Source organism: Pedobacter sp. ISL-64, from assembly GCF_018613605.1.
GTDB lineage: Bacteria > Bacteroidota > Bacteroidia > Sphingobacteriales > Sphingobacteriaceae > Pedobacter.
The window spans coordinates 288356-346026 of sequence record NZ_JAGGPU010000005.1; the positions used below are offsets into that span (position 1 = coordinate 288356).

Annotated in this window: 56 protein-coding genes (2 of these 56 running past the window's edge); 30 read left to right on the plus strand and 26 right to left on the minus strand. The window is 38.4% G+C overall.

Translation table 11 applies throughout. The annotated features are described in order from the left end of the window. The 4 genes from J7E57_RS07475 to J7E57_RS07490 all read right to left on the minus strand — a co-directional run. On the minus strand, positions 1–1168 hold the 5' portion of the coding sequence (locus tag J7E57_RS07475) for a right-handed parallel beta-helix repeat-containing protein (RefSeq protein ID WP_215126629.1). It extends 644 nt beyond the left edge of the window; the window shows 1168 of its 1812 coding nt (coding positions 1–1168); the start codon lies at positions 1166–1168; its stop codon lies off the left edge, out of view. Positions 1169–1388: 220 nt separating this feature from the next. Beyond that, on the minus strand, positions 1389–1970 hold the full coding sequence (locus J7E57_RS07480) for a peroxiredoxin family protein (protein ID WP_215126631.1): 582 nt from the start codon (positions 1968–1970) through the stop codon (positions 1389–1391). 57 nt (positions 1971–2027) lie between these two features. Then, positions 2028–2294 carry a zf-HC2 domain-containing protein gene (locus tag J7E57_RS07485; RefSeq protein ID WP_251029841.1) on the minus strand — a complete coding sequence of 89 codons (267 nt, stop codon included), beginning with the start codon at positions 2292–2294 and terminating at the stop codon, positions 2028–2030. A gap of 1 nt (position 2295) precedes the next feature. Beyond that, entirely contained in the window at positions 2296–2886 is a 591-nt protein-coding gene (locus J7E57_RS07490) for a sigma-70 family RNA polymerase sigma factor (protein ID WP_215126634.1), read from the minus strand. A 212-nt stretch (positions 2887–3098) separates the two neighbouring features. On the opposite strand from J7E57_RS07490, the gene J7E57_RS07495 reads away from it, so the two are divergent. From J7E57_RS07495 to J7E57_RS07550, 12 genes are all read left to right on the plus strand, one after another. Further along, entirely contained in the window at positions 3099–3329 is a 231-nt protein-coding gene (locus tag J7E57_RS07495; protein WP_036669980.1) for a hypothetical protein, read from the plus strand. A 412-nt stretch (positions 3330–3741) separates the two neighbouring features. Further along, positions 3742–4857 carry an XdhC family protein gene (locus J7E57_RS07500; protein ID WP_215126636.1) on the plus strand — a complete coding sequence of 372 codons (1116 nt, stop codon included), beginning with the start codon at positions 3742–3744 and terminating at the stop codon, positions 4855–4857. 3 nt (positions 4858–4860) lie between these two features. Then, positions 4861–5451 (plus strand): NTP transferase domain-containing protein, encoded by a 591-nt coding sequence (locus tag J7E57_RS07505; RefSeq protein WP_215126638.1) that lies wholly within the window; start codon positions 4861–4863, stop codon positions 5449–5451. Beyond that, entirely contained in the window at positions 5448–6428 is a 981-nt protein-coding gene (gene moaA / locus J7E57_RS07510; protein ID WP_215126639.1) for a GTP 3',8-cyclase MoaA, read from the plus strand. Before J7E57_RS07505 ends, moaA begins: the two co-directional genes overlap by 4 nt. Positions 6429–6435: 7 nt before the next feature. Next, on the plus strand, positions 6436–7614 hold the full coding sequence (glp, locus tag J7E57_RS07515; RefSeq protein WP_215126641.1) for a gephyrin-like molybdotransferase Glp: 1179 nt from the start codon (positions 6436–6438) through the stop codon (positions 7612–7614). A 3-nt stretch (positions 7615–7617) separates the two neighbouring features. Continuing rightward, positions 7618–8358: a sulfite exporter TauE/SafE family protein gene (locus J7E57_RS07520; RefSeq protein WP_215126643.1), complete on the plus strand. Its 741-nt coding sequence runs from the start codon at positions 7618–7620 to the stop codon at positions 8356–8358. A gap of 1 nt (position 8359) precedes the next feature. Continuing rightward, positions 8360–8857 carry a molybdopterin-binding protein gene (locus tag J7E57_RS07525; protein WP_215126645.1) on the plus strand — a complete coding sequence of 166 codons (498 nt, stop codon included), beginning with the start codon at positions 8360–8362 and terminating at the stop codon, positions 8855–8857. 141 nt (positions 8858–8998) lie between these two features. Further along, positions 8999–9232: a MoaD/ThiS family protein gene (locus tag J7E57_RS07530; protein ID WP_215126648.1), complete on the plus strand. Its 234-nt coding sequence runs from the start codon at positions 8999–9001 to the stop codon at positions 9230–9232. A 5-nt stretch (positions 9233–9237) separates the two neighbouring features. Next, positions 9238–10344, plus strand: a complete 1107-nt coding sequence (locus J7E57_RS07535) for a HesA/MoeB/ThiF family protein (RefSeq protein WP_215126650.1) — start codon at positions 9238–9240, stop codon at positions 10342–10344. 1 nt (position 10345) lies between these two features. Further along, on the plus strand, positions 10346–10789 hold the full coding sequence (locus J7E57_RS07540; protein WP_215126652.1) for a molybdenum cofactor biosynthesis protein MoaE: 444 nt from the start codon (positions 10346–10348) through the stop codon (positions 10787–10789). A gap of 1 nt (position 10790) precedes the next feature. Continuing rightward, complete coding sequence (gene moaCB, locus J7E57_RS07545) at positions 10791–11699, plus strand: bifunctional molybdenum cofactor biosynthesis protein MoaC/MoaB (protein ID WP_215126653.1); 909 nt, start codon at positions 10791–10793, stop codon at positions 11697–11699. A gap of 269 nt (positions 11700–11968) precedes the next feature. Then, positions 11969–12310, plus strand: coding sequence for a hypothetical protein (locus J7E57_RS07550; protein WP_215126655.1), 342 nt, complete (start codon positions 11969–11971; stop codon positions 12308–12310). A gap of 1 nt (position 12311) precedes the next feature. Here J7E57_RS07550 and J7E57_RS07555 read toward each other — a convergent pair whose 3' ends face one another. The 8 genes from J7E57_RS07555 to J7E57_RS07590 all read right to left on the minus strand — a co-directional run bounded on the left by J7E57_RS07555 (position 12312) and on the right by J7E57_RS07590 (position 22284). Then, the gene (locus J7E57_RS07555; protein ID WP_215126657.1) at positions 12312–12983 is read right to left on the minus strand and encodes a hypothetical protein; all 672 of its coding nucleotides are present in this window, start codon (positions 12981–12983) and stop codon (positions 12312–12314) included. Positions 12984–13228: 245 nt separating this feature from the next. Then, the gene (locus tag J7E57_RS07560; RefSeq protein ID WP_090503206.1) at positions 13229–13417 is read right to left on the minus strand and encodes a cold-shock protein; all 189 of its coding nucleotides are present in this window, start codon (positions 13415–13417) and stop codon (positions 13229–13231) included. 164 nt (positions 13418–13581) lie between these two features. After that, a complete protein-coding gene (locus J7E57_RS07565) occupies positions 13582–13872 on the minus strand; it encodes a hypothetical protein (RefSeq protein ID WP_215126659.1) in 291 nt (96 codons plus the stop codon). Between the two features lie 266 nt (positions 13873–14138). Then, positions 14139–16562: a DUF4982 domain-containing protein gene (locus J7E57_RS07570; RefSeq protein ID WP_215126661.1), complete on the minus strand. Its 2424-nt coding sequence runs from the start codon at positions 16560–16562 to the stop codon at positions 14139–14141. A 369-nt stretch (positions 16563–16931) separates the two neighbouring features. Next, positions 16932–17822, minus strand: a complete 891-nt coding sequence (locus J7E57_RS07575) for an SMP-30/gluconolactonase/LRE family protein (RefSeq protein ID WP_215126663.1) — start codon at positions 17820–17822, stop codon at positions 16932–16934. Between the two features lie 109 nt (positions 17823–17931). After that, the gene (locus J7E57_RS07580) at positions 17932–19731 is read right to left on the minus strand and encodes an ABC transporter ATP-binding protein (RefSeq protein WP_251029842.1); all 1800 of its coding nucleotides are present in this window, start codon (positions 19729–19731) and stop codon (positions 17932–17934) included. Further along, a complete protein-coding gene (locus J7E57_RS07585) occupies positions 19676–21412 on the minus strand; it encodes an ABC transporter ATP-binding protein (protein ID WP_215126667.1) in 1737 nt (578 codons plus the stop codon). Before J7E57_RS07585 ends, J7E57_RS07580 begins: the two co-directional genes overlap by 56 nt. A gap of 269 nt (positions 21413–21681) precedes the next feature. Further along, positions 21682–22284 carry an LURP-one-related/scramblase family protein gene (locus J7E57_RS07590; protein WP_057933366.1) on the minus strand — a complete coding sequence of 201 codons (603 nt, stop codon included), beginning with the start codon at positions 22282–22284 and terminating at the stop codon, positions 21682–21684. Positions 22285–22594: 310 nt separating this feature from the next. Between J7E57_RS07590 and J7E57_RS07595 the strand changes: the two genes are divergently transcribed. Next, the gene (locus J7E57_RS07595; RefSeq protein ID WP_116250690.1) at positions 22595–23440 is read left to right on the plus strand and encodes a S1 RNA-binding domain-containing protein; all 846 of its coding nucleotides are present in this window, start codon (positions 22595–22597) and stop codon (positions 23438–23440) included. A 95-nt stretch (positions 23441–23535) separates the two neighbouring features. On the opposite strand, the gene J7E57_RS07600 is transcribed toward J7E57_RS07595, so the two are convergent. The 3 genes from J7E57_RS07600 to J7E57_RS07610 form a co-directional block, all read right to left on the minus strand. After that, positions 23536–24207 (minus strand): MCP four helix bundle domain-containing protein, encoded by a 672-nt coding sequence (locus J7E57_RS07600; protein ID WP_215126669.1) that lies wholly within the window; start codon positions 24205–24207, stop codon positions 23536–23538. Between the two features lie 112 nt (positions 24208–24319). Further along, entirely contained in the window at positions 24320–25753 is a 1434-nt protein-coding gene (locus J7E57_RS07605; protein ID WP_215126671.1) for an ATP-dependent RecD-like DNA helicase, read from the minus strand. Positions 25754–26223: 470 nt separating this feature from the next. After that, positions 26224–27363: a putative sensor domain DACNV-containing protein gene (locus J7E57_RS07610; RefSeq protein ID WP_215126673.1), complete on the minus strand. Its 1140-nt coding sequence runs from the start codon at positions 27361–27363 to the stop codon at positions 26224–26226. Between the two features lie 398 nt (positions 27364–27761). On the opposite strand from J7E57_RS07610, the gene J7E57_RS07615 reads away from it, so the two are divergent. From J7E57_RS07615 to J7E57_RS07635, 5 genes are all read left to right on the plus strand, one after another. Further along, positions 27762–28568, plus strand: a complete 807-nt coding sequence (locus J7E57_RS07615; protein WP_215126676.1) for a DUF3822 family protein — start codon at positions 27762–27764, stop codon at positions 28566–28568. Then, positions 28559–29092 (plus strand): 16S rRNA (guanine(966)-N(2))-methyltransferase RsmD, encoded by a 534-nt coding sequence (gene rsmD / locus J7E57_RS07620; protein ID WP_116250695.1) that lies wholly within the window; start codon positions 28559–28561, stop codon positions 29090–29092. The genes J7E57_RS07615 and rsmD overlap by 10 nt, the downstream gene beginning before the upstream one ends. A 491-nt stretch (positions 29093–29583) precedes the next feature. Then, positions 29584–30045: a pantetheine-phosphate adenylyltransferase gene (gene coaD, locus J7E57_RS07625; RefSeq protein ID WP_029279302.1), complete on the plus strand. Its 462-nt coding sequence runs from the start codon at positions 29584–29586 to the stop codon at positions 30043–30045. Positions 30046–30309: 264 nt separating this feature from the next. Continuing rightward, the gene (locus J7E57_RS07630; RefSeq protein ID WP_215126678.1) at positions 30310–30813 is read left to right on the plus strand and encodes an RNA polymerase sigma factor; all 504 of its coding nucleotides are present in this window, start codon (positions 30310–30312) and stop codon (positions 30811–30813) included. Further along, the gene (locus tag J7E57_RS07635) at positions 30803–31408 is read left to right on the plus strand and encodes a hypothetical protein (RefSeq protein ID WP_215126680.1); all 606 of its coding nucleotides are present in this window, start codon (positions 30803–30805) and stop codon (positions 31406–31408) included. Before J7E57_RS07630 ends, J7E57_RS07635 begins: the two co-directional genes overlap by 11 nt. A 419-nt stretch (positions 31409–31827) precedes the next feature. On the opposite strand, the gene J7E57_RS07640 is transcribed toward J7E57_RS07635, so the two are convergent. After that, positions 31828–32439: an NUDIX hydrolase gene (locus J7E57_RS07640; protein ID WP_215126682.1), complete on the minus strand. Its 612-nt coding sequence runs from the start codon at positions 32437–32439 to the stop codon at positions 31828–31830. Between the two features lie 437 nt (positions 32440–32876). Here J7E57_RS07640 and J7E57_RS07645 point away from each other — a divergent pair, with 437 nt between their 5' ends. Further along, on the plus strand, positions 32877–33743 hold the full coding sequence (locus J7E57_RS07645) for a hypothetical protein (RefSeq protein WP_215126684.1): 867 nt from the start codon (positions 32877–32879) through the stop codon (positions 33741–33743). Positions 33744–33832: 89 nt separating this feature from the next. On the opposite strand, the gene J7E57_RS07650 is transcribed toward J7E57_RS07645, so the two are convergent. Continuing rightward, positions 33833–34876 carry an NAD(P)-dependent alcohol dehydrogenase gene (locus tag J7E57_RS07650; protein ID WP_215126686.1) on the minus strand — a complete coding sequence of 348 codons (1044 nt, stop codon included), beginning with the start codon at positions 34874–34876 and terminating at the stop codon, positions 33833–33835. A 98-nt stretch (positions 34877–34974) separates the two neighbouring features. Further along, on the minus strand, positions 34975–35553 hold the full coding sequence (nudK, locus tag J7E57_RS07655) for a GDP-mannose pyrophosphatase NudK (protein WP_215126688.1): 579 nt from the start codon (positions 35551–35553) through the stop codon (positions 34975–34977). Positions 35554–35608: 55 nt separating this feature from the next. Between nudK and J7E57_RS07660 the strand changes: the two genes are divergently transcribed. Next, positions 35609–36361, plus strand: a complete 753-nt coding sequence (locus J7E57_RS07660; protein WP_215126690.1) for a DeoR/GlpR family DNA-binding transcription regulator — start codon at positions 35609–35611, stop codon at positions 36359–36361. Between the two features lie 21 nt (positions 36362–36382). Here J7E57_RS07660 and J7E57_RS07665 read toward each other — a convergent pair whose 3' ends face one another. From J7E57_RS07665 to J7E57_RS27245, 5 genes are all read right to left on the minus strand, one after another. Beyond that, complete coding sequence (locus J7E57_RS07665; RefSeq protein WP_215126692.1) at positions 36383–36559, minus strand: hypothetical protein; 177 nt, start codon at positions 36557–36559, stop codon at positions 36383–36385. A gap of 278 nt (positions 36560–36837) precedes the next feature. Continuing rightward, positions 36838–37113 (minus strand): YybH family protein, encoded by a 276-nt coding sequence (locus tag J7E57_RS07670; protein ID WP_215126694.1) that lies wholly within the window; start codon positions 37111–37113, stop codon positions 36838–36840. A 27-nt stretch (positions 37114–37140) separates the two neighbouring features. After that, on the minus strand, positions 37141–37911 hold the full coding sequence (locus J7E57_RS07675; RefSeq protein ID WP_215126696.1) for an isocitrate lyase/phosphoenolpyruvate mutase family protein: 771 nt from the start codon (positions 37909–37911) through the stop codon (positions 37141–37143). Between the two features lie 86 nt (positions 37912–37997). After that, positions 37998–38810 (minus strand): helix-turn-helix transcriptional regulator, encoded by an 813-nt coding sequence (locus J7E57_RS07680; protein WP_215126698.1) that lies wholly within the window; start codon positions 38808–38810, stop codon positions 37998–38000. A gap of 120 nt (positions 38811–38930) precedes the next feature. Continuing rightward, positions 38931–39065: a hypothetical protein gene (locus J7E57_RS27245; RefSeq protein WP_262897876.1), complete on the minus strand. Its 135-nt coding sequence runs from the start codon at positions 39063–39065 to the stop codon at positions 38931–38933. A 106-nt stretch (positions 39066–39171) separates the two neighbouring features. On the opposite strand from J7E57_RS27245, the gene pyrE reads away from it, so the two are divergent. The 7 genes from pyrE (at position 39172) to J7E57_RS07715 (ending at position 49231) form a co-directional block, all read left to right on the plus strand. Then, a complete protein-coding gene (gene pyrE / locus J7E57_RS07685; RefSeq protein WP_215126700.1) occupies positions 39172–39837 on the plus strand; it encodes an orotate phosphoribosyltransferase in 666 nt (221 codons plus the stop codon). A gap of 36 nt (positions 39838–39873) precedes the next feature. Then, positions 39874–40272, plus strand: coding sequence for an SRPBCC family protein (locus tag J7E57_RS07690; protein WP_215126702.1), 399 nt, complete (start codon positions 39874–39876; stop codon positions 40270–40272). A gap of 141 nt (positions 40273–40413) precedes the next feature. Then, positions 40414–43089: an alpha-L-rhamnosidase gene (locus J7E57_RS07695; RefSeq protein WP_215126704.1), complete on the plus strand. Its 2676-nt coding sequence runs from the start codon at positions 40414–40416 to the stop codon at positions 43087–43089. A 1122-nt stretch (positions 43090–44211) separates the two neighbouring features. Next, positions 44212–46812: an ATP-dependent chaperone ClpB gene (gene clpB / locus J7E57_RS07700; protein ID WP_215126706.1), complete on the plus strand. Its 2601-nt coding sequence runs from the start codon at positions 44212–44214 to the stop codon at positions 46810–46812. Positions 46813–47132: 320 nt separating this feature from the next. Beyond that, entirely contained in the window at positions 47133–47786 is a 654-nt protein-coding gene (locus J7E57_RS07705) for a hypothetical protein (RefSeq protein ID WP_215126708.1), read from the plus strand. Positions 47787–47797: 11 nt separating this feature from the next. Beyond that, positions 47798–48424, plus strand: coding sequence for a hypothetical protein (locus J7E57_RS07710; RefSeq protein ID WP_215126710.1), 627 nt, complete (start codon positions 47798–47800; stop codon positions 48422–48424). Between the two features lie 162 nt (positions 48425–48586). Next, a complete protein-coding gene (locus J7E57_RS07715; RefSeq protein ID WP_215126712.1) occupies positions 48587–49231 on the plus strand; it encodes an outer membrane beta-barrel protein in 645 nt (214 codons plus the stop codon). Positions 49232–49435: 204 nt separating this feature from the next. Here the strand turns inward: J7E57_RS07715 and J7E57_RS07720 are convergent, their stop codons facing one another. Continuing rightward, the gene (locus J7E57_RS07720) at positions 49436–50638 is read right to left on the minus strand and encodes an MFS transporter (RefSeq protein WP_215126714.1); all 1203 of its coding nucleotides are present in this window, start codon (positions 50636–50638) and stop codon (positions 49436–49438) included. A gap of 103 nt (positions 50639–50741) precedes the next feature. Between J7E57_RS07720 and J7E57_RS07725 the strand changes: the two genes are divergently transcribed. Together J7E57_RS07725 and J7E57_RS07730 are read left to right on the plus strand one after the other, a co-directional pair. Further along, on the plus strand, positions 50742–51299 hold the full coding sequence (locus tag J7E57_RS07725) for an NADPH-dependent FMN reductase (RefSeq protein WP_215126716.1): 558 nt from the start codon (positions 50742–50744) through the stop codon (positions 51297–51299). Between the two features lie 319 nt (positions 51300–51618). Beyond that, on the plus strand, positions 51619–52221 hold the full coding sequence (locus J7E57_RS07730; RefSeq protein WP_215126718.1) for an outer membrane beta-barrel protein: 603 nt from the start codon (positions 51619–51621) through the stop codon (positions 52219–52221). Between the two features lie 81 nt (positions 52222–52302). Here J7E57_RS07730 and J7E57_RS07735 read toward each other — a convergent pair whose 3' ends face one another. Both J7E57_RS07735 and J7E57_RS07740 read right to left on the minus strand, forming a co-directional pair. Beyond that, the gene (locus J7E57_RS07735; RefSeq protein WP_215126721.1) at positions 52303–53955 is read right to left on the minus strand and encodes a M28 family metallopeptidase; all 1653 of its coding nucleotides are present in this window, start codon (positions 53953–53955) and stop codon (positions 52303–52305) included. Between the two features lie 129 nt (positions 53956–54084). Beyond that, the gene (locus tag J7E57_RS07740; RefSeq protein ID WP_215126723.1) at positions 54085–56862 is read right to left on the minus strand and encodes a S8 family peptidase; all 2778 of its coding nucleotides are present in this window, start codon (positions 56860–56862) and stop codon (positions 54085–54087) included. A 167-nt stretch (positions 56863–57029) separates the two neighbouring features. Between J7E57_RS07740 and J7E57_RS07745 the strand changes: the two genes are divergently transcribed. Further along, on the plus strand, positions 57030–57671 hold the 5' portion of the coding sequence (locus tag J7E57_RS07745; RefSeq protein ID WP_215126725.1) for a M57 family metalloprotease. 195 nt of this gene lie beyond the right edge of the window; 642 of the gene's 837 nt are visible here — the first part of the coding sequence; the start codon lies at positions 57030–57032; the stop codon falls past the right edge of the window.

Consider the following 57671-nt stretch of genomic DNA (forward strand, 5'->3'; position numbering starts at 1 on the left):
CCCTTTCTGAAACTAGTTTGGCGGTTTTGATCACTCCCTGGGCAAAAATCTGTAGTGCGGCACTGTGCAAATAAGCTACCGTGTCGCCAGGTATAAAAGCAGTAAACCCATAACTCTGGTGATGCATAAACTTTAATTTTAAACTGTTGGGCGATACAATTTCGCTTACCTTTAAATGTGTACCATGTACATTAACCGGATCATCATGCAAACCGTTAAACCGGCAATTACTGATGGTAATTTGCCCTTTGCAACCTGAGAAATGCATGCCATCTGCCGACGAAGCAATTACACGGCCGCTTCCTGGTTCTGGCGCTACAAAAACACTGTCGTAATTTAAGTTTTCGGAAAATTGAGATACAATGCCTAAACCGTGCATTGAATACATTTTAATATTGTGCAGGCTGATATTTTTAGAGCGGTTATTAAGTGCGCCCACATAATCGCGGTAACGGTCTCTCACGGTTAATACATCACCCGGTTGTGCCGTAAATTTTGAAAAATCGCCAGTAAATTTTACCTTGAGCAGAGCAATGTTTTCAGCTTTACTTTTAGAAAAAATTTCCCAGTTGCTATAAAGTAAAGTGCCTGCACTTGGCCTCACGAGTACCGCATGGTGGTTTTTAGCAATCCATTTTTCGCCGTACCATTCCAATCGACTGTTCACAATGGCAAACTTGCTATCAGGATGAATATTGGCAATAACTGATGTTGGAGTAATCTCCTGCAAAGTCATTTCTGACATACCTGGGCGCTCATAGTTAATTGATAGATTTTGAAATCTGATGTTTTCGCTACCATCGATCACCCAGGTGATCATTTTCCCATGAAAGATAAAAACAGATCCGTTGCCTTCTAAAGTCACATTTTTTAGGCCCTTTAGGTATAAGCCAACGCTTTGTTTTTTTATTGGAAATTCTTCTTCTGAGGATGTGTTAGAGATGTAATAATGTGTTTCGGTAGCACTATCGGGCCAAAAATCATACCTCCCTTTCGGGAAATCAAGTACAGATTTAGGTTGTCCTTTGGTTGCTTCAATAGCTTTTTTCACACTTGCAGTAGCATCGGCAAAACTGTTGGGCCTGGCACCAAATTGGGTAACATCTATGGTTTGGGCATACAGCTGATGACCGATGCATAAAAATAAGGCAATAAAATATATTTTCATTTGTGTGTTATAATAATAATCAGATTTTATAGATTTTGGAAACTTGTGAGGTCTATAAATTTAGTTTAAATGGATTATCTTTTGATATTGCGTAACAGCTTTTATAGATTTAATCCCGTATCATTGATCAGCCTACACAATTCATATTATCGCTGAAAGTAACTAAAAAAAGAGGGTGTCCAAAAAGGCACCCTCTTAAGTAAATTTATGTTAAAGTGAACTAAAGTTTGGAAAGCAAAAGTTTTACAGAGGCTCTTTTTTGATAGTTGGGATCGAAATGAACATACTTAATTTTCCCTGAACGATCGATGATATACGTCGCAGGAACGGGTAAGGTATGTCGGGTATTCCCATTGTTGTCTTCTAAATTTATACCATAACCCTTGTATTTGGCAAAAGTAGCTTCATCCATCATAAAGTTAACGTTGTAGGCTTTCATAATCTCATCGTCTTTATCCTGAAGGATAGAAAAGCCTGCTTTCGTTTTTTTGATGGTTTTATCAATGTTTTCTTTCGTTTCGGGTGTAACGCCAATAACATAAGCATCTTTTCCACTTAATAAACTTAAAGAATCTTGCAGCTCTTTAATGTGTTTATTACAATAGGGGCACCATTGACCGCGATAAAAAAATAATACCACAGAACGGTGCGCTTTAAGTGCACTTTTCAAACTCACGGCTTTACCGTTTTGGTCCATTCCGCTAAACATAGGTGCTTTATCACCTTCCTTCAAACCCTTTTGTGCTTTTGTTTGCAGCGATAATACAACAGCTAACGCTGTAAATAAGATAATCCTTTTCATTTTGTCTTTATGTTTTTTCTCTTAGTCGAAACAGGAGCATTAACCTTACAGTTAAAATTAATTTTTATTTATTTCTTTTTCAATCTTCCCGTTTAACATTTTTTTAAAGGCCTCATCCAATTTAAAATCATTGTTTGCAAAACCTACAAACACCTTATTAATCAACATACTTTGTTGCTGATAAATTTTGCATACCGAACAACCTGCCAGATGTACATGCAATTGTAGTGTTTCGGCAGCCGTAATTTTTCCCGAGATTCTTTTTTCGATCAAAAAAGTAGCCTGTTTACAGTTATAGATTATATTTTTTAGCGCGCTCATCATATCAGTTCCATTTTTTTTGAAGGCAGGCCCTCAGGTTAAGTTTTGTGCGGTGCATAATCACCCAGAAATTAGTTGTGCTGAGTTTTAATTCAGTACAGATCAGTTCCGACGCAAGATCGTCTATGTGTTTCATCGAAAATACAGAAAACCATAAGCCGGGAAGTTTGGTCAAACAATCGTTCAATATAATCCCCAATTCTTTCACCATTAAAGGATTATCTACTTCCAATCCAAATGCTCGTGGATAGTCTTTTTCCGTCCAATGCCCTGAGTCCGCATCAAAAAAACCTTGCACTGTATCTTCTACACTTAGTACTTTTGAATTATGGGAAGAACGTTTTCGGTAAAAATCGGCAATTTTGTTTTTAAGGATTGCCGTTAGCCACGTTTTCTCTGTGCTATTACCGTCAAAACCGTCTAATCTTTGCAAACCTGCCAAAAAGGTATCCTGAACCAAATCTTTGGCCACATCTTCATCTCTTATTCTCGACATTGCAAAGCCGTACAGGTAATCGCCATATTTCTCCACCCAGCTCAGTGGATCTGAATGAGGATTCTTGATTGTATATTCCTTTTCCGTTTCGTTTTGCATCTTTTGCTATTAGCTAATATAAATATACTTCATAATTGCTTTGTCGCATCAAATGAAAGATCCTTACAAATTATTTTATTTTTTTTGTAGAGCTACCGTTAAAGCGACTAAATAGATTGACTCAAATAAAAAGATAAAAAAAATCAATCCTATTTAAAGTAATTTCTAAAGTTGTACGTCTACAGTTTCAACAAACCTAAAAACTTTTCTATATGATAGCCGTTTTCAAAACAAATGTATCCACGGATAACGAGTTAAACGTAATCAGCCCATTGCTGAACAGCCAGTTCAAAGAAATTAAATGGAATATCGATTTATGGGATTCTGATAAAATCCTTAGGGTAGATTCGCCAAGAGATTGGACAAAAGAAATCACCGAACTCTTTAACAGTATTGGTTTGCGCTGTATTAACCTCGAAATTTTTCATTCCGAGCCTTTTTAGTTTAATTAAAGAATCTGCCCAAGGCCAATCAAATTTTAGCTTACTTATCGGTATCACTTCAGTAAAGGCATATCTTTCCCATTCCTTTCTAGTGGAGGCTGTCTCATAAATATAGAATTGTCATCCTGAGCCTGTCGAAGGACCTGTTTAAATATCTCGAAAGGCGTTTCGACAAGCTCAACGTGACAAATTCGAATGGAATTAAAAATATGATACAGCCTGTGAATCTCATTCCTAATTCGATCGAATAAGTATTTTATTTATAATTAAATTTACTTAATCAGTCAGGTTATAACATCTGACTGCACAAATATTAACAGGAATTGCTTCATTAAAGCATATCTTACATCTTTCTTTTGACCATTTGTAATAGATTATCATTAAATTGCATCCTCTATTGCATCAATCCCTAATGAAAGAAATTACCGATATCATAAAGGCATATCAAAAAGCAACGAAGGAAAAGAAAAAAACAGCCCTTGCTACGGTAGTTAAGGTAGAGGGGTCTTCTTACCGCAGACCTGGTGCAAGGATGCTGATTACTGAAGATGGCCAGTTAACAGGTGCCATTAGTGGTGGTTGTTTAGAAGGCGATGCCTTGCGAAAAGCACTTTCGGCAATTGTACAGCAAGAAAACAAGCTGATTACTTACGATACCACCGACGAAGAAGATGCCAAATTTGGTGTTCAGCTGGGCTGCAATGGTATTGTACATATTTTGTTCGAACCCATTATAGAATCGGATGGCTTAAATCCCATCGCTATTTTAACCGCTTTGCAAAGCAAAAGAGAGCACGCGGTATTGGCAACACTTTTTTCCCTAACAGATAAGATGCAGTTGGGTACAAGTATGCTTTTTAGAAATGAACCTGGTTTTTCTAAAATCCCAAAATCAATCAGTGATGAAGCAATTAAAGATATCCAGAAAGTTTCTGAAAATAAAACTACAACATTTAAAGTTTATGAGTTCGACAGTAAACAACTTGATGCCTTTCTGGAGTTTATCCAACCCCCAATTTCATTAATTATAGCAGGCGCAGGCAATGATGCACAGCCTCTGGCCGAAATGGCTTACCTTTTAGGCTGGGAAGTAACCGTAATAGATGGACGACCTACACATGCCACGCCTCAACGTTTTGCAAACGCAACCAGGATTTTAGTAAGCAAACCTGAAAGTGTGTTAGCTCAAATTCAGATAGATGAGCAGACAGCTTTTGTACTGATGACCCATAATTACAATTACGATCTCGAACTACTTAAATATCTATTGGGCACAAACGCTCCATATATTGGTACACTAGGGCCAAAGAAAAAGCTGGTCAGGATGTTAGATGAACTGGATTTGACAACACCAGAGAATGAAACGCGCGTACATGGCCCGATTGGTTTAGATATTGGTGCAGAAACAGCAGAAGAAATTGCCATTTCTATCCTCGCCGAGATTAAATCTGTTTTTACAGGTGCTTCGGCCATGTTTTTAAAAGAGAAGAAAAAACCGATCCATGTTTACGAATTAAAAAACAATTAAGCATTGAAAACGGGCATTATCATATTGGCAGCTGGCAGTTCTTCTCGTTTGGGAAGACCAAAACAGCTTTTGGATTACAAAGGGAAAACGCTCTTGCAAACCGTAATAAATGAAGCTTTAGAAACAAGTTGCAGACCCGTTGTCGCTGTTTTAGGTTCAAATGCTAAAGAAATAGCCGCCCAGCACCAGAATGATCAGGTCAGCATCGTTATTAATGAAAGTTGGGAAAATGGAATGGCATCGAGCATTGTAGCCGGGCTTTCAACCATGATCAGAAATAATAGCGAAATTGAAAGTATCATTATTGCTGTAGCCGACCAGGCTTTTATAAAAATGATTAACTTTAATAACTTAATCGAAAAGCAGAAAGAAACAGGTAAAAATATAATTGCCAGTACATATGTTGAAACGATAGGAACTCCTGCCCTCTTCAAAAAAGATTACTTTGAAGCACTTTTATCGCTCACAGGAGCAGAAGGAGCAAAAAAGATACTCAAACAATATCCTCAGGATGTAGAAACAGTTGTTTTCGAACATGGAGAAATTGATATTGATACAGAAACAGATTATAACAATTTAATTAGCCAGCAATGATAGCAGATTCTTTTGGAAGAATACACGATTACCTGCGGATATCACTTACCGATAACTGCAATTTTCGCTGCTTTTATTGCATGCCCGAAGAGGAATACGACTTCACCCCTGCCTCCCGGCTAATGCAAACCGACGAAATTATTAAGCTGGCAGAAATTTTTGTGGCCAATGGCGTAAAAAAAATCAGGCTTACAGGTGGTGAACCCTTGGTAAGAAAAGATGCAGCCCAAATTATTGCCACATTGGGCAAACTTCCGGTCGAGCTCGTCATTACCACAAACGGAACCCGCATTGCCGAAATGTTACCTGTATTAAAAGAAGCAGGTATTAAAACCATTAATATTAGTCTGGATACATTACAACCTGAGAAGTTCTTTATGATTACCCGAAGGGATGTTTTCCATCAGGTACGTAGTAATATCGAACTGCTTTTGCAGCATAAAATCAAGGTAAAAGTAAATATGGTGGTGATGAAAGGGCTTAACGACAATGAGATCTGCGATTTCATCAGCTGGACCAAACACAATCCCATCCAGATCCGATTTATTGAGTTTATGCCCTTTAGCGGCAACAAATGGACGAGCAATAAGATGTTTTCTTTAGATGAAATCCTATCCGTGGTTGAAAAAGATTTCACCATATTACCTGTTAAAGGAGAACCGCATGATACGGCTAAAAGTTTCATGATTCCTGGTCATGAAGGTTCGTTTGCCATAATTAGCACCATGACCAATCCTTTTTGCGATACCTGTAACCGCATGCGCTTAACTGCAGATGGCAAACTAAAAAACTGCCTTTTTTCGTATAGTGAAACCGATCTGCTTACGGCATTGCGGAAAAATGAAGATGTGCTTCCACTAATCCAATCAGCCATTTGGAGCAAAAAGAAAGCATTAGGCGGGCAATTGGTAAGCGATTTCGAAAAAATTGATGCCACTACCATTCAAAACAGAAGTATGATTACCATTGGAGGATAAAATTTTCATGATTAGCGTTAAAGAAGCAAAAGACCTCATTTCTCAATACATCATAACACTCAACCCCATTTCAATCGATTTGGCAAAGGCATCAGGACACATTCTTGCAGCTGATGTTTATGCTAAATACGATATTCCTGCATTTAGTCAATCATCCATGGATGGTTATGCCATCAAATTCGAAGATCACGAACAAGAACTCTCCTTAATTGGCGAAATGGCCGCAGGAACGGCAACCACCATTACCATACGAAGCGGTGAAACCAGCAGGATATTTACAGGTGCGCCTTTGCCAGAAGGTGCCGATACTGTGGTGATGCAAGAAAAAATCACACGCACAGATGGGAAAATCACCTTGCAGGATTCTAATTTAAAGCTTGGCTTAAACGTACGGGATAAAGGTTCAGAAATTATGGCCGGAGCATTGGCGATGAAAAAAGGGAGCCTGCTAAGCCCTGCCGCTATTGGCTTTCTGGCCGGAATTGGTATTAACAAAGTTAGCGTTTATCCCATGCCAAAGATTTCGATCATTGTAACAGGGAAAGAATTACAACAACCAGGAAAAACACTCGAATTTGGACAGGTGTACGAATCGAATTCCTATTCGCTTTCTGCAGCTTTAAAATATGAAGGCATTGAACAAATTGCCGTTTACGAAGCTGATGATGATCTCGAGATCCTAAAAAAAGTATTACAAACTGCAACAGCAAGCAGCGATGTTGTGCTGCTAACCGGAGGTGTAAGTGTAGGCGATTATGATTTTGTAATCGAAGCCGCTGCACATTGTGGCATCAAACAGATTTTTCATAAGGTAAAGCAGAAACCTGGCAAACCTTTGTTTTTTGGCACAAAAGATCAAAAATTAATATTCGGACTTCCGGGTAACCCATCGTCTGTACTCAGCTGCTACTATAATTATGTATTGCCGTCAATTAAAGCCCTATCTCATAAAAGTAATAGCGTAATTGAAGTTCAGGCAAAACTTACCCATTCTTATTCCAAAGCTGCAGGGCTTACACATTTCCTGAAGGGCAAGTATGAAAATGGGCTGGTTACTCCGCTTAGTGCGCAGGAATCTTACCGATTAAGCTCCTTTGCACAAGCCAATTGCCTGATCTGCCTTGATGAAACACAAGAATACTTTAAAGAAAACGACATCCTAACCGTAATGATTTTGCCAAACTAAACCATGCAAGAAAGTTTTATCCTTTTTTACTGTTTACTTTTTATAGTTGCCTTTTTATACGCCTCTGTTGGGCATGGTGGCGCAAGCGGTTACCTCGCATTAATGGCCATTTTCGCCATTTCACCGGCTATTATGAAACCTACAGCACTATTGCTCAATTTGTTTGTTTCTTCTACTTCATTTATCCAATTTTACCGTGGTGGTCATTTTAAATGGAAAACCTTTTGGCCTTTTGCGCTTGCCTCTATCCCGCTCTCTTTTGTTGGCGGTATGATGGTCATCGAAAGTTCCATTTATAAAAAGATTTTGGGCGTGCTGTTACTCATTCCCGTAATCCGTTTTTTCTTTTTTAAAAATACCGATCCAAAAGATTTCAAACCATCAAATATTCCACTATCGCTTGCCATTGGCGGTATTATCGGCTTACTTTCGGGCATGATCGGTATCGGTGGGGGGATTATCCTTTCTCCTATCTTATTGCTTTTAAAGTGGACGGATCAAAAACAGACCGCGGCAATCAGTGCAGCATTCATCTTTGTTAATTCGGTTGCTGGTTTAGGTGGCCAACTGATTAAAGGCTTTGAATTTAACAGCCATATGCTCGCTTATGTTGGCGTAGCTTTCGTCGGTGGCATTTGTGGCGCTTATTTTGGCGCTTTAAAATTCCCGCAAACTGTTTTAAAAAATGTGCTGGCCTGTGTATTGGCGCTGGCCGCCTATAAATTACTATTTACACATGCGTAATATGAAATTCCTTATCATCGGCTTATTATTTTTAAGTTTTGCTGTAAATGCACAGGAGAGCAAACAATTTGTAATCGAAGGAAAGGTTAAAGCTCCATTAACAGTTACTTTAGACAATTTAAGTGCTTATAAATCCGTTAGTTTGGATAGTATGACAATTTTTAACCACTTGATGCAGCGTAAAAGCAGTATGAAAAACATTAAGGGTGTACTTTTGAAAGATATTTTGGTCAAGGTAGAAATAGATGCTGCCTCACCAAAAACATTAAGTGAATATTATCTGGTTTTTACTGCAACCGATAATTATAAAGTGGTGTACTCGTGGAATGAAATCTTTAATTCGCCTACTGGAAATCAAATGCTGGTTTTAACAGGTTACGATTCCAATCCTGCAAAGGCTGAAAAGGGAAATATCGCCATTATTACGCCAAGCGATTTCGCAACAGGAAGAAGATTTATAAAAGGATTGAGTAAAATCAGCATCTTAAAGGTAAATTAGCAGCATGAAACCATCATGAGCAAACACTTACAAACGGTAATAAACCGAGCCTGCGAGCGCTTGAACACAAAAATCAAATAGAAACTTGTGAAAAATATGCTCATGATAGCTTCATCACCGATAAAAAACAAAAATATACAGATGAAAATCGAATTGATCAGTTTTGGCAAGATTTCCGAGTTTATCAACAATCAAAATATTGAGGTTGATGGCATTGCTGATACCGATGCTTTTAAACAGTATTTAGAAAATCAGTTTCCTCCTTTAAAAAGCATGAAATATAAACTTGCCTTGAACAAAAATATCGTTCAGGAAAATACCGAAATTACCAACAATTCTACAATAGCCATTATGCCACCTTTTTCTGGGGGATAAACGATATGAGTGCAGAGCGATACAACAGGCAGATTATCCTTAAAGGATTTGGAGAGGAGGCACAACAGCTGCTTTTAAGGGCAAAAGTGCTTGTAATTGGTGCTGGTGGCTTGGGTTGTCCTGCATTGCAATACCTCGCTGCTGCCGGCATTGGCCATATTGGCATTGTTGATGACGATACCATTTCATTATCCAATTTACATAGACAGATTCTTTTTACTACGGCTGATATTGGAAAGCTGAAAGTAGAGGTTGCAGCAAAGCGCTTGCAGGAGATGAATACCCAGATCGGGATTATACGTCATCCCATCCGTTTACAGAAAAATAACATCCTCGATATTCTATCCAGATACGATTATATATTGGATGGTACAGACAATTTCGAATCTAGGTACCTCATCAACGATGCCTGTGCGCTATTGAACAAACCGCTTATATTTGCTGCAGTTTCAGGTTTTGAGGGTCAGTTGGCCATATTTAACACCCCTGATCATTTAACGCCCAGCACCAATTACCGCGATCTTTTCCCCATTCCACCCAACAAAGGAGAAGTAGCCAATTGTGCCGAAAATGGCGTTTTAGGTGTATTGCCAGGCATATTGGGTACTATGGCAGCCGCAGAAACCATTAAACTGATTGCCAAAATCGGGCAGCCGCTCACCAATAAAATTTTAAGTTACAACTTACTTACACAAGAACAATATACCATCAACATCAGTCATGGAGGCGGTTATATCCTACCCAAAACTGTTGATGAATTTTTAAATATGGATTATCAGGATACGAGCGAAGGACCGCAGGGATATATAGAAATTGATGCCAGTGAACTGGTTAAACTTCAGCAGTTAGAATCTACAATTTTAATCGATGTACGCGAAAGACACGAAGTACCCATATTGGATAAGCAGATCTTTACGCAGGTACCAATGTCAGAGTTTGGCGTCTTTATGAGCAAAGAATTTTACCAAAAACATGTAGTTCTGATTTGCCAGCACGGCATAAGAAGTGTAGCCGCAGCAGAGGCGATGCAGGAAAAATATGGCGATGCCAAAAAAATATACAGTTTAAAAGGTGGTATTGTAAAATGGAGAGATCATTTTCTCAAACCTTAACATGAGCGAAAAAAAGATAAAAAACATATTTGTAGATGGCCCAATCGAACCCGCTTTTATAGCCGACAGTATTGCCAAACACAACAGCCAAACAGCTATAGGTGGTCATAGTATTTTTATGGGTCAGGTGAGAAAAGATGAAATTGAAGGCAAATTTGTTGCAGCGATAGATTATACTGCATACGAAGACCTTGCCCTCGAAAAAATGCATCAGATCAGGGAAGATATTTTCGAAAAATACCCTTTAAACTGTATGCACATTTATCATAGCTTAGGCAGGATTAAAGCGGGTGAGATCTGCCTGTTCGTTTTTACTTCATCGGCACATCGTAAACCTGCAATGGCGGCCTGTAATGAAGTGGTAGACCGGTTAAAAGCAGAATTACCGATATGGGGAAAAGAAATATTCGAAGACGAAACCCACCAGTGGAAAGAAAATATTTAATATGGTAAACATCACAAAAAAATCCAACACCTTAAGGATTGCCATTGCAACCGCCACTGTAAAGGTATCGAAGCAAGAAACCATTGATGCTGTTGAACAGCGTAAAATTCCCAAAGGCGATGTATTTGAATTTGCCCGTGCAGCGGGTTTATTCGGCGTAAAAAAAACCAGTGATGTAATTCCCGATTGTCACCCGCTTCCAATTGAATACACGGCCATTACCTACGAAATTGTGGGTTTAACCATCATGATTACAGTTGAAGTACATACCATTTACAAAACAGGTGTAGAAGTTGAAGCCATGCATGGTGCTTCGGTTACGGCTTTAACCATGTACGATATGTTAAAACCGATTGATAAAGGTGTTGAAATAGAAAACATCAGGTTATTAAAAAAATCTGGAGGAAAATCTGATCTTAAAAATGCCAAATTCCCTGAACTAAAAGCTGCAGTTGTAGTTTGTTCAGACTCTGTTTTCGAAAACAAAGCACAGGATAGCTCTGGCAAAGCGATTATTTCGAGATTAGCCCAATGGGACATCAATGCCGGGAAGTATGAAATCGTACCCGACGAGATCAATATCATTCGGGATAAAGCCAGCGAATTAAGCAAAGGTGGCTACCATTTAATCATTTTTACCGGGGGAACTGGCCTTTCACCCCGAGATGTAACTCCAGAGGCCGTTGCTCCTTTAATTGACCGCAATGTCGATGGGATTATGGAAACTGCGAGACGTTACGGACAGGAACGCATGCCTTATGCCATGCTTTCACGCGGTGTAGCGGGTTTTATCGGAGAAACATTGGTGCTTACCTTCCCTGGTTCAAAAAGTGGTGTAGAAGAAAGCATGGACGCCCTATTCCCTCAGGTTTTGCATTTATTTAAGGTAATTAAAGGCGAGAAACATTAGTTAGGATAAATCGTCAAGGTAGTTTGTACACCACCGACTTTAGGATTAGTCAAATCTTTCGCTGTGTCAGTCTGAGCCTGTCGAAGACCTTTAATTTTTGTCAAATCAAAAAACGATTATCCTTCGACAAGCTCGGGATGATATCTCTTTTTTAACACATACGCCACGTACGACTTTCAAAACAAAAACGTTTATCTACTTCAACAAATATTAAATCTAAACAACAAAAATCTCTTTTGTGATAAAAAATTAAGTCCTATTTTTGCGGCATGTCGTCTAAATATAAGATTTTATACTTTTTCCAAAATTCTGATACTGCTATTATAGAAATTCAGCGTCTTGGTCTGCCCGACAATGCAGATGCAGAAGCGACCTATCACTGGCTTTACTTTGATAAAATTACAGGCTCATTGATTAAATTATGGTTCAGATCGATGGATTCTTCTACCGAAATTGAAGAACGTTATTTTGAGCAGGGTTATCTTAAATTTAATAAAACAGAGGCTACATATATTGAAAAGCACAATTCTTCACAACAAAAACTCAATAATATGGGCAATAGAGCTATTGGGGATGAAATAAGTGCTTTAGTTGAAAATTATCTGAAATAATTTAAGCCATCTCTGGCAGCTCTGATTCTAAACCAACTTTACTTAAAGGATAACGAGAGGCATGAAAATCCTGAAGCGACTGACAAAAGCCAGGATACCATTTTTGTTTTTGCATACTTTCTAAAAGTTGTGCACAGGCGAGTACATCGGCATCAGCCTGATGCAGTGCATGGGCAACAAAATTAACCACATCCCAAATGCCTTCCATCATAAAAAACCGAAAGGTAGACAGGATTGCTGACCATTGTACTTTTTTAGCCTGTAGCAAAAAGAACCGTGAAACAGGACTACATAAACGCTTAAAGGCCATATAATCCTCTTCAGCACCTTCTAAGTTTAAAAGGCCATCCCTATAAGGAAGATTTACAATTTCTGCAGCAATTTTATCACGACCATGAAAGTAAACACTTCCTGCACAGATGGAAGATATTGATATTAGGGATAAATGATCGTAGATTTCGGGATGCATTTTCAACTTTCCATTACGCACAAATACCAGTCCGCCCTTTTTAGCTGCACCAGCTTGTGTATTTATAACAGATAAACTTAAGAGCTCAAATTCGCTAGCAAAATTAAGTGCTGTTACAAATTGTGCCGCAGCCATAAAAGCACTCCGATCTAGCGGTTTGTTGTTTATAACAGGTTCCTGAATTGAAAAAATAGAAAGTTGCAAAAATATTTAATTGTTTGGTTCCGGCCGAGTATATCGACAGCGGCAAAAATAAAAATCCAATCCAGAAAACAACTATATAACACGTGCCTAAAGCTGGCTAGAAAGGTAATCAACTAGAAATGAGAAGGAAATTTTTTTAACCTTTTTGTTCAGTAAATTACATCTTCCATTTCGATGTCAAAATAGAAAAATCAGGCAAAAAAAAAGCAGGACTAAATCCTGCTCAAAATCTTTTTGGGGAAGAATTAAACAACTCTTACTTTCACTGCATTAAGGCCTTTTTTGCCTTCTTGAACTTCGTATTCAACTGTATCATTCTCTCTGATTTCGTCAATCAGGCCTGATGCATGCACAAAAATCTCAGATCCGTTTTCTTCTTTAATAAAGCCAAAGCCTTTTTCTGAGTTAAAAAATTTTACTGTTCCGTTTTTCATTATACTAGATGTTTTTAAATTAAAAACCAAAAATAGGATTAAAACCCAAAAACCAAAATTACTGGCAAACAAAATTGCTAATTATGCACAAAAAGATTTACAACTGTAAAGATTAATGCTACCATTTTACAGTCTAAGGTATTAACCACGAATGTTTACGAGCGTTAAAAAGATTTTCCTTGCGTAATGGAAGAATACCAATTAATTGGGTGCGACCTTAAGTTCATGCCATCACTTTCAATATGATACAAGATAATAGGCATACTGAAATCGACAAAACGCTCTACCTGTTTGGAAAGTTTACCGAGAAAATCCATACTCGATATGCCTTCCTTTAAATGAACGTAAATTACACTGCCTGTTTTAAACTCAAAGCGTTCTACCACTCCTGGCCATTCTGCTTTTATCCTGGTGAGGAAAGCTTTGATTTTGGTTTCTTCTTTTAGATTTTCCATAAGCTTATCAGGTTTTTTAATATATGCTAATTTAAAAAATTATTCCAAATAAGATTAATTGTAACAGGACCTATACAATTATTATAGATGTAATTACTGTTGATGCTAAATGCAATGAAGAATCTTTAATTAATTGCTAAATTCTCCCCCCTTTATTGTCATTCCCGCGCAGGCGGGAATCCTAATGCCGCTTACCAACCAAACACCTTGTTAAAGCATTAAGATTCCCAGTCGAGCTGGGAATGACGCCACCAATTAACTCCTGATTAATTAGCCGAAACAATTTCTATATTTCCATTTTCTAGTCCTTTACCTTTAACCATCAACCCTATTGTCCCACCTTTTTTATCAGACTGTACAACCACCACCAGTTTTCCACTGAATAATTTCATGGTTGGTTTTACAAACGATTCCAAAGAAGTAGCATCGCCATTACAAACCGCTTTAAATGTCCCCGCTCCTTTTACTTCAAAGTTTAAAGCATTGGTGGCTGTTGGACAAGGTATACCGTTTTGGTCAACTACCGATACGGTTACAAAAGACAGATCTTTTCCGTCGGCCGTAATCTCTTTTCTATCTGGTGTTAACACAATTTTATAAGGTTTACCTGCTGTAGTTACCTTTTCTTCGGCTACAGGTTTTCCATTGCTGTCAAAAGCTACAACTTTTAAAGTTCCTGGTTCGTATTTTACATCCATCCACATCAACCTGTATCGGTTCTGTGGCGTTGATTTATCTTTTTTACGTACACCCAAACTTTTACCATTCAAGAAAAGTTCGGCACTATCATAACTGGTGTATACAAAAACTGGTGTAGTTTGACCTTCTCTTCCTTCCCAGTTCCAATGTGGCAGTAAATGTAAGGTTGGCGCAGCTTTATTCCAACGGCTTCTATACAGATAAAAACGGTCTTTGGGTAAACCTGCCAGATCAGAAATCCCAAAATAAGAACTTCTTGATGGCCAACTGCTATCATAAGGGGTTGGTTCGCCGAGGTAATCGAAACCTGTCCAAACAAATTCTCCGATTACCCATGGCTTATCGTCCTGCATCACAAAGTCATCGTCAGGCACATTAGACCAGCTACAATATTCAAGATCATAAGAAGAAGACTGAAAATCAGGATATTGTTTATCAAATCCTTTTACAACCGGAAATTTATATATCCCCCGGGAGCTTACCGTTGATGCTGTTTCAGATCCCAAAATAAAGCCCTGCGGAAAAACCTTATTGGCTTCTTCGTAAAGATGTACCCGATAATTTAAGCCTGGAATATCCATTAATGCACCAAAACCCGATTGCATGGTTGCTTTCACCTGATCCATCCCTACGGTAACAGGGCGTGTAGGATCTTCGCGGTGGAAAATTTCCTGAAGCCATTTAGCCCTTTTAACACCTTCGGAACCAAACTGATCGGGTACTTCGTTTCCTGAGCTCCACATCACAATACAAGGGTGATTTTTATTGGCCTGTACCAGATTTACAATATCCTTTTCGGCATCGGTATTAAAATATAAATGGTAACCATTTTCTACCTTGGCCTTTGCCCACTCATCGAAACTTTCGGCAAGAAACATGAATCCCATTTCATCGCATAACTCCAATTGCTCGGGTGATGGCATGTTGTGCGAGCTTCTGATGGCATCGCAGCCCATTTCTTTCAAAATCGTTAATTGTCTTCTTAATGCAGCGGTATTAATAGCAGCGCCAAGCGGACCAAGATCGTGGTGCAGGCAAACGCCCTTAAATTTTCTTACCTGGCCGTTCAGGCTAAATCCTATTCCTGCACTAAAATTGATCGTTCTTATCCCAAATCTTGTTTTCACTACATCTTTCAATACCCCACCTTCATATACGCTCGATACCGAAGTATATAAATAAGGCCTTTCGGGGCTCCAAAGTTTGGGATTGCTAATTTCTATATTTTGATCGGTTTCATTTCCAAAGATTGATTTCGCTGTATCAATTGCCACCTGCTTACCTAAGCTATCTAAAATCTGCGTAACCAAACGAACACCTTTACCTGTTAATTTGGTTTTGATATTCACTTTGGCAAATTCTTTCTTTACTATTGGGGTCGTTACTGTGATTCCCCATTGTTCGATGCTTTTTTCATCTTTGATAATTAAATGCACATTTCGGTATAAACCTGCTCCCGGGTACCAACGAGAAGATTTCGGCATATTTTTAAGATGAATAGCCAATAAATTACCGGTCGTTTTTAAGTCGTTAGTGATGTCGATATAAAAGTAATTGTAACCATAATTCCATTGTCCAACCTGTTTCCCGTTCAGGTACACACGAGGTTCGCTCATGGCACCATCTATCTGAAGCAGCACTTTCTGGTTTGGTTTAAGCGCTGGGAAATTCAGTTTTTTTCGGTACCAGCCTTCTCCAATATAAGGTAAGGCTCCTGTTCTGCCCGTTTTTTCAGCAGCCTTGCTTTCGCCGTTCTGAGTGATGGCGGTTACCTGTTTGTCTATTTCCTTATCAAAAGGTCCACTAATGGCCCAATCGTGCGGAACAGAAATAGTTTCCCAACGGGTATCATTAAAAGTAACTTCGGCAGCATTCGGGAAATTTCCTTTTGAAAATTTCCAGCCTTCATCTAACAGGATTTCGGTTCTTTGGGCAGCAGCATTTAAATAAAAAATACCCACTAAAAAAAGTGGTAATAATATTTTTTTCATCAGAGATTATTTAGAATAAATTCGACAGCAATATAACTTCTTTTTAAGTTAACACCATATCAAATTATTCCCAGCTTTTAGTTGTTTTAAATTGATTGCAGCTTTGCAGAACTAAGTAAAGATGCCGAAGTAGAATATCAGCAATATTTTTGTATTGTCATTTTCAGAACAAGACAATTAAAGTAAAAAAGCCCTTCAATCCTGAGAGGGCTTTTTCATAGTCGTCTATCCCTATAAGTAGGAAGCTCAAAACTAATTAATGCCTTTAATATTTTTAGGGGTTGAATAAACTGAACAGAAAAAATTTTCATGTTAATTCATTCTTAGTTTTTTTGGCTTTACATGTCCTTAAATGGCTATAACGAACAATTACTCCACTCCCTTCGCATTCGTTGGAATAACGTACAACGATTTTGAAGCCGTAATAAAAAGCATGTTTTTGTCTTTTCCACCAAAACAAATGTTACCACACCACTCTTCGGGTATATCAATATGGCCGATTTTTTCGCCAGTAGGCTTGTAAATATTTACTCCTTTTCCGGTAACATAAATATTTCCATTACTGTCTAAAGTCATTCCATCAGAATGCTGATTAAGGAAAAGTTGCCTATCCGCTAACCTCGCATCGGCACCAATACTATAACGATAAGTTTTATTGGCGCTCATATCGGCCACATACAAAAATTTACCATCCGGAGTACCTACAATACCGTTAGGCTTGACGATATCATCCGTCACGATAATGGCTTCCTTTTTTCCTTTCGGAAGATAATATACCTTTTGACCTTGAATCTCAGGTGATTTCCTGGTCCAGTAATCGCGCTGATAATAAGGGTCAGTAAAATAAATGCCTCCTTTAGCATCCAACCAGATATCGTTTGGTCCGTTTACCTTTTTGCCTTCATAATCGCTGAAGAGCACTTTTATCTTTTTGTTTTTATCGATAGACCAGATCTGATTATTCTCGTCGGCACAAACAATCAGGTTACCTTTTTTATCGAAATAAGTACCGTTTGCCCTTCCCGATTTGTCCATATACAGGCTCAGTTTGCCATCAATACCGTATTTCCAGATTTTATCATTAGGCTGATCAGTAAAAAACACGTTTCCCTGTTTATCAACTGATGCACCTTCTGTAAACTTAAACTGTGAAGAAATCAACTCTAAACTATCCTGAACAAAAAGATTTTGCCCTTCGCTTTGCGCAAAAGATATGGTGCTTAAGGCTGAAAGCGCCAAAAAGAAGAAATATTTTTTCATTTGTATTTTTTTTTAAAAAACCTATCAGGTTTAATTCGTAGTTCATATTGTTTTTAACAGCCTCATTGAGGGCTGCGCCGTTTAAAAACCTGATAGGTTTATAGCGATATTAACTTACCCGTTTCCCTTTCAGCAACATGTTTAATGCATCATTCAACGTTCCGGCTTTTTGCACTTCGCCTTCATTTACAAAATAAATTTCGTCGGCGTTTTCGATGGTGTTTAAACGGTGTGCAATAATAACAAGCGTGGTTTCTTTCGACAGTTTATTTAAAATGCTGCTCAAAAGCTGTTCGGTTATGGTATCGATGTTGGCTGTAGCTTCATCAAGAATTAACAGTTCAGGATTTCTTAGCACCGCACGCATAAAGGCAATCAACTGTTTCTGACCCAAACTTATACTGTCCGATCCCGAAGTAATCTGTGTATTCAACCCTTCATCAAATATGGCTAAAAGTGCGTTTAAGTTGGCTTCCTCAATTATTTTCTCCAGCTGCGCATCACTTACATCCTTATATTGACCGTTGCCGTACAGAATATTTTCTTTTACAGTTCCTGTAAATAAAAATGGTTCCTGTAAAATGAACCCGATTTTTTGTGTTCTTTCCTCAGCAGAAAATGAACGGATATCTTTACCATTTAATAAAACCGTTCCTTTTGTAGCATCGTACAAACGCGAAATTAAAGAAGCAGTAGTGGTTTTCCCCCCTCCGGTTGGACCAATCAAAGCATAAGTTTTTCCTTTTTCGAATCTCAGGTTAATGTTATGGAGGATTTCTTTACTGTCATCATAAGAGAAATGTACGTTTTTAAACTCCAACAAAGCATCAGATGTGATATTTTCGTCAACTTTAATCTGTTTTAGGTCACTCTCCAACGATAAGATCTGCGATATCCTGTCCCAACTGGCCATAGCCACCTGAAAACTTGTCCAAAGGGCAGCCAATTGCCTTAACGGGTTATAAAAATTGGTGGTATAAGCAATATAACTCACCAACAAACCCAATGTAAATTTGCCGGTAGAAATCAGGTAAATACCGAATAATAAGGTGATCAGCTGTGCAATACTCGATAACAAGCCGTAAACGGGCACAAAAATATTATTGGCCAAACCCGCACCTATAGCTGTTTTATAGTTTTCGGTATTGGCTTCATTAAAACGTTTCCTAAAATAATCCCTACGGTTAAATGCAATAATCACTTTAAAGTTGTTCAGGCTTTCCTGTATTTCGGCACTCATTCCGCCAACACTTTTTAAGTTTTTGGCATTTTTTACTTTTACCCAGGGTGATAAAGCCATCGTAAAAAGAACGATCACCACCGCAGGCGAAAGTGTTGCGGCGCCTAGTTCTAAATTAATCGAAAGCAAGAAAATACCGGCACCGATCATGGTTACAATACTGCCTATAAACTGCATTAACGACTGTGAGAAAAACTGGTTCAGCTTATCTGTATCATTATTTACCCTCGAAATCAGATCGCCAGCTTTGTTCTGATTAAAAAATGAAACGGGTAACTCCTGCAGTTTATTAAAAATGGCATTACGTAAAGTGTATAACATTCGCTGGCCTACTCCGCCCATCAACCTGGTTTGGGTGTAACCGGTAACCATGGCAATCATATACATCACTAACAGTATACCACCAAAAATAAGCACACCATGAAACTGTTTGGTGCGGATATAGGTATCAACCGTGTGGCCTACCAATAATGGCCCCAAAAGCAACAGACCTGAGTTAACCAAAATGGCAATCAGCGCCAGCCAAAGGTTCTTACGTTCAGCCGAGATCAGTTTTAGCAGGCTTTTCAGCGCCTTTAAAGTAGATTGCTTTTCCTGCCCGGTGTTAAGCTGGTTAAGATTGTAGTTCATAATTACTGGTGCTCTGTTGTGAATTGTAAATCTGAACATATTCGGGACTGCTTTTCAGCAGTTCCTGATGGGTTCCTTCTGCAATGATTTCGCCCTGCATCAGCAAGATCACTTTATCGTAGTGTTCAACAGAAGCTATTTTTTGTGTAATGGAAAGTAAAGTTAAACCAGGATAATTTTGTTGGATGTTCTCCAAAATTCTTTTCTCCGTATTGGTATCAACACGGGCTGTAAAATCATCAAGCAATAAGATCTTCGGATTCACCGCTAAAGCCCTGGCCAGCATAATTCGTTGTTTTTGTCCACCCGAAAGGCTGTTTCCACGTTCTGAAACGATAGTATTCAATTGATCAGGCAAGGCATCCACAAAATCTTTTAGTTCGGCAGTAGCTATGGCTTTGGCTAGCGATTCGTCTGTAACGGTATCGCTAAAGGCAATATTTTCCCTGATGCTCATGTTGAACATAATGCTGTCCTGAAATACGAAGCCAACCTGTTGGTGAAAATTCTCTTGGTTATACTTTTTAATTTCTTCGTTATCGAACAGCACCGCACCAGAATCGGCTTCAATAAGACCTGTTAAAATATAAAGTAATTGTGTTTTACCCGCAGCCGTAGGGCCAATAATAGCGGTTTTAGAACCTGCTTTAGCTGAAAATGAAACCGATTTTAAAACTGGTTTTTGTCCGAAACTCAAATTAAGGTCTTTCGCTTCTAGTTCCCCTCGTAATTGTGTGCTTAGCGTGCCTGGATGTTTGATCTCAGCGGCATTCAGCACACTTTCTATCCTTTGGTAAGATGCCGTAGCCTGTGCAATTACATTGCTCATAAAACCGATTACTAAAATGGGAAATATAATGAGTGTGAGGTAACTGCTAAAAGCGGTAAATTCTCCCAGGGTCATCGAATTGGTAATTACAAAGTGACCACCCAGTACCAAAATGCACAAACCGGATAAATTGGCCGTAAAAACAATAACAGGAATCAGCGCTGCAAACATTCGGAGGATCGATATCCCTAAATCTCTCGCTTTGGCATTCGCATCTATAAATTTATTGTATTCTAAAGCTTGTGAATTAATTACCCGGATTAAAGCCGAGCCTAAAATACTTTCGCTGATTACTTTGTTCAGCCAATCGATCACTTCTCTGCTCTTTTTAAAAAGCACTTTTACCTTGCTTAACACGTAGAAAAATGCCCCACCGATTATCGGCACAATAGCAATCACACAAAGTGCCAGTTTCCAGTTAATCATCAGGAGCAGAATACTTGCCCCAACAATTAAAAATATAGACGAGCAGATAGAAACAATAGCCTGTGAAACAAACATTTTAATCGAATCGGCATCAGCCGTAAGATTGGTCAGCAGTTTTGAGGGATTAGCCTGAATAATGTAGGCATGGCTCTGTCGCGAAATCTGATCAGATAACCTTGTTCTTAAATCTCTTGCCACACGTTCAGAAGCATAGGTTTGTACAATACTCTGCAGATAAGTAAAGATAAAAACCAGTACAATAGCCAGTGAAAACTGAAGAAGAATGGACTGAAGGTTGAAAGTTTTGTTGGTATAAGAATCGATACCATTGGCAATAATCTTTGGTAAGAGTAAGTTGATACCGTTACTGAGCAACGCAAACAGGATCAGCATAAAAATCAAGCCTCTGTAGTTTCCAAGTAAACTGAAAATACTCGGCTTTTTGGCTTCTTTGGTTTTTTCCATATCAATGAAGATACCTTAAATTGTAGGATTCAAATTTAGCCGAATTAATTGATATCGTTTGTAAGAAAGTTATAGAAGAAGAAGAAAGCTAAAAAATAAAAAGAGGCTGAATCATAATTATAGACTTGTCATCCTGAGCTTGTCGAAGGACTTATTTAAATACTTCTTAAGGTGTTTCGACAAGCTCAACATGACATAATCTATAGGAGAAATTGCTTTTATGATACAGGCTCCTATTTAATATTTAACCGTTTATGTCAATTAACCACCTATTTACTCTCTTTCAAAACCATATCGATGGTAATGGCAGTGGCTACAATTGCAACTTTCTGATTGCTTTCTGCATAACTTGGATCGATAGACACATTGTATTTATCGGCCGTGGTGAAAACTTCTTTTAAAGCACCAGCCCACTTTTTGTTTATTTTGCCCATTTCAGCACCTGCATTATTGGTGATGCTAAAGTTCCAGGCTTTCCAATCGCCAGAGATTTTTGCGATCTCCTCGCCCGATGTTGGGCTCGAAATGGTAAAAGTTGGCTTGAAGAATTTAAATTTTTGTTTTATAATCCCAACTTCAACACCAAGCGGATCAGTCACAATAATTTTCGACATCCAGAAGGTCCATCCTCTTGTAATGGTGGCCTGCAACTGGTCGTTGGTATCTGTAATTTCTAATTTAAAAGGCATCATTCGCTTATCAACCAATAAGGTTAAAGCTTTTTGCCAGCCAGAAATACGCTGCTTAATAATCCCGATCTGAGCACCCTGATCGTTGTACACTTTGTACTCGTTCGCAAACTTTAAAAAGTTTACTTTCTCATCAATAAAATATTCGTCGCTTAAAAAAAATGGAGGAATCTGTTTGTTCATATTGTAGTTTTAATATTAGATAAGTTGCTAAAATATATATTTTCATTGACTATCCTTAATTTTCTAATACAGCGTTAATTACTATAAGAGTCGTCACCCTGAATTTATTTCAGGGTCTTTATTACAAAAAAAATGCTGAAATAATTCAGCATGACGTAACGATTAGAAATAGCTTATTTAGTTATATCCCAGCTTTAATTCTTAACAAAACATTAGGACATCTTTCAACTTCATTTAAAACCGATTTGCAACGAAACATTGCTACCTTTGCAGCAAAAGCCATTGAAGAAAATGGTTAAACCCAAAACACATGATTGAAATAGGAAAATACAACGAGTTAAGGATTTTAAGCAAAACAGAAGCTGGATTAAACTTAACCGATGGCGATAAACTGGTCATCCTGCCTTACCAATACGTTCCGAATGGCGTAGAAATTGGCGATAACATTACCGTTTTTGTTTTTGTACAAAAAGATGGCCGCTTAACCGGAACTACCCAGAAAGCATATGCCGAAGTGGGCGATTTTGCTTTTTTGAAAGTGGTTTCTGATGGTGATGATGGCGTTTTTATGGATCTTGGTATCGATAAAGATGTGTATGTACCAGATCGCGAGCAAAAAAGGCCAATGCAAAAAGGCTATAAATATGTGGTTTACCTGTATTTAGACGAAAGTAACGACCGCTTATTGGCTTCTTCTAAACTGTATGATTTTGTTGAAGAAGATGGCTTCGATTTTGAAGAGGGCGACGAAGTAAGCTTATTGATTACCGAAGAAACCGATCTTGGTTTTAACGCCATTATCAACAATACTTATATCGGTTTGCTTTATAATAACGAGGTTTTTGATAATATCCAACCGGGCGAAATGCGCAAAGGCTGGATCAAAAAAATCCGAGTGGAGGGTAAGATCGATTTAACCCTACAGCCAAGTGGTTACGGCCATATTCTCGATTCGAAAGAGATGATGTTAAAAGAGCTAAAAAAGAGTGGTGGTGTAATTGAACTGGGCGATAAAAGTTCTCCTGAAGATATTTATCACCGTTTCCAGATCAGTAAAAGCGCCTTCAAAAAAACCATTGGTTCACTATATAAGGAGCGTTTGATCGTACTTTCTGACGATTCGATCAGATTGATTACAGACGACGAAGCAGAATAATTTATTTCATAAAAATCATTAAGATTGGTCGCCATTCCCAACTTGATTGGGAATGGCGACCAATCATGAATTAACCAGTAAAACTTACTATAAGTCTAATTCAAATTAAACTTCTCGCTCTGAATTTTCACTGCATTCGAGGCCGAAACAATAGCCACGATCATAATTCCAATTACGATGGCCAGAATAACCTGCAAGGTAGAATATACCTTCGTTCCCGAAACGAAGATCTTTGAGCCTTTAATCAGATCATTACCCACTTTAGATTGTATTTTAATCAAGGCCGAAAGCTTAGCCAGTGTTTCATCAACAGCATTTTTTCCCATCGACTCATAAATTATTCTTCCTTCAGTACCTGCCATGTTTATTATTTTCGCCTCCACTCCCTGTTGAACAGTTAATGCTTTTTTAAGATCGTTTAAAAAATTTTTCTCCTGCTTTACCAATAAAGTAAGTTCATATTTATTGATTATCGAATCTATTTTACGGTTATGTTTATTCATTTTCACTATACCGATTGAAGGCTGAACAGCACCGTCCCCGAATAATGTTTCCTGGATAATCTTATTTTTATGGTACAGGTTTTCGGCAATAAAATATAAATCTGTAGCGGGAACAAGTCTGTCGTTGTACATTGAAATGAAAGATTCGTTAATCTTCTCTACACTTTTATCTTCCAAAAAACGGATCAACAAGGTGCAGCACATGATGCAGAAAAGCAGAAAAGCTATTTTTAGCTTGTTTTTAAGACTAAAGGCAAATTTCATATTATAAATTGGTTAGTATCTAAACTTCACTTGCTTTGACCGTCACCCTGAATTCATTTCAGGGTCTTGTAGCAGGAAAGATGCTGAAATAAATTCAGCATGACGATAGCTACTAAAAGTAATCCTCCTGCGCTGTCTTCGCGAAAAGCTGAGGCGCAAAATTGACTAAATATAACTCTTTTTTTGCCCGCGTTACAGCAGTGTATAACCAGCGGAGAAAATCGAGATCAATCATTTCTTCTGTAAGATAACCCTGATCCGCAAAAACAGCATCCCATTGTCCGCCCTGTGCTTTGTGACAGGTTACCGCATAAGCAAACTTAATTTGCAGGGCGTTGTAAAAAGGATCTGCCTTAATGGCCAACATCCGTTGCCGTTTATTGGCAATATGTTCATAATCTTCATTGAGCCCGTCAAAAAGCTTTTTATTCTGCTCATAAGGTAGATTGGCACTTTCTAAATTGAGCGTATCCAACATTACTTTGCAGCTAATCTGCCCCGCAGCGGGGAAATCCATAAACTCTAAAGTGGCATCGGCAAAACGGAATCCATAACGTTCTTCTTCTCCCCTCACGCGAATCACCTTTGCCATGTCGCCATTGGCAATAAAAGCAGTATCCTCGTTCTCTGGTAGCCAGAAATAATTGTTCCGCACCACCATAATCTGATCGCCTCCCGTTAACTCTTCCTCGCGATACAACAACCTGGCTCTAATCTGCTGGTTATACACATTGGCCGATTTATTGGAACGGCAAACCACCAGGGTATTTTCCATGCCGAATTTACGGTAAGCATATTCCAGTCCTTCAACCAAACGCGCCCCGGGCATATTGTAAATATCGGTATAACTTTTAGTCAGGAATTTAGGCATCGGATTTTCAGGATTTTTAGCAATCTGATTTCTCAACATCGTGGCATTGGCCAAAATACCCGATTTCTTCCCTTGCCTAACCACTTCCTTTAACTCAACAGACGACACGGTTAATGCAAATTTATCTTTGAGGTACTGTTCGTTCAATGCCGGGCTATCTAAACTCCCCACAGGAGGTAACTGGGCCGTATCGCCCACAAAAAGCAAAAAGCAATTTTTGGTATTGTACACAAACTCCAACAGATCTCTTAATATTGAAGAGCCTGTTTCATTAAATTCATCGGCAATCATCGAGGCCTCGTCGATAATAAACAACGTATTTTCCGAGAGGTTAGGTGCCAATTGAAACTGCATTTCGGGCGATGCCGCCGAGCGCTTGCGGTAAATGCGTTTATGTATGGTTAATGCTTTTCGGTATGAATACTGGCTCATTACTTTCGCTGCCCTTCCCGTTGGCGCAAGCAGTTCACTACGCAGGTTAAATTGTTTCAAAACCTTCACCAAAGCCGCTACAGAGGTGGTCTTACCTGTACCAGCATAACCTTTAAGCACAAAACAGCGGTACTCGTCGTCCTGTTGCAAAAACACCGACATCCGCTCGCAAAAAAGCAATTGCTCCTTGGTTGGTGTATGTTCGTATGCTGAAGCTATAAGCTGACTTTTATTTGTTAACATGTATTGTTAAATGGTTCTATTGTCGAATTGTTTTTAGAAAACATTCCTGTTTTTATTTGAAAAGCCACTGCAGTACTAATCAGTTCCGGCAGTCCGTCTTTCCGCTATATCCCCGATGAAACCTGTAAATAATTAAAATGACATTTAAATCGGGGGATGCCGCTTCAATACGGTTTAGAAGGCAAAGTTAATGCACTTTTTTATGTTAGTTCTAGAAAAAATGAATAAACGCCATAATTTTCCACCCAACAAGCCCTTACCATTGAATCTTCGTTTTACTTTAATCCGGCCTAACAAATTTTTGGGGCTGCACTAAATAAGCCTAAGTAGAAACTTCAAAACAAAAATTTTCAGCCGGCAATTTTTGTTTCTTTTTGTTGTCAAAAAGAAAAAAGCCCGTCCGGCCAGGACAAACAAAATTGTCAATACGATTTAATATTTCTTCGTTCCTTTTATATAACGAGTAACGACTACAAAAGTAAGGTTTCTATACGGTGTGCCATTACCATATTTTGTTTTTTGCTGTAACTGAAAATGGTAAAATGGCCATCCTGAGACGCCACCAAACCAATAGATTGCGGCTGATCGTTAACAAACTGGGCCACAGAAAAGTGCCTGGTCCCTCCGAGCTGTCCGGGATAAAGAATTTTATCTTCGCCACCAACAATGGGCTCCGAAAATGCAATCTGCTCTACGGTTGGTTTGCCTTTAGCACGACCGATTTTTGCACCAAACGCAATCAGGTCAAATTCTTCGTTGATGATCGTTGCACCATCAACAGCTGTTAAACCCGCTAAATGCTCTACTTCGCGACGAACAGCCCCCTGCGAAAAAATTTCACTCTGGTTGCCGCTCTGTTTCGCCAGATTGGATAAACCACAGAATGGAGGTTTTACCAAATACTGTATCGGGTGGATAATAGATTCTTCCCATTTTGTATCGCCTTTTGGCACAATTAGCAAGGCTCCACCACGGCCATGGGCACGCATAGAAACCGAAAACTGGATCAAAATATTAATGGGATCGTTCCAGCTGGCCAAAACAGTCAGATCTAACAAGGCCTGCAAAATAGGCGGACAATCTTTATTTGCACAACTGGTATCATCAACAATGCGGATCTGCTCTCCTTTAAGTACAGCAACATTGGTAAACTTACCGATGCCGTAAATCCTTCGGTGTTTAATTACGATTAATCCAGGTTCAGAAACATCAACAACAAAACAAAAGTTCGGAATATTGAGGGTTGTACCCCAGATATAAAGTTCGCCATCTTCTTCCCAAACCCCTAAGTGAATTCCTGAACGTTCAATCCCAGGCGCTATTTTGGTTAAGGTATTGGCATTTAGCGCTAGTTTTTTCGCAAAACGTAACGGTTTCGATGTTTGCTCTGGTGGTAAAAAAGCAATCGAAATCCTCGGTGAATGCCCCTCTTCCTTACGCAAGCTGCTCCAAAAAGCAACATCTATTATCGCTTCAATTATTTTTCGATCGGGTTGAGTAGCCAAATCTATCTCACCCTGTGCAATTGCATTTTTATGCAGTTTAACAAAATGTTGCTCAATAGTTGCTGCAATCGTGTTTGCCGCTTTGTAGGTAGGCTTGTAACTCATGTTCCGAATTTAAGTCGAATATTTCGATTTTTGAATATCCGAAAGGTTTGATTTTGGTAAAAAAACACAGACATTTTTACCACAGATCTTCACAGATAAACACAGCTATTTTTGATGTTCTTTTAACCGCAAAGCGCAGAGACAAGATTAACCACCAAGGCACAAAGAACACGAAGTTAATTCATATTTTTGGGCGAATAAACTTCACTCAAATGAACTAAGGTGTCTTAAGTGGTAAAACTAGGTTCATTAGCCATTTGTTAATTAGTTGTATGGTGCAGAAAATTATTCCTTGCTAATCTGTGCTTCCGCGGCAAATACTAGTGCATTACAGTAGTAAAACCAAAAAATTAACCCCATCTTACCGTTAATCCTTAAAAAAGTCTATTTTTGTTTCAATGAGTAACAATAGTCTCTTATTAGTCGACCCGAATTTTAAAACTGATGCATCTGCAAACTGCCATTTATTATTAAAAATAACGAATGACAGCTTTTCTTATGCTGTGGTAGGTAAGGATACAGAAGAGATTAATATCATTTTTGATAAACAAGGTTGTGAAGATGTACAGAAAGAACTGAAATCTGCCTTTGAAACCGACAGTTACCTATCGTTAAACTATGCAACGGTAAAAGCGGCAATCCATACATCAAATTTTATTTTCATCCCTGATGAATGGTTTGATGGGGAAAATCTGTCCGTTTATGCCAAGTATTTAGGTTCCGATGCTAAAGTTTATACTAAACACAACGATAAGCTAGGTTTTAATACCGTTTTCTGTTTAGATGAGCATTTAAAATCAAATCTACCTGAAAAAACAGATTTATTTCCACAGTCTGAGCCATTAATGGTTTTATTTAATCATTTGGCAGACGAATCTTTATTAATCGATTTTACAGCAATATCTTTCAATGTACTCTACATAAAAGATAAAAAGATAGTTTTCCAAAACCATTATCAATCAGAAAACGCTGAGGAGTTTAATTATTTCCTGTTGCTGATGATCGAACAACTGGGCTTAACTGATGCCATTCCCGTTTATTTACAAGGCATTATAAACGAAGATGATGAGCATTATAACTGCTTATTAAAATACTTTAACCAACTTTATTTCTTCCTTCCTGCTGGAAAACAAAATAGCGAATTACTGGCCGATATGCCCAAGCACTATTTCAGCGGTCTCCTTGCTTTAGATTTATGCGAATAATTGGTGGCAAATTAAAGGGCATCCGTTTGCAGCCCCCTGCAAATTTACCGGTACGCCCAACTACGGATATGGCCAAAGAAGCACTCTTCAATATCCTCAACAACAAATATGATTTCGAAACCTGTTCTGTTTTAGATTTATTCTGCGGTACCGGAAATTTAACTTTTGAGTTTGCCTCACGCGGTGCAGAAAGTATTTTAGCCGTTGATATGGATTACGGTTGCGTAAACTGGGTTAAAAACACAGCAAAACAACACCAGTTTGATCAAGTTGATGTGCGTAAAGGCGATGTTTTCAAGTTATTAAAACAAATGACTGGTGCTTACGATCTGATCTTTGCCGATCCGCCCTACAATATGCCCAACATTCCACAGATCCCGGTAATGGTAAAGGAGCAACAATTGCTTAAGCCTGATGGCTTGTTAATTGTAGAACACCAAAGTAACATGAAACTGAACAGCCAGCCCGGCTACACCGAAACCAGGAAGTACGGCAATTCATCGTTCAGCTTTTTTGAGTTATAGTAGTTCAATCGTTCATTGGTCATTAGTTCATTGGTTAATGGCGCATAGTTAATTTATTTTTAGAATTGAGCACACAGCGCATTGTGGCGGCCTTTAGTCCTGTTTTTCATTGCAAGTCCTCACCCGATAAAGGATCTGGTTCCGGGCTTTCCATTGCAATCAGGCTTAAAATGGGCAGCCCGCCCCTGTTATAGTGTCATAGATTACCTTAATGTCCTAAATTTCTTAATGGTAGCAAATCCGAAACCAAAGACTATTCCGTGCAATCTGTGTTTCCGTGGCAAAAAATACCAAAGACTTAAATCTTCATGCTGATCCGATGGCTATCGGATTTATTTTACAAGTTGAAATAGTATTTTCAATTGTCTCATAGCCACCCGTGGTCGGCATCTTTTAGTATAAAGACCCTGAACTAAATTCAGGGTGACGACCGACTTAATTTGAAATGAATCCAACTTCGTTGTTTCAGCTTAAAAATCTATATTTGAATCATGAAGATAGCGCTATTTCCAGGCTCATTTGATCCGATCACTATTGCTCACGTAAATATTTTACAACGTGCCACTCCACTTTTCGATAAAATTGTAGTGGGTATCGGACTAAACAGTTCTAAACAGAATTTCTTAAGTGCAGAGCAGCGTCTTCAGATTTTGCAGACTGTTTTTAAAGGCTATCAGAATATCGAAATCCAAACTTACGAAGGTTTAACAGTAGATTTTTGCCGGAAAATAGATGCCACCTATATGGTACGTGGTATCCGTTCGGCTGCTGATTTCGAATACGAAAGAGCCATCGCACAGATCAATCAGACCATGATGCCCGAAGTAGAAACCATTTTACTGTTAAGCAAACCCGAATATTCGGCCATCAGCTCTACCATTGTGCGCGATATTTTAAGAAACCATGGTGACGTAAGCCCATTTGTACCCAAAGAAGCACTTAGTTTTTTATAATTTTAATGATGTGCTACCAGGTGTTGCCGCCTGACAGATAGATGCATTTATCTACATAGTTCTAACCTGCATTATCGGTGTCAAATGGAAATACTGACACCACGATCGCCATCATAAACTTCAGCCACTAAAAAAACGTCAATCTGAGCAGAGTCGAAGACTTTTACCCTACTCTTGTTTCATCCTCCTTTACAGTAGCTTAATATTATTTAATTTAAAATGTAACGTTTTAAAGAATCGGTTACCAATGGGTTATAATATTAAATGAAAGAAACAGAAAATACATTCCTCGCCCTGATCAACCAGCACAAAGCGATTATACATAAGATTTCTAAAATGTATATGAACGGTGCCGAAGAACAGCGCGATCTGTTTCAGGAAATCGTACTACAGCTTTGGAAAGCCTACCCAACTTTTAAGGGCAACTCCAAATTTACCACATGGATGTATCGTGTTTCCTTAAATACGGCGCTAATTTACTTTAAAAGGGACAATAGAAAAGTAGATAAAACACCATTGGATGAAAATATTGATGTAATAGATGTAAACGAGAATGAAGGAAAAGAAGAGAAACTGGCCTATTTGTATACCGCAGTTCAAGAATTGAATGTTATAGAAAAAGCATTGATATTTCTCTTTCTCGAAAACCAATCCCATCGCGAGATTGCCGAAAACCTGGGCATTAGCGAAGTAAATGCAAGGGTTAAACTCAATAGAACTAAAGAAAAATTACAATTCATCATAAAGAAAAACGGTTATGAATTTTGACGATATAAAAAATGAATGGAATGCTGAAAGTCCGGAAGGAAGCAACATTTCTACCGATATGCTTAAAATAAAAAAGGCACATACCCCAATTGACAAAATAAGGGGAAAAATGAAACACGAGTTTTTTTACCAGATCTTCTTTTTGGTACTCATGGCCTTTATACCTTACTTTTTTGGGTTTTCATCGGCAATGAATCAGGTGTTTTTAATATTTTATGCCATCACCTGCGGATTTACCGCTTATTATTTTTTTAAGTTTTATCTGTTCTACAAAAACTCTTACGATATGAGTCTGGATACCCGCAAAAACATCCTTTGGTTTTTCTACGAAATGAAACTTAATATCGAACTATATAAAGCCCTCACCTACATCGTTGCCTTTATCGGCGTCGCATTCATTGCAATTTATTTTTTTATAGAAAAGGTTTCAATTTTCAACAAAATTTTAGCTAATCTTTCATCGTTTTACATCTTATTAAACTGTTTTATTACCATTCTGATTATAGGTGTGATTACCGAATTATGGGCTTGGTATTACTATGGCAAATATTTAAAGCAAGTTAAAAAAGTAGTTGATGAATTGGATTATGAATAATCAGTGTAGTCAGATGGTAACATCTGACTGTTAAAGCACGATCCATTGATTCTTACATAATTTATGTGTACCAGATAGAAATATCAGACACCACAACTTAAACAAACATCAAATCTGTGTTCATCCTTTTTATCTGTGGTAAAAAATATTTTAATGGTGTGGTCAGATGTTACCATCTGACTTTAAAGTATATTAAATGCAAACCTCAGAATTGTGTTATAATTTGAGGCCGTATTATAAAATAGAATTGTCATCCTGAGCCTGTCGAAGGACTTATTTAAGTGTCTTGAAGGGCGTTTCGACAAGCTCAACGTGACAAACTCAATGGGATTTTGTGCAGTCAGATAGAAATATCTGACACCACAGCTAAAAAAAGATGCTGAAACAAGTTCAGCATGACGATCGCTTGAGTAGGATACCTACAATATCCCACCTGCCCTTAAAACATCCATAATTGATGGAAAAGTATTTTTAACTACTGGCGAAATGTGGTTTTTATCCAGCCAAACCGCTTCATCAATGCCTTCTTCCTTTTGGGGGACCAGTTTTGGTTCGCCTTTAACCTTCATTTTGTACCAATTGGTTTTCTTGATCACCATTTTTGTACCAATTGGGTAAACGTGATAGGTTTTACAAAGTTTTTCTTCGCGCTTAAAAACCTTGATTCCGCACTCCTCTTCTACCTCACGAACAGCGGTTTCCTTCATTTTTTCGCCCTCCTCTAGCTTTCCTTTGGGCAGATCCCACTTTTTATTTCGAAAAATAAAGAGATAATTTCCATTTGCGCTCTCTACCAAACCACCGGCGGCTTTAATAATGGTGCAATCTTTTTTTAACTTTCTAAAGGTCTCCTGAGGATTTTTTGTCAAGAAAATATAGCTCTTTTTAGAACCATTTTTTAGTTTTTTGTAGAATGTTTGCAGATTAAAATCCTGAAATTCCAGTTGTTGAATTTTTTCTTTTTGCTCTGGCAAAAAATCTGAGATATACAAAGTGTTATCGTTGATATAAATTCTATAATTTCTTGGCATATATTTTTAACACACATTAAATAGAGAATGATGCTTTTTTATAGCAACCCGCTCCTTTCCCGATTACATTAAAGAGTTCTTTCTGCGAAACCTATATATTTTGCAATGCTCTAAAAGTAGAAAAATTGTTGAGTTATTTATAGGATATAAAAAAAGGTTACAACAATTAATGTTGTAACCTTATCTAAATTAACGCTCTCAATCAAAGATTGATGCAAGGCTCTCACCCCTTGCTTGCTACAAATATAGAATAATTTATTAAAGAGTGAAAAAAAAATAATATTTAATAAATGATGAACCTGAATAACCAAAAGCCATACACATTAGAATGTAAAAAAATGGTTAGTTATCTGTATTGGAGCATTCAGCTAGAAAACAATGGCGAATAATTCCTGCAACGATGAATATTTTTTATAATTTTAACCTTTTAATCTGCCATGCCCATACCTTCATTATCCGAAACAGATCTGGAAGCATACCGAAACGATCTTTCTAACCCAGAAAAATCAACAGGAGCGCTCTTTATCACATTAACCGGGCTTTACCAGCGTTTTGCCGGCAATGAACAGTTGTTGGCCAGTTTCGAGTACGCATCTGAACTGCAAAGTCTGGAAAACAGCTACACTTCAAAAAAAGAGCATTACAATAAAGAAATTGCAGAGCTTAAAAGACAGTTTAAACAATTAGATAACCGTATTATTGCCGCAGAGCAAAAGCTTCGTCATGGTATCCCCGACGATTTGATGGTAATGGATAAAATTATAGCCGAGCAAGAATCTATCGTGGAAGATCAGGAAAAGCTTAACAATGCCGAATCATCCATCGTAGAGCAGGTTAGAATAATAGATATAGCGCATGGAAAAGACCTTCAGAAGCTAGAACAACAACAAAACAATAGAAATACACCGCTGAACAGTAAATTTTCTGCTTTTGGTGACCAGATAAAACAAGCAGAAAAACGTATTACGTTAAAAGCAAGTGCAATCTCGATTATTCCCATTATCGGCATTCCTTTAATAATAGACATAGGCCTGGTATCATTAGGATTGCCCGCTTTAAGCAAGAATACCAATAACCTGATCTTTACGCATTATATCTTTTTAATCACACTGATCCTTGTAGAATTGTTTCAGGCCGAAAAGATCAGAAGCAGGATTTCGCGCATGTTATCCATCTCTTACCTTAAAGATTCACTAGGTACGCTTCAAAATCTACTGTTGGATAACAAAAGAAAGATTTCCAAAGTAGAATCTGATCACAACATCTCTATATCTGAATTTGTAAAGCAAACTTACACAGTATAGGAAATTGATTATTTGATAAAAAACAGGGATTTAGAAACCTTTTTCAGCTCCCAAACCCCTGTTTTATTAATGTTATCTGATATTTAGATCTAGAGCGTAGCCATATCAATTACGAAGCGGTAACGTACATCACCTTTTTCCATACGTTCGTAGGCATGGTGAATATCTTTAATATCAATCATTTCGATATCCGATACGATATTGTTCTCTGCGCAGAAGTCTAACATTTTCTGAGTTTCGGCAATACCTCCAATACCCGATCCGGCAAGACTTTTTCTACCACCAAGCAAGCTAAAAGCAGCTATTTCTGCTGGTTTAGGCGGAACGCCCACGCAAATGTGAATACCATTTGTTCTCAATAAAGAAAGGTACATGTTAAAATCGTGCTCAGCAGATACGGTATCTAAAATAAAATCGAATGTACCTCTGGCAGCTTTAACCTGCTCAGGATCGGTAGTTACCACAAAGTGGTGAGCACCAAGTTTTTTGGCATCTTCTTCTTTCTTTGGCGAAGTACTCAATACCGTTACTTCGGCACCAAAAGCTACACCAAATTTCACAGCCATATGACCTAAACCACCTAAACCAAGTACAGCCAGTTTATGGCCTTTTCCTACTTTCCAGTGTTTTAGAGGAGAATAAGTGGTAATACCTGCACATAAAAGCGGTGCTACAGCAGCAAGATTTAATTTATCCGACACATGAAGTACAAATTCTTCGCGCACTACGATCGTATCCGAATAGCCACCATAAGTTGGTGTTTTACCATCTCTTTCTAAACTATTGTATGTTTGCGTATTCCCTTCCAAACAATATTGTTCTAAATCTTGCTTACAGTTTTCGCAAACCTGGCAAGAATCTACCATACAACCAGTACCGGCAAGATCACCAACCTTAAATTTTTTAACATGATCTCCAACTTTTACTACCCTGCCCACAATTTCATGGCCAGGAACCATCGGGAATATACCTGGAAACCAATCGTTTTTTATCTGGTGCAGATCTGAGTGGCAAACCCCACAGAAAAGTATCTCGAACTGAACATCATGAGGTCCTACTTCCCGGCGCTCAAAATTCCAGGGTGCAAGATCTGTCTCGGCATTTTGTGCCGCATATCCTTTTGTTGCTATCATAAAAATTTAAATTAATTATACTATAACAAATGTAAACAGCGCTTTGTTAAGAACAATTACACAAATCAAATAAATCATTGCAAAATTCAAACATTGAACTACAACATCAGCCCATTTAACTTGGCATATTGTAGAAGCATAATTGTTTTCCCATCCTTTATTTCACCGGATTTGATCATCCCAAGCGCCTTTTCAAATGGTAATTCCAAAACTTCTATATCTTCATTTTCTTCTTTAAGGCCGCCACCACAATGCAATTTCATTTCGCTCGAATATGCAGCCACAAAAAAGTACAATAATTCGGTAACCGAACCTGGAGACATATACGCTTCAAAAACTTTTTCTACCTGATCGATCCTAAATCCAGTTTCTTCTTCAGTTTCCCTCCTGATGCAATCTTCTGCATTATCCTGATCCAACAATCCGGCACAACATTCAATCAGATAACCCGTGTCATTTCCGTTAATAAACGTCGGAATTCTAAATTGACGGGTAAGTACAACTGTTCTATATCGCTTATTATACAATAAAATTGTGGCACCATTTCCCCTGTCGTACGCCTCTCGCTCCAGAATATATTTAGCACCATCCAATCTTGTCATTTCGAAACTCACTTTCTTCAAAGTGTACCAATTATCTGAAAGTATTTGCGTGTTAAGGATATTAATATTTTCCATAAATGATTATTTTTGATTGATTATGATTATTTTCGATCGAATTAACTCATTATATATGACATTTCAAAAAAGAGCACATAAAATCCTTGAACTTTTAGAGGAACTTGGCGAAGTTGAGATCAGACAATTGGCAGCAGAAATAGGTGTTTCTGAAGTTACCGTAAGAAGGGATCTTGCAAATATGGCAGCCAGCGGGCTGCTTTATCGGACGCACGGAGGGGCCATGAAAGTAAGCCAATTGATAAAGCCGGTATCATTTGCAAATAAAGCTGCTGTTAATTTTAAAGCAAAAGATGCGATCTGCAAAAGGGCTGCAGAAGATATTAATGATGGCGATGTTATATTCATTGACTGTGGAAGTACGGCCTTTAGATTATGCCAGTTCATCAAAAACAAAAAAATAAAGGTAATTACCAATTCCCTGCCTGTAGTTAATGAGTTACAAAATAGTGCCGTAACCATTAACCTGATTGGTGGTGAAGTTGATCCAATCAGGCAAGCTATTCATGGAACAATTGCTACTGAACACATTGCCCGATACCACGCCTCGAAAGCCTTTCTGGGTGCAGATGGGATTACCTGCGATGGATTATATGCTGGTAGTGAACACGAAGCTTCAAATACTTTAGCTATGGCATCGCAAAGTGATCAGACTTACCTACTTTGCGACGTTAGCAAAATAGGAAAAACATCGTATTTAAAGTTTGATGATTTATCGGTGGTAGATATTTTGGTTACAGACTATAATGGACCCGAAATAACTGAATTCCAGTCAAAAGAGATCTTAGTATATTCAGTAACGTATTAATATTACAGAGGTTCTCAATTATCAGGAGAACAATCCATGTGTGATTTCCACAATGGCATCATCAGCATAAAAAAAGATTGTAAACATTCCTGGTGCCTGGGTGATAATTAAAATATCTTCTCGTTTAATGTGGTTCTCGTTGATAAAACGGGTAAGGCGCTCGTGCGAACTAAAATAATCGGATTTTAAAATAATCATAACTTAGGAATATTAATTGAGACAGCCAATTTTATCGATTGTTACAAATACACAAGTTGGAAAGATCCTGAAACAAGTTCAGGATGACGAATGGAGAGGAATAAACGCTGAGGATCGTCATCTCGGCTGTGGCGCAGCCCACTCGAAATGACGATTCTTTGCATTATTTGTAGCCTAAGCGATCAGATCTCCCTCCGCTCCAAAAGCATGGTCAATAACGATTTTCCAAGTGCCATCTTCGCTTTGCTTCATTAGCTCGATACCTTTTGCGCTAACCTTCACTTCTTCGCCATCGGTGATATTCCATTCCGACCTCCTATAGCGAGATTTCCCGTTTGCATACAGTATACCGTTTTAATTTCCATAGTGCCCTTAATGGCAAGAATGGCTTTAATGGCTTCTTCAAATTGTGCTTTGCCCGATACAGGTTTCCCAGGTTCGGGAACAATAATGCCAGATGAATCGTACATATTAAGTATGGTTGCTACCTCTCCTGTGTTAAATGCAGCAGCTAGTGCTGAATGAGCATCTTCTGCTCTTTTTGGTAAATTCATGTCTAATTTTAAATGTTTAACTATGTTTTAATAAAAAATGGCCGAAAATTCTTGTTCAGCCAATATTTTTCTGGCGAGCTGACCTGCATTATCATATATTCTGTTAAAGAAAAAACCGCCCATACTAATACGCTTAACCCCAAGCGATTCCAGGGCTTTAAATCCTGGAAGATCGGGCATGCACATTACATTGATGGGAAGTGCAGTAGATTGAACTATAGCTGCAATATCATTACTATCGGTAATACAAGGCACAAAAATCCCATCTGCCCCAGCTTCCTGATAAAATTTGATGCGTTTTTTAGTCTCCTCTAAAGCGTTTGGCAATCCCAAGAGAAAAGCATCCGTTCTGATATTCAGAAAGATATTCAGCTTTTTTCTATTGATGTGCTCAGCCACCACAGCAACTGTTTCTGCAAACGAAGCTGCCGGCACCAAACTTCTCTTTTCGCCCGGTAAAGTATCTTCGAGGTTAATCCCCACTGCGCCACAATCTTGTAGTTTTTCTACATTTTCTAAAATGCCTTGTAGGTCGCGGCTATACCCAGCCTCCATATCAACGGTAAGTGGAATATCTACCACGTCGGTAATGCGCTTTGTTGTACGGAGCAACTCGTCAAAGGGCAGGTTTTCTCCATCTGGGTAACCCAAGGCATTCGAAATGGCCTGACTGGAAATACCGATGGCTCTAAAACCATTGGTTTGAAAGATTTCTGCACTTTTCACATCCCATACATTCCCAATTAAAAGTGGGGTGGTATTTTTGTGCAGATGTTTAAATGTTTCTAAAGAATTCATAAGCTATATCTTATTTTAATTGATTATACATCAAAGATATAGCCCTTAAAAATCAACGGATTGTACAAATCCGAACAAAATAAAATTTATGGAAAAAGCAGCTGGTTTACCGGAGTAAGGTTATCCAGGTAACTCGAAGGAGTAAGTCCGGTAAAGGATTTGAAGTCTCTTATAAAATGCGATTGATCAAAATATCCACAGGCATAAGCAATATTTGTAAATGGCTCCTCATTTTTTGAAATCATCTTTAAACTCTGCTGAAAACGGTTAATTTTATCGTAAGATTTTGGCGAAAGCCCGGTATGCTGATGTAATAACCGTTGCAAATAACGCGTAGTAATATTATGCCTTGACGCGATATAGGTAATATTACTCCCCGAAGCATCCTTTAAAATACTATTTAAGATATCGGCTACCTTATTAATATGAAAGGACTTTTTTTCGTGACTGATTAATCTTTTTAAGAGAAATGCCTCTAAAAGATCGATCCTATTTTGTTCGCCATCAGTTTCCAACAGTTTTTGATGGAGTACATCAGCACTTCCTCCAATTACATCCCGAAGATCGGTAATAGAGTCATTAAAAACGCCCATCTGATCATTAAAAAAGTATGATGCAGAATGGGTGTAAAACTTAATGCCCAACATAACATGTTTGCCCACCGACCTAATGGCTAAAGGTTTTGTAATCTGCCCCCAGAGCTCAACTTTTGGTGTTTTCTTAAAACCATTGTTTACAAGCGATTCCCAACTGCCGTTCCCGAGGTTAAATATTACCTCCATATCCCCACTGGGAAATACTACATCCTCAAAAGCCGAATCGGCATCCGACTTAAAAATATAATAATGCCTGATATAAGGTTTTAAGGGATCTGAAGGTAAAAACTGCTTAAATTCCATATATGTCAATTGAATACAAGATCGTAAAATTAGGGCAATTTTAAGCCTCGCGATTGTAAAAATCGGAACAAATTATACCTTTAATGAGACATTATGCGCTGTAATCCAGGTGCCACCATCTTAAAAATAATCCTTTACCGCAATAAGATATTTCTGAGATGTTTTTAAGCCATGATATTCTTTATCGTACTGATTTACAAGGAGTGGCAAGAAATAGCTTTTACCATCCATCAAAATTTCCGATATTTGTATCATTTGGAAGTCGTGATTAAATTCAAATCCCGACATTTCTCTCCTCGCTAAAACATGTGGGGCTTAATAAACGTTATGACAAACACAAATAAATCTGTAATTTTGAGCCATGTATAATAAAAGTGATATTGAATTAAAGGTAGCGGAATTTTTATTACAGATAAAAGCAATCAAATTACAACCAAATAATCCTTTTACTTGGGCATCTGGTTGGAAATCGCCAATTTATTGCGATAACAGAATTACCCTTTCCCACCCTCAGGTTAGAACTTACATCCGTCAGAAACTTGCACAGGCCATTCAGGAAGAGTTTGGTTCAGTAGATGTTATTGCTGGTGTTGCAACCGCTGGAATCCCTCAGGGCGTTTTAGTAGCTCAAGAACTTGGTTTACCTTTCATCTATGTAAGAGCAAAGGCTAAAGAACACGGCACTGGAAGTTTAATAGAAGGCGAAGTGGTAGAAGGTCAACGTGTGGTCGTTATCGAAGATTTAATTTCGACCGGAAAAAGCAGTCTACAAGCTGTTGATGCATTAAGAGCTGCAGGTTTATCGGTAGCTGGCTTAGCGGCAATTTTCACTTACGGTTTCGAAAAAGCAGATGAAAATTTCGCTGCTGCAAAATGCCGTTACTTAACCTTATCAAACTATGGCGCTTTAATTGATTATGCTGCCGAGCACAGCATTATTGCCAAAAGTGATATGGAATTATTAGGTAAATGGCGCTTAAATCCTTCAGAATGGGGACAAGGACAAGTTTTGAATCCGGAGTCTTAAGTTTTGAGTAAAAACAAAAATCTATAAAAATATATAATGACTGTTATTGAAAGCACAGTAGAAGTTAATAAACCGGTTGCTGAGGTTTATGCTTTTCTATCCAACATGAACAATCATCAGCAATTGATGCCAGAAAACATTTACAACTGGGAATCGACTGAAGATGATGCACGATTTACCATCCAGAATATGGCAAAATTGGCCATTAAGATCTCTAACCGGGTAGAAAACGAAGAAATAACAGCAATTCCTAGCGAAAAGGCACCTTTTGATGTAGAATTAAAGTGGACTGTAGCAGATAATGGAAACGGAACCACTACAGCGAAACACATTATCTCAGCTGATCTGAATATGATGATGAAAATGCTGGCATCTGGTCCACTACAAAAACTGGCCGATCACCAAACGGAAAAACTGAAAGAAATATTAGGGTAAAAAGTGATTGCACAAATTTAAATGATTACACAGATACAAAAGACGAGTTAAACCTCGTCTTTTTTTATGCGTAAAAATTCCATTGCGTTCTCTTATCAGCACATTATTTTAATACCTTAGTTTTCGAATAACCTTTAAACTATGAACCTCAGATTTCTCCAGGTAACTGCTTTATTTTTTGCCCTTGCTCCTATTTCCAAAACACTTGCTCAATCGCTTACCGCTTTAAAAACCGAATATTTGGTTAACCCGATCGGCTTAGATAATCCAAATCCGCGTTTTACATGGCAAATGAACGACGCCAATCAGGGTGCAAAACAAACAGCCTACCGCGTTTTGGTAGATACCGATTCGGCTTCGCTTGTTAAAGCCAGTGCAATACTTTGGAATACAGGCTGGGTTAAATCAGATGATAATTTGGTTATTTATTCGGGCCAGCAACTAAAACCTTTTACTAAATATTATTGGAGGGTTGATATTGCTGATGGAAGCCAAAAGAAATCAAACAAAGTGTATATCGCCAGCTTTGAAACCGGGATGATGAAAATGGAAAACTGGCAAGGTGCATGGATTTCGGATAATGAAAATACCAAGCTTAAGCCTGCACCCTATTTCCGAAACACCTTTACTACGGTTAAAAAAATCAAGTCGGCCAGGGCTTACATCGCAGCAGCTGGCTTATACGAACTCTCTATCAACGGCAAAAAAATTGGCAACCATCGCCTTGACCCGATGTATACCCGTTTTGATAGACGAACGTTATACGTTACCTACGATGTAACCAAGGCCATCAGCAAAGGCAAAAATGCTATTGGCGTACTGCTGGGCAATGGCTGGTACAACCACCAATCGACCGCAGTTTGGTATTTCGACCGTGCCCCCTGGCGCAACAGGCCAACTTTTTGTCTTGATGTACGCATCACTTATGAAGATGGCACAACCGAAACCATTAAATCAGGTAAGGAATGGAAAACAGCTTTAAGTCCGATTATTTTTAATAGTATTTATACCGCCGAGCATTATGATGCCCGCCTTGAAAAAGCAGGCTGGAACACCCCAGATTTTGACGATACAGATTGGAAAAATGTGATGTACCGTTCAGCACCATCTAAAAATATTGTTGCACAGGCCATGCACCCTATCCGTAATGTTGAAGAAATAGCAAGCAAAAGTTTAAGAAAGTTTAACGACACCGCTTATCTATTCGATCTGGGCAGAAATATTTCCGGCATAAGCAAAATCACGGTAAGCGGACCTGCCGGAACTGTTATAAAACTAAAGCACGGCGAGCGTTTATATACCAACGGACACGTAGACATCTCCAACATTGACGCCCATTACCGGCCAACTGATAATACTGATCCATTTCAGACGGATATCCTGATTTTGAATGGAAAAGGTGAACAAAGTTTTATGCCGCATTTCAATTATAAGGGTTTTCAATATATAGAAGTGAGCAGCTCTGCTCCCATCCAATTGAAAAAGGAGGACTTGGTTGGCTACTTTATGCACAGCGATGTGCCAGTTATTGGTGATGTTAAATCGTCCGAACCAATTATTAACAAAATCTACTATGCCACCAACAATTCTTACCTATCAAATCTTTTTGGCTACCCTACAGACTGTCCGCAGAGAGAGAAAAACGGTTGGACAGGCGATGCACAGATTGCGATAGAAACTGGTCTTTATGGCTTTGACGGCATTACCATTTACGAAAAATGGCTTGCCGATCACCGTGATGAACAACAGCCAAATGGCGTTTTACCTTCCATTATCCCTACCGATGGATGGGGTTACGAATGGGGTAACGGTCCCGATTGGACAAGTACAATTGCCATTATTCCATGGAATGTTTACCTGTTTTATGGAGATAAAAAGCTACTTGCCGATTGTTATGGGAATATTAGAAAATACGTGAACCACATAGACGAAACCTACCCAACGGGTTTAACCACATGGGGTTTGGGCGATTGGATCCCAGTGAAATCTAAATCTCCTGTTGAGCTTACCTCTACCTGTTATTATTATGCTGATGTGCTTATTTTGGCCAAGGCAGCAAAAATTTTAGGCAAAAACGATGACTATGAAAAGTACATAGCTTTGGCTAAAAAAATTAAAGATGCTTTTAATGCCAAGTATTTGAATAAAGAAAAAGGGATTTATGCTTCTGGTGTACAAACCGAAATGAGCGTTCCGCTTTATTGGAAAATTGTTCCGGAAGAATCGATTGCTTTAGTTGCAGAGAATCTAGCCAAACGCGTAGAAGCCGATGGTTTTCACTTGGATGTGGGATTATTGGGTACAAAAGCCATCTTAAATGCATTGAGCGAAAATGGTTACAGTGATATTGCCTACAAAGTTGCCGCTCAAAAAACCTATCCAAGCTGGGGCTGGTGGATGGAAAACGGAGCCACCACTTTATACGAAAACTGGCCTATTGATGCAAAATCGGATATATCGATGAACCACATTATGTTCGGAGAAATTGGCGCCTGGTTATACAAATCGCCAGGTGGTATCAAACCAGATGAAAAACAACCTGGCTTTAAGCATGTAATTTTAGATCCGCATATTATGGCAGGGCTTGAGAGCTTCGAAGCCAGCCACATCGGTCCTTATGGAAAAATCACCAGTGCCTGGAAAAGAATTAATAATGGAATCAGGTATGACATTACCATTCCGGCAAATTCTACAGCTACAATTAGCCTACCGCTTACGCGCGGCATGAATAATTATGTAAATGGTAAAATAAACAACATTGGCAAAATAGATTTAGCAGCTGGTAAATATGTAATTGAACATAAAGCCCGAAAATAGTTTCGGACTTCGCTGGGTTTACAACGGCTTTGTTATTCTGAACGCAGTGAAGAATCTTTTGCTTAAATGCTAAAATTAAAACACTATCTCCAGACCTCGCAGGTTTTCGAAACCTGCGAGGTTTAAACCTACAAGATTATTAATCACAATCCCTAGATCCGATGAGGTGACTTAGGCAGTCAATATTTTTTTGGAAAAGCAAGGTTCGGCGCACTTGGGTTATGAAAGCCCCGCTATCCGCTTCAAAGCCTTGGCTCGTTCCTCACCTGCGAGTTTTACGCTCCTATCGGGTTTATTAATGATAAAATCAGTTGCTTTTGGCCATACATTATGCTGACCTCGAGATATTTTCCAGCGATAAATACTGCGTTAGGGATTGTAAGGGTTCAGTACCGATTCTTCATCGGTACCGGAGCGAAGCGCAGCCCTGAAAAGCCCGCCCCTTGCGCAGCTTGGGTAACGCCCAAATCAGTTAGCAGTTGGCAATTAGCAATACAAACCTCGCAGGTTTAAACCTATTAAGATTTTTATTAACTCATCTCTTAGATGCACTGAGGCCACTTAGATGATCAATATTTTTTAGAAAAGCAGGATTCGGCATGCTTAGGTTACGACAGTCCTGCTATCCCTCCAAGTCCTCACTCATTCTTCGCTCCGGGCTTTTCGTTCTATCAGGTTTATTTAACAAAGTCAGTTTTTTAACGTCCATTATCCAGACCTCGCAGGTTTAATTCGGCGTTGTGTATTTATTTTAATGGCCTCATTGAGGGCTGCGCCGTTTAAAAACCTGCGAGGTCTAAATCATCGGGATATCTTCCAACGGTAAATACCGCGTTAGGGATTGTAAGGGTTCAGTACCGATCCTTCATCGGTACCAGAGCGCAGCACAGCCCTGAAAAGCCCGGACCCTTGCGCAGCATGGGTAACGCCCAAATCAGTTGGCAGTTAACGGTTGGCAATTTATAATACAAACCTGGTAATACTAAAAACAACACACGACAATTTTTCAGTATAAAACATTAAAAATCAGCAATTTAGTCATTAAAGACAAAATCTTACCGACAAAATTTCCGATTGTAAAATCAAAACTGCTGTGGCATTTGTTTTGACTTAAACGGGAATATGAACTTCAACAATTTTACTATAAAAGCCCAGGAAGCAGTTCAACAGGCTTCTGAAATAGCCCAAGGCAATCAGCAACAGGCTATTGAAACGGCACACCTGCTTAAAGGTTTGCTTACTGTTGATGAAAACGTGGTTTCTTATGTTTTAAAGAAACTGAATGTTAACCTAAATTCACTAAATCAAAACTTAGATGCAGAGATTGGCAAGTTCCCGAAAGTGAGCGGAAGCAATGTCTATCTGTCGTCTAATGCCAATAGCGCCCTGCAGAAAGCGCAAACATTTTTAAAAGAATTTAAAGATGAATTTGTGTCTGTAGAGCATTTATTATTAGGCATATTAGCCGTTAACGATAGCACTTCGAAATTATTAAAAGAACAGGGCGTTAACGAAAAGGACCTTAAGAAAGCCATTGTAGAATTACGTGGCGACAACCGTGTAACAGATCAAAATGCCGAAGCTACTTACCAGGCCCTAAGCAAATATGCAAGGAATTTAAACGAATATGCCGAGAGCGGAAAGCTTGACCCGGTGATCGGCCGCGATGAAGAAATCCGCCGAGTGATTCAGATTTTATCACGCAGAACCAAGAACAACCCTATTTTAATTGGTGAGCCCGGTGTAGGTAAAACTGCCATTGCAGAGGGTATTGCCTTCAGGATTATTAAAGGTGATGTACCTGAAAATTTAAAAAGCAAAGTGGTTTATTCGCTCGATATGGGTTCACTTATTGCAGGTGCAAAATATAAAGGCGAGTTCGAAGAACGTTTAAAAGCTGTGGTTAAAGAAGTTACCCAGAGCGATGGCGAAATCGTATTGTTTATTGATGAGATCCATACTTTGGTAGGTGCTGGTGGTGGCGAAGGCGCAATGGATGCGGCGAACATTTTAAAACCCGCCCTTGCCCGTGGAGAATTGCGTGCCATTGGTGCAACAACTTTAGATGAATATCAAAAATATTTAGAAAAGGATAAAGCACTAGAGCGTCGTTTCCAAAAAGTAAGGGTTGAAGAACCTGATACACAGGATGCGATTTCTATCCTCCGTGGATTGAAAGAACGTTACGAAACACACCACAAGGTAAGGATTAAAGATGAAGCAATTATCGCAGCTGTAGAAATGAGTCAGCGGTATATTTCAGACCGTTTCTTGCCAGATAAAGCCATCGATTTAATGGATGAAGCGGCATCAAAATTACGTATGGAGATGGATAGCGTACCTGAAAATGTGGACGCCTTAGACCGCGAGATTATGCGTTTAGAAATTGAACGCGAAGCCATTAAACGTGAAAAAGACGATAGAAAAGTTAAAGAATTATCAGAAGAGATCGCCAATCTTTCAGCAGAGCGTGATCAATTGAAAGCAAAATGGCAAGGTGAAAAAGATTTGGTAGATGCGGTTAATAATCAACTGGAACAGATTGAGCATTATAAATTAGAGGCAGAGCAAGCAGAACGTGCCGGAGATTATGGCAAAGTGGCCGAAATCCGTTACGGAAAAATTAAAGAAGCGCAAGATAAAGTTGAAAAACTAAAAGCCGATTTAGAAAGTCAGCAAAGCGATAGCCGCATGCTTAAGGAAGAAGTTACCGCTGATGATATTGCAGGTGTAGTTGGCCGTTGGACGGGCATTCCGGTTACAAAACTGATTGCCAGTGAGCGCGAGAAATTGCTTCATTTAGAAGATGAATTACACCAACGTGTAGCTGGACAGGATGAAGCAATTGAGGCCATTTCTGATGCAATTCGCCGCTCCCGTGCAGGTTTACAGGATAAACGCAAACCAATTGGGTCTTTCATCTTTTTAGGTACAACCGGAGTAGGTAAAACTGAGCTTGCAAAAGCCCTGGCCGAATTTTTATTCAACGATGAAAATGCACTGACACGTATCGATATGAGTGAATATCAGGAACGTCATGCAGTATCGCGTCTAATTGGAGCGCCGCCTGGATATGTTGGTTACGATGAAGGCGGACAGTTAACCGAAGCCGTTAGGCGTAAACCTTACTCTGTGGTATTGCTTGATGAGATTGAAAAAGCACATCCGGATGTATTTAATATCCTGTTACAGGTGTTGGATGATGGACGTTTAACCGATAATAAAGGCAGGACGGTGAATTTTAAAAACACCATCATTATCATGACCTCAAATATCGGTGCGCATTTAATTCAGGATAACTTTAAAAACTTAAGCGATGAAAATCGAGAAGAAGTAATTGCGAAAACCAAAAACGAATTGTTCGAGGTATTAAAACAAACCATTCGCCCAGAGTTTTTGAACAGGATTGACGAGCTGATTATGTTTACACCATTAAACCGCAGCGAAATCAGAAACATTGTAAGCTTACAGTTTAAACATGTACAGCAAACATTGGCCGAAATGGGTATAGAAATGGATGCCAGTGATGAAGCTTTAGATTGGTTGGCACAATTGGGTTACGATCCGCAGTTTGGTGCCAGACCGTTAAAAAGGGTTATCCAAAAAAGAATCCTAAATGAGTTATCGAAAGAGATATTGGCGGGTAAGATAGATAAAGACAGCAAAATTAAGTTGGATATGTTCGATCATAATTTTGTGTTCCTGAACCAAAAAACAGCTTAAAATACAACAATCAAAATCCCATAGGTCAAATCCTATGGGATTTTTTTGTTTAATAGCTAATTTCCCTACTATTGACAGACTTTAAAGGAAAATCCGTCATCGACTGGAACGCAGTGGAATGGAGAGATCTGCCTAAGCAGACTTAGCTCTGCGTTGAGCACTTATGTAATTCCCGGCTACGTTGCAATCTGCGCGAAATGACAGCCGCATATTGAGTCCTAATTCAAAAATACATTTTAGGTAACTAACATGATAGTTCGTTTTCTTGTTTTTTGTTTCAATAATGATTATTATTGATTACACACAAAAACACAAATAAAATGAAACCTAAATTAATCATCATGGCGCTGCTATGCGCCGTCAGTTGGCATTGCTATGCCCAAACTGAAAAAGGAACCGGCTTCGCTGGTTTGAGCTTAAGTTTTGGAACCTCCAAACAAAACAATTCATCACCAAGTTTAAACACCTTTACGGCCACACCTCGCGGAGGCTACTTTTTAGCTAATAATTTCGCTATAGGACTCGAAATTCCCTTAAATCTTTCCAAACTACGTGGCGAAAGTTATATCTCTTGGGACGAAGAAGATGGAAGATATGAAGACCGCTATGGTCCAAAAGAATTTAGCTTCGGCATATCTCCTTTCATACGGAAATATGTGGATGTTAAAAATCGGTTTAAGTTTTTTGCCCAGGCTAATTTGCTGCTCCAAATTAACACATTCAATAGAATTGACGATGAGGGTTATCTTATCCGTACCGATGCACGTGCAAAAGGCTTTGGAGCAAGTCTAAGTCCAGGTTTTGCTTATATGCTTTCTAACGATTCGAGTATCGAGTTTTCGTTTCCTATTTTAAGTTTCTTTCATCAAAATTATTATGCTGAAGAATCGCTGTACAACTTTGATAAGAAAAATAACTTGAGGCTGGCACTCGATAACTTTACCCCTACTTTCACGATCAATATTCACTTCTAACCTTACATCTCATGAAAAATATATTAAGCCGAAACCTAAAGGTTTTAAGTATAGCCCTGTTTTTAACTTATGCATTTAATGTAAAAGCACAAACTACGGCAAACACAGAAATAAAATATTACAGAAGTATTTTTCCCGAAGAAAACGGAAAGATCAAATCAATCGGCAATACCAATTTTGAATACTACAAAAGTATTTTCCCTGAAGAAAATGGAAAGATTAAATCCATTGGAGATAAGAAATTTGAATATTATAAAAGTATTTTTCCAGAGGAAAATGGTAAAATTAAATCTGTAGGCGATAAAAAAATAGAATATTTCAGAAGCATCTTTCCTGAAGAAAATGGAAAGGTAAAATCAATCGGAGATATGCCTATCGAATATTATCGCAGTATATTCCCTGAGGAGGATGGAAAAATCAAATCAATTGGTAATGTTACCATCGAATATTACAGAAGCATTTTCCCCGAAGAAAATGGAAAGATCAAATCAATTGGTAATGTTACCATCGAATACTACAGAAGCATTTTCCCTGAAGAAAATGGAAAGCTCAAATCAATTACAGGTGAAACAGGAAGTGATTTCAATTTCTCTCCTACTGAACTGTATTATTTTATCCTGAATGCAAATTCGAAGTAAAGTACAATCCATTCATTCTTATCATCGAACATCGATCCAGTAAATCAGATCGGTGTTTTTTTTATTTACTGACATTCAAAAAATTAACATAAAATTAACTAAACATATAGTTTTATATTGTGTTTTTATGCTATCATTGAAGACACAAAAACACAAATGAAAATGAAAAAACAATTATTAACGTTGGTAGCACTATGCGCTATCGCTATGGCAACTCATGCCCAAACAGAAAAAGGAGACAACTTAATTGGAGGAAGTTTAAGTATTTCTTCGTCAAAAACTGAATCGCCAAATTACGAAAAAAGAAATTTTTATGGCATCAATCCGAGTTATGCACATTTTTTTTCTAAAAACTTAGCAATTGGACTAACTGCAGGTTTTAGCTATAGTAAAAATTTCAATAGTAATTTTGATTCTAATTTCAACACAACCTCTACAAGAACAAGTAAACAAAAAAGTTTTTCAGTGGGCCCTGTAGTGAGATATTATGTAGATATTGTTGACAAACTTAAAGCCTTTGGACAGTTTAGTGGAACGATTGGTATTGTAAAAACTAATGAAACCAGTACCTATACTTATAATTATCCACTTAGTTCAAAATTCACACAATATCATGCATCTATACAACCTGGCCTAGCATTTTTTCCGACGAAAAAACTGGGCATAGAACTTGGTTTCCCTCTATTATCATACAATAAAATTGATTACGACGGTAAAGAGCCTTCAAATATTTGGTACGAAACGGAGGCATTTGATTTTGGGTTTAACACTTTTAACCCATTTCTTGGATTTAACTTTCACTTTTAAGCTGATAGAGGCTGTCGAAACGCTATATAAAATCATAGCTATTCCCTAGACCGGCTAGCATTGACACATTTCAATAAAAGGGTCGTCATTCCCGCGCAGGCGCGAATCTTAAGGCTTATTGCATTAAGATTCCCAATCGAGTTGGGAATGACGATTCTTCGCAGCCTTTCAATTTGCTACAATCGCTGTCGTCCATATTGATTTTTATTTCTTTTTTGTTTCAATATTCGGTAAGAATCCGGTTAGTAAACCGATTAAAGGCAGAAACGCACAAATATTAAATACGTATTCAATACTCGTAGAATCAGCCAATTTTCCCAATAGCGCCGATCCGATGCCACCCATGCCAAAGGCAAAGCCAAAAAATAATCCAGCAACCAAACCAACTTTGCCAGGGATCAGTTCCTGTGCATAAACTAAAATTGCCGAAAATGCTGACGCCAAAATCATCCCGATGGGAACGATAAGTACACCTAGCCAAAACAGGTTGGCATGTGGCAGTAATAATGCAAATGGAGCGGTGCCCAATATGGATGCCCATATTACATATTTACGACCTATTTTATCGCCTATTGGCCCACCCAATAAGGTTCCGGCAGCTACTGAAAATAAAAACACAAATAAATAGATCTGCGAGGTTTGCACCGAAACATGAAATTTATCGATCAGGTAAAAGGTAAAATAATTGGTCAAACTCGCCATGTAGAAATATTTGGAGAAAATCAACAAGAGTAAAATACACACCGAGAAAATCACCTTAGTTCTCGAAAATTGGTTCACAACAGTTTGAATATTGATCTTTTTACTTCTCGAAAGCATAAATCCTCTGTACCAATTGCCTACATAGGTGAGGATAATAATGGCTAAAAGCGCAATTACCGAAAACCAGATCACGCTGAACTGTCCGTAGGGAACAATAATCCAGGCAGCCAACAACGGACCTAAAGAGCTTCCTGCATTGCCCCCCAATTGAAAAACAGATTGAGCCAATCCCCTCTTCCCGCCTGATGCAGCGTGCGCCATACGTGACGCCTCGGGGTGAAATATAGAAGAACCTATCCCGATAAAACATACTGAAAGTAATATGGTGTAAAAATGGGTTGATTGTGAAAGTGAAATTAAACCGATCAGGGTAAAACCCATGCCAACTGCCAAAGAGTATGGTTGAGGCTTTTTATCTGTATACAAACCCACAAATGGCTGTAATAATGATGCCGCCAATTGAAAGGTCAAAGTAATTAAACCAATTTGCGAAAAACTTAAATGATAACTAGTTTTAATGATAGGATAAATTGCAGGGATTAACGACTGTATGGTATCATTAAGTAAATGCGAAAAACTTAAAGCGAAAAGTATCGGGAAAACGGTTTTTTCAATAATGGAAGTGGTCGTGCTATTCTCAGTCATATCGGTAAATTATACCGCCAAAAATAGTGATTATAATTTTTTAAACTATACCGTTTGTCCTTGCAAAAACCAAACATTTTTATAAAGTTTTGGTTTTATAACTATGGAAAAGAACAGAAAAATTGTTGGCTTATGCGGAAGTTTAAGAAAGGGATCATACAATGCCATGCTACTAAAGGTAGCTGGCGATTTAATCCCCGAAGGCATCCAGTTCGAAACGGTGACTTTTGATGATATTCCTGTTTACAATGCAGATCGTGATTTACCCGAAGTTGAAGAAAGGCCTGCAAGTGTAGTAAAATTCAGAGATGCCCTAGCAAATGCCGATGCTTTTATTATTGTTTCTCCTGAGTATAATTACTCTATTCCCGGTGGATTAAAAAATGCCATCGACTGGGCCAGCCGTGGAAAAGATTCGCCTTTGATGCATAAACCAGTTGCTGTGATGGGCGCAACACAGGGTATGTGGGGAACGGTTAGAATGCAAACAGCATTTTTACCTGTTTTTACCTTCCTTAATATGAATCCGGTTTTACAACCAGAAGTTTTAGTTGCCCAGGCTCAAAATAAATTCGATGCTGAAGGAAATCTAACCGACGAGAAAACCATCGGAATTATTAAAAAGAAAATAGAAAATTTAATTTCTGCCTGTAAGGTTTAATCCAAAACAGCAACGGGTCCTTCCCAAAAACCTGACATTTTCGGCGTTTTACAATCTGACATTTATACAAAAAAAGTCAGATTGTCAATCTGTCATGTCTAAAAAATTAATCAGTCGATTAATTTTTAGTCACGTGAAAATAATATTGACTTAACACTAATTTTATATCTGTTTAACAATTAAGTAGTTGACCAAAAACTGATTTTTTGATGACGCAGGCAAAGTTTTTTGGCACAAGTGTTGACTTTTATTCAAATATAGTCAGAAATTAAAAAAATAAAATTGACTATATTTTTATAACAAATAAATAATAAAAAAGATGAAAAAACTATTATTATCTTTAGTAGCAGTAGCAGGTTTAGTTTATGGTGCACAAGCACAAACTGAAAAAGGAAATTTTATGTTAGGTGGTAACGTAGGTGTAAACTCTTCAAAAGTAGATGGCGCCCCAAAAGCAGATTTCAGCTTTAGCGTATTACCAAGTGTTGGTTATTTTATCAGCAACAATTTTGCAATCGGTACGGGTGTTGGTTACGAATACAATAAAGAAGTAAGCAACAAAACTCAGGATGGCGCTTTTAAAGTTGCTCCTTTCGGTCGTTACTATGTTGGTTTATCTGATCAATTCAAATTTTTCGGACAATTATCAGTGCCATTGGCATTTGGTGAGTTAAAAGCAACTGATGCTAACGGCGACAACGCAGTTAAATTGGGTACCACCACTAAAATCGGTGTAGAACTTGCTCCAGGATTTGCATTTTTCCCAACAAAAAGAATCGGTATCGAACTTTCGGTTAAAGGTTTAAGTTATGAAAACTATACTTTGAAAGCAGAAGGTACAGGTGCTAAATTAAAAACAAACACTTTCGGTTTAAACGCTGATACTTTCGCACCAAGATTAGGTGTTCAGTTCTACTTTTAATTAATTCCCCCCTTAAGGGAAATTTAATAAATGACTTTTTTTTCGAAGAGCGTCCCGGTTTACCATCGGGACGCTTTTTGTTTACTTCTTTTCTCTGATGGCTTTAAATTCAGAGCCGTCTTTCCATTTCGGATACGAATCTTCATTACTGATGTGATACCCCATATCAAAGAGCATTCTTACATCTTCTACAATACCTGATAAATCCCATGTTTTTGCATCGAAATTATCCTGTGGCGAATGATAACGAAATTTAGTAAAATCGGCTACCTGCTTCAATCCCCATGCCCTGCCGTTTTTGATATTATCTACGCCAGAACCTGTAAACAATGAGGGTACACCAACCTTGGCCAAATTAAAATGATCAGAACGGTAGTATAATCCCGATGACGGAACAGGATCTGGCACGATTACCCGCCCCTGCTTTTTAGCCGCCGCAGCAGCATAATCTTCGAGTTCTGACTGGCCAAAGCCATATACCACAATATCTTTGGTTTTACCGGCTATACCCATCATATCCATATTGATATTGGCAACTGTTTTAGCCAAAGGAAAAGCTGGGTGTTTGGCATAATACTCAGAACCTAAAAGCCCCTGTTCTTCAGCCGTATAAGAAATAAACAAAATCGTACGTCCGGGAGCTTTAGGTAACTTTTTAAAGGCCGAAGCAATTTCGAATAAAGAAGCTACGCCTGTTGCATTATCAACCGCTCCGTTGTAAATAGAATCACCCTGTATTTTTTCTCCCACACCCAGATGATCCCAATGTGCCGAATAAATAATAGCTTCATCTTTACGCTTATCGCCTGGTATTTTAGCCAGAACGTTATAAGTAACCGATTTTTTGATGGTATTTTTAACCTTTAATGAGGTGGCAATATTTAAATCAACAGCTCTAAAACCTTTTTTCCGAGCACTTAAAGCCAATTGATCGAATGATTTACCATCCAGTGCAAATAGTTGTTTCGCCTTATCTAAAGTAATCCAGCCTTCTACTACAGTCCTGCTCATTCCATTGTCTTCGCTTTGCAGGGTAAGTTTAGATTTCGACCATCCACTGCGCACAACTGTCCAGGGATAAGCTGCAGGCTCGGTATCATGAACAATAATAATCCCTGTAGCACCCTGTCTTGCCGCTTCTTCAAACTTATAGGTCCATCGGCCATAGTAAGTCATATTTTTACCTTTAAACAAGGTAGAATCAGCAAAGCCCGGATCATTAATCAACACCACTACCGTTTTCCCTTTTACATTTAGGTTCGCATAATCGTTCCAGCCATACTCGGGCGCAACAATGCCATACCCCGCAAAAACCAGCGGTGAGTTACTCATACTTACCTCATTTTGCACACGGCGCGTGCCAGCCACAAAATCGGTTAAATAATTGAGTGTTAAGGATGCAGTTTTTCCTTTGAGAACCATTTTATCTTCTGGCACAGATTTAATTTCTACCATGGGTACCTCCTGAAAGAAACTATCTCCATTGCCCGGCTGCAGGCCTAGTTTTTCGAGCTGATTTTTTAGATAATTAATGGTTTTGGTCTCTCCATTGGTAAAAGGTTTTCGCCCTTCTAAACTATCAGCCGCAATTACCGATAAATATTGGGTTAAACTCGAATCGTTAATGGCTTTAATGGCTAAAGAATCGGCACCAGCGCCAGTACTTTTTGCACCCTGTTTACAGGAGCCAAAGAACAGGAGCGCGCAACTGGAAAGTAGAAGGAGTTTTTTCATTTGTAACGGATTGTTTTTAGATAATTAATCGCATTTGCTGAAAAATACGAAGAAAATGGCAAATTCTTCCAGGTATTTATGAAACGTATCGTCATCTCGACCGCAGTGGAGAGGTCTGAACAAGGAAAATTATTGCTTAATCAGCTTAAATTTCTTTAACTGTTGCCCATTTTTATTGATCACACCAACATAAACACCTGTTGATAAAGCGTTGAGCAAAAAACGGCTCGAACTTGTGGCCTTTTCCTCAAAAACCTTCTGTCCTAATATGTTAAAAATAGATAGACTATAATCTTCGAATGATCCACTCAGAATAGTTAAATAATCGGCAACTGGATTGGGAAAGAAAGAAAATTCATTGTCCTTAAGAAACACTGCCGAAACCAGATCGCTCTGCACCTGGCCGTTGGCAGTTTCGAAAGTAACGCGGTAAAACTGGATTCCAGCTTTTGGCTTTTCATCAAAAATTGTATAATCGAGTTGATTTGAAACTGGCTTGGTCTGCTGTAAAACACTAAAAGCATTTGGCCCGGTCTGTTTTTCCCAAATGATATTCTTTAAATCCAAGGTACTTCCAATACTGAGATCTAGTTTTACTTTATCCTCACTTACAGATGCCGATAAATTCCTTACATAACAGGCAATTCCCTGCTGTGTATAATCGATTGTATAACTTTTTAAACCTGTAAAACCTATCCCGTTAGCTGCTATCGCAAAATACTTACTATTAATCTTGCCTGCATCAAGCTTAACTATAGTATCAGTAAGGGTTAGCACCGGAGAAAGAATATTATCCACAATATTGTACAAAGTATAATCTTTTGCACCAGGCTGTGGGTCCCAGCTGAGCACAGCACCGTCTTTACATACATAGCCAACTTTCAATGTCCTCGGACTAGAAATCGTAAATGATTGGCTCAATATTACATTTCCATCCACTTCCATTTTTATCATTGCTTTTGCAAACAAATCTGGGGTATTCCAATTGTAAAAACCTTTGCTTAAATCGATCCCCGAAGCAATTGATTTCCATGTAGCCCCTTCATCATAGCTCACCGATAAGTTTCCGGTTTTACTGGTGTAAGTATTCTCCCACCTGATGTAGTTTTGTTCATTGGCAAAAAAGTATTCGTTTTTTTCAGGATTGATAAAAGAAAAAGTGTTTTTGAATGTATAACGATAAGCCATCGCAAAGCGCTGGTTATTCCCCTGTGTGATCCTGTTACCCTTAACATGAATATTATAAGCACCTGCCGGGGGATTATCGAGGCTAACCTGCTGAACGGTATTGATAATGTCGGCCTTACGCACAGCTGGCTTTGAGAGGGAATCTAAATGAGGAAAGCTGCTTAACACCCAGGGCAGCGTTAAATTTCCAGCAGGATTTTCTAGACTTAAATCCAATCCATTAACCAAACTTTGTGCTGCATTTACAACAGCGGGAGGATCGTTCCAGGTAATGGTTAGTTTCACTTCAGCTACATTAGCCGGAATTGCCAAGGGAATAAGCAAATCCTGATTTTTGGCCACTTCATACAAAGACGCCTTATTTTCATCTAAAGTTTTTAACGATTGGGCCATATTCAATTTGCCATAGCCATATAAAAAATCTAGCTGTGGTGTTCCCAAATCATCAGCCGAATTAATTACTGTTGCTCTAATTAATGAAGCAGAAGCCGCTTTTTTATATTTCTGCCGATAAAATTGTTCTAACAATGCGATTGATCCACTGGTAATTGCAGCAGAGCCCGATGTTCCGTCTTCGCCCAAGGCAACAAGTTCTGGTTTTACGCGCCCATCATAGGCAGGACCTTTGCTGCTCAGATTTTCAGAAATATTTTCTCTGTTAATCCCTCCTATCACCAATAAATTTTTAGCCTGCTTAAAATTACCTGTTAAGTTGGCTCTGGCGGTTATCCCTTGATAAAAACCAACTGACGGTGTTGTTGTTCCTTTATTTCCGGCAGAAAAAACATGGATCAAAGTATCGGTTTCGTAAATCTGCTTATCGTACGCAGCGGCTTCCATTCCGTAGTCATTGTCTATATCGGTACCATACGAATGGTTTTGAACCTTAATCTGAAGCCTGTTTAAATCAGTAACCAAATCTGGCATGAGGTTAGAAAAATCAGAATATGCCAATTTGGATTTAGGTGCGGCACCTAAACCACGGATAAAGGAATTGCCGTTTCCTAATGCTAAGGTGGCCATAATGGTAGCATGGGTAGTTGGTGTTGTACCAATAGTAGCTCCTGGAAGTGTTTTTCCTAATAAATCAAGGTCGGCTGCATCATACGTCCCTTCTTTAAAGGAAACATTTACCCCCGCACCATCAATACCTGGAAAAAGACGATGGGCATTAGAAATTTGGTTTAAGCCGAGGTCGATACCATTAATGACCACTTCCTCTTTAGCAACAGGCAAAACATCAGCGTATAAAATATCATCCAGTTCCAATATCAACATTAAATCAGCCTGCAAAATATTAACCATAATCATGTTGTTGATATGATCTATTGATTTTATGCTTAAGTTTTTAGCTGAACCAGGTAAAGCATTTATATTTTTAAAGGATAACCTAACCAGAATGGAATCGTTCTTTTTTGTTGACTTGGCAAGCACTTTGATTAACCGATCGCTAGCCTTCCATAGTCCGTTAGCTTTCTCTTGATAAATTACATGATTAGAGAGGCTGGAGACAGCCGGTTTTTCGACAATAAAATAATCGCCGGCAAGTTTCTTTTTAGGGTTTAATAATTGAATTTCGGTAGCCGTCAACGTACGATTGAACCGGACCAAAATGAGCCCTTCAGCGCTTAATTTTTGTGAATTGCCATTTTTGGAAATATATTTTTCAAAATATTTTTCTATTCCAGCAGGTTGTACTTGTGCGTTTAAACCAAGCACAGACAGACAAAAACATATAACTAAAAATACAGTATTGACTTTCAAAAATTATTTTATTATAAAATTTTGTTTACATCGTTTATCTTCTCTAAATTAGGATTAATAAGGTAATCCACAAATTTTATTAACTAACTTATTCAACCTAAACTAATTTAATTCTAACTAAGATGAAAACAACAAAATTTTTATCGATTGCAGCATCATGCCTTTTACTCACCAACCTATACTCGTGTAAGAGTAATAATACAGAAAACGCGGTAGAAAACAAAACTGAAATTTCAGCAGACAAATTATCACAGATCAAATCTCTAGGCTTTAGCACCGACAATATCCGCAAAACAGATGAAGGTTATTTGGTAGAGGGAGATATTCTTTTGACTGATGACAATTTAGCTGAACCTTCTACTGGTGCAAATTTAAACATTGCCGAAACGGAACAGTACCGAACCACAAACCTGGTTAAATCTTTACCACGTGTAATTACCATGTCGGTAACTAACCTACCTCAGGTATATAGCGATGCAGTAAACACCATGATTTCGAGATACAACTCGTTGGGTTTACGCATTACTTTCCAAAGGGCAAGCGCAGGTACAACCGGAAACATTAACGTTGTTGGTTTTAATGAAGCTCCAAGTGGTGGTTTTATTACCTTAGGTTCTGCGGGTTTCCCTACAGCATCAGGAAAACCCTATAATCAGATCAAAATGAACACCAATGCTGCTGCTTACGGAACCAATCCTGATTTATTGTACCTTGCTTCTGTGATCCAGCACGAAGTAGGCCATTGTATCGGTTTCCGTCATACT

Bases quoted from the DNA above. Each gene is read 5' to 3' on its own strand.
- J7E57_RS07480 (WP_215126631.1), bottom strand. From the start codon at position 1,970: ATGAAAAGGATTATCTTATTTACAGCGTTAGCTGTTGTATTATCGCTG.
- J7E57_RS07485 (WP_251029841.1), bottom strand. From the start codon at position 2,294: ATGATGAGCGCGCTAAAAAATATAATCTATAACTGTAAACAGGCTACT.
- J7E57_RS07490 (WP_215126634.1), bottom strand. From the start codon at position 2,886: ATGCAAAACGAAACGGAAAAGGAATATACAATCAAGAATCCTCATTCA.
- J7E57_RS07495 (WP_036669980.1), top strand. From the start codon at position 3,099: ATGATAGCCGTTTTCAAAACAAATGTATCCACGGATAACGAGTTAAAC.
- J7E57_RS07500 (WP_215126636.1), top strand. From the start codon at position 3,742: ATGAAAGAAATTACCGATATCATAAAGGCATATCAAAAAGCAACGAAG.
- moaA (WP_215126639.1), top strand. From the start codon at position 5,448: ATGATAGCAGATTCTTTTGGAAGAATACACGATTACCTGCGGATATCA.
- glp (WP_215126641.1), top strand. From the start codon at position 6,436: ATGATTAGCGTTAAAGAAGCAAAAGACCTCATTTCTCAATACATCATA.
- J7E57_RS07520 (WP_215126643.1), top strand. From the start codon at position 7,618: ATGCAAGAAAGTTTTATCCTTTTTTACTGTTTACTTTTTATAGTTGCC.
- J7E57_RS07525 (WP_215126645.1), top strand. From the start codon at position 8,360: ATGAAATTCCTTATCATCGGCTTATTATTTTTAAGTTTTGCTGTAAAT.
- J7E57_RS07530 (WP_215126648.1), top strand. From the start codon at position 8,999: ATGAAAATCGAATTGATCAGTTTTGGCAAGATTTCCGAGTTTATCAAC.
- J7E57_RS07535 (WP_215126650.1), top strand. From the start codon at position 9,238: ATGAGTGCAGAGCGATACAACAGGCAGATTATCCTTAAAGGATTTGGA.
- J7E57_RS07540 (WP_215126652.1), top strand. From the start codon at position 10,346: ATGAGCGAAAAAAAGATAAAAAACATATTTGTAGATGGCCCAATCGAA.
- moaCB (WP_215126653.1), top strand. From the start codon at position 10,791: ATGGTAAACATCACAAAAAAATCCAACACCTTAAGGATTGCCATTGCA.
- J7E57_RS07550 (WP_215126655.1), top strand. From the start codon at position 11,969: ATGTCGTCTAAATATAAGATTTTATACTTTTTCCAAAATTCTGATACT.
- J7E57_RS07560 (WP_090503206.1), bottom strand. From the start codon at position 13,417: ATGAAAAACGGAACAGTAAAATTTTTTAACTCAGAAAAAGGCTTTGGC.
- J7E57_RS07565 (WP_215126659.1), bottom strand. From the start codon at position 13,872: ATGGAAAATCTAAAAGAAGAAACCAAAATCAAAGCTTTCCTCACCAGG.
- J7E57_RS07570 (WP_215126661.1), bottom strand. From the start codon at position 16,562: ATGAAAAAAATATTATTACCACTTTTTTTAGTGGGTATTTTTTATTTA.
- J7E57_RS07575 (WP_215126663.1), bottom strand. From the start codon at position 17,822: ATGAAAAAATATTTCTTCTTTTTGGCGCTTTCAGCCTTAAGCACCATA.
- J7E57_RS07580 (WP_251029842.1), bottom strand. From the start codon at position 19,731: ATGTTCAGATTTACAATTCACAACAGAGCACCAGTAATTATGAACTAC.
- J7E57_RS07585 (WP_215126667.1), bottom strand. From the start codon at position 21,412: ATGGAAAAAACCAAAGAAGCCAAAAAGCCGAGTATTTTCAGTTTACTT.
- J7E57_RS07590 (WP_057933366.1), bottom strand. From the start codon at position 22,284: ATGAACAAACAGATTCCTCCATTTTTTTTAAGCGACGAATATTTTATT.
- J7E57_RS07595 (WP_116250690.1), top strand. From the start codon at position 22,595: ATGATTGAAATAGGAAAATACAACGAGTTAAGGATTTTAAGCAAAACA.
- J7E57_RS07600 (WP_215126669.1), bottom strand. From the start codon at position 24,207: ATGAAATTTGCCTTTAGTCTTAAAAACAAGCTAAAAATAGCTTTTCTG.
- J7E57_RS07605 (WP_215126671.1), bottom strand. From the start codon at position 25,753: ATGTTAACAAATAAAAGTCAGCTTATAGCTTCAGCATACGAACATACA.
- J7E57_RS07610 (WP_215126673.1), bottom strand. From the start codon at position 27,363: ATGAGTTACAAGCCTACCTACAAAGCGGCAAACACGATTGCAGCAACT.
- J7E57_RS07615 (WP_215126676.1), top strand. From the start codon at position 27,762: ATGAGTAACAATAGTCTCTTATTAGTCGACCCGAATTTTAAAACTGAT.
- rsmD (WP_116250695.1), top strand. From the start codon at position 28,559: ATGCGAATAATTGGTGGCAAATTAAAGGGCATCCGTTTGCAGCCCCCT.
- coaD (WP_029279302.1), top strand. From the start codon at position 29,584: ATGAAGATAGCGCTATTTCCAGGCTCATTTGATCCGATCACTATTGCT.
- J7E57_RS07630 (WP_215126678.1), top strand. From the start codon at position 30,310: ATGAAAGAAACAGAAAATACATTCCTCGCCCTGATCAACCAGCACAAA.
- J7E57_RS07635 (WP_215126680.1), top strand. From the start codon at position 30,803: ATGAATTTTGACGATATAAAAAATGAATGGAATGCTGAAAGTCCGGAA.
- J7E57_RS07640 (WP_215126682.1), bottom strand. From the start codon at position 32,439: ATGCCAAGAAATTATAGAATTTATATCAACGATAACACTTTGTATATC.
- J7E57_RS07645 (WP_215126684.1), top strand. From the start codon at position 32,877: ATGCCCATACCTTCATTATCCGAAACAGATCTGGAAGCATACCGAAAC.
- J7E57_RS07650 (WP_215126686.1), bottom strand. From the start codon at position 34,876: ATGATAGCAACAAAAGGATATGCGGCACAAAATGCCGAGACAGATCTT.
- nudK (WP_215126688.1), bottom strand. From the start codon at position 35,553: ATGGAAAATATTAATATCCTTAACACGCAAATACTTTCAGATAATTGG.
- J7E57_RS07660 (WP_215126690.1), top strand. From the start codon at position 35,609: ATGACATTTCAAAAAAGAGCACATAAAATCCTTGAACTTTTAGAGGAA.
- J7E57_RS07665 (WP_215126692.1), bottom strand. From the start codon at position 36,559: ATGATTATTTTAAAATCCGATTATTTTAGTTCGCACGAGCGCCTTACC.
- J7E57_RS07670 (WP_215126694.1), bottom strand. From the start codon at position 37,113: ATGAATTTACCAAAAAGAGCAGAAGATGCTCATTCAGCACTAGCTGCT.
- J7E57_RS07675 (WP_215126696.1), bottom strand. From the start codon at position 37,911: ATGAATTCTTTAGAAACATTTAAACATCTGCACAAAAATACCACCCCA.
- J7E57_RS07680 (WP_215126698.1), bottom strand. From the start codon at position 38,810: ATGGAATTTAAGCAGTTTTTACCTTCAGATCCCTTAAAACCTTATATC.
- J7E57_RS27245 (WP_262897876.1), bottom strand. From the start codon at position 39,065: ATGATACAAATATCGGAAATTTTGATGGATGGTAAAAGCTATTTCTTG.
- pyrE (WP_215126700.1), top strand. From the start codon at position 39,172: ATGTATAATAAAAGTGATATTGAATTAAAGGTAGCGGAATTTTTATTA.
- J7E57_RS07690 (WP_215126702.1), top strand. From the start codon at position 39,874: ATGACTGTTATTGAAAGCACAGTAGAAGTTAATAAACCGGTTGCTGAG.
- J7E57_RS07695 (WP_215126704.1), top strand. From the start codon at position 40,414: ATGAACCTCAGATTTCTCCAGGTAACTGCTTTATTTTTTGCCCTTGCT.
- clpB (WP_215126706.1), top strand. From the start codon at position 44,212: ATGAACTTCAACAATTTTACTATAAAAGCCCAGGAAGCAGTTCAACAG.
- J7E57_RS07705 (WP_215126708.1), top strand. From the start codon at position 47,133: ATGAAACCTAAATTAATCATCATGGCGCTGCTATGCGCCGTCAGTTGG.
- J7E57_RS07710 (WP_215126710.1), top strand. From the start codon at position 47,798: ATGAAAAATATATTAAGCCGAAACCTAAAGGTTTTAAGTATAGCCCTG.
- J7E57_RS07715 (WP_215126712.1), top strand. From the start codon at position 48,587: ATGAAAAAACAATTATTAACGTTGGTAGCACTATGCGCTATCGCTATG.
- J7E57_RS07720 (WP_215126714.1), bottom strand. From the start codon at position 50,638: ATGACTGAGAATAGCACGACCACTTCCATTATTGAAAAAACCGTTTTC.
- J7E57_RS07725 (WP_215126716.1), top strand. From the start codon at position 50,742: ATGGAAAAGAACAGAAAAATTGTTGGCTTATGCGGAAGTTTAAGAAAG.
- J7E57_RS07730 (WP_215126718.1), top strand. From the start codon at position 51,619: ATGAAAAAACTATTATTATCTTTAGTAGCAGTAGCAGGTTTAGTTTAT.
- J7E57_RS07735 (WP_215126721.1), bottom strand. From the start codon at position 53,955: ATGAAAAAACTCCTTCTACTTTCCAGTTGCGCGCTCCTGTTCTTTGGC.